Annotated in this window: 49 protein-coding genes; 18 read left to right on the top strand and 31 right to left on the bottom strand. The window is 61.1% G+C overall.

Going from position 1 to position 53,646, the window contains the following annotated elements:
• Nucleotides 1-38: 38 nt before the first annotated feature.
• The 11 genes from lipB to ACIQY3_RS28835 form a co-directional block, all read right to left on the bottom strand.
• Entirely contained in the window at nt 39-686 is a 648-nt protein-coding gene (gene lipB / locus ACIQY3_RS28885) for a lipoyl(octanoyl) transferase LipB (RefSeq protein WP_403026651.1), read from the bottom strand.
• A complete protein-coding gene (locus ACIQY3_RS28880; RefSeq protein ID WP_054052426.1) occupies nt 686-961 on the bottom strand; it encodes a DUF493 domain-containing protein in 276 nt (91 codons plus the stop codon). Before ACIQY3_RS28880 ends, lipB begins: the two co-directional genes overlap by 1 nt.
• Nucleotides 962-1,041: 80 nt before the next feature.
• Nucleotides 1,042-2,199, bottom strand: a complete 1,158-nt coding sequence (locus tag ACIQY3_RS28875; protein WP_149660886.1) for a D-alanyl-D-alanine carboxypeptidase family protein — start codon at nt 2,197-2,199, stop codon at nt 1,042-1,044.
• Nucleotides 2,200-2,381: 182 nt separating this feature from the next.
• Nucleotides 2,382-3,395: a septal ring lytic transglycosylase RlpA family protein gene (locus ACIQY3_RS28870; protein ID WP_403026648.1), complete on the bottom strand. Its 1,014-nt coding sequence runs from the start codon at nt 3,393-3,395 to the stop codon at nt 2,382-2,384.
• Nucleotides 3,395-4,402, bottom strand: coding sequence for a lytic murein transglycosylase B (gene mltB, locus ACIQY3_RS28865; RefSeq protein WP_403026645.1), 1,008 nt, complete (start codon nt 4,400-4,402; stop codon nt 3,395-3,397). Before mltB ends, ACIQY3_RS28870 begins: the two co-directional genes overlap by 1 nt.
• Nucleotides 4,403-4,419: 17 nt before the next feature.
• Nucleotides 4,420-5,523, bottom strand: coding sequence for a rod shape-determining protein RodA (rodA, locus tag ACIQY3_RS28860; RefSeq protein ID WP_403026653.1), 1,104 nt, complete (start codon nt 5,521-5,523; stop codon nt 4,420-4,422).
• Nucleotides 5,524-5,554: 31 nt separating this feature from the next.
• Complete coding sequence (mrdA, locus tag ACIQY3_RS28855) at nt 5,555-7,450, bottom strand: penicillin-binding protein 2 (RefSeq protein WP_403026643.1); 1,896 nt, start codon at nt 7,448-7,450, stop codon at nt 5,555-5,557.
• 10 nt (nt 7,451-7,460) lie between these two features.
• Nucleotides 7,461-7,928, bottom strand: coding sequence for a 23S rRNA (pseudouridine(1915)-N(3))-methyltransferase RlmH (rlmH, locus tag ACIQY3_RS28850; RefSeq protein ID WP_007937439.1), 468 nt, complete (start codon nt 7,926-7,928; stop codon nt 7,461-7,463).
• Nucleotides 7,929-7,937: 9 nt separating this feature from the next.
• Nucleotides 7,938-8,432, bottom strand: coding sequence for a ribosome silencing factor (rsfS, locus tag ACIQY3_RS28845; RefSeq protein WP_403026641.1), 495 nt, complete (start codon nt 8,430-8,432; stop codon nt 7,938-7,940).
• 72 nt (nt 8,433-8,504) lie between these two features.
• Nucleotides 8,505-9,194, bottom strand: a complete 690-nt coding sequence (nadD, locus tag ACIQY3_RS28840; protein WP_054052411.1) for a nicotinate-nucleotide adenylyltransferase — start codon at nt 9,192-9,194, stop codon at nt 8,505-8,507.
• A gap of 1 nt (nt 9,195) precedes the next feature.
• Complete coding sequence (locus ACIQY3_RS28835) at nt 9,196-10,467, bottom strand: glutamate-5-semialdehyde dehydrogenase (protein WP_403026636.1); 1,272 nt, start codon at nt 10,465-10,467, stop codon at nt 9,196-9,198.
• 176 nt (nt 10,468-10,643) lie between these two features.
• Between ACIQY3_RS28835 and ACIQY3_RS28830 the strand changes: the two genes are divergently transcribed.
• Complete coding sequence (locus tag ACIQY3_RS28830; RefSeq protein WP_403026632.1) at nt 10,644-11,342, top strand: DNA-3-methyladenine glycosylase; 699 nt, start codon at nt 10,644-10,646, stop codon at nt 11,340-11,342.
• A gap of 162 nt (nt 11,343-11,504) precedes the next feature.
• On the top strand, nt 11,505-12,821 hold the full coding sequence (locus ACIQY3_RS28825) for a bifunctional DedA family/phosphatase PAP2 family protein (RefSeq protein ID WP_403026630.1): 1,317 nt from the start codon (nt 11,505-11,507) through the stop codon (nt 12,819-12,821).
• A gap of 158 nt (nt 12,822-12,979) precedes the next feature.
• Here ACIQY3_RS28825 and ACIQY3_RS28820 read toward each other — a convergent pair whose 3' ends face one another.
• The 3 genes from ACIQY3_RS28820 to ACIQY3_RS28810 are packed head-to-tail and all read right to left on the bottom strand — an operon-like array spanning nt 12,980 to nt 14,656.
• Nucleotides 12,980-13,570: an LON peptidase substrate-binding domain-containing protein gene (locus ACIQY3_RS28820; RefSeq protein ID WP_403026627.1), complete on the bottom strand. Its 591-nt coding sequence runs from the start codon at nt 13,568-13,570 to the stop codon at nt 12,980-12,982.
• Nucleotides 13,571-13,580: 10 nt separating this feature from the next.
• Nucleotides 13,581-14,297 carry an LrgB family protein gene (locus tag ACIQY3_RS28815; RefSeq protein ID WP_403026625.1) on the bottom strand — a complete coding sequence of 239 codons (717 nt, stop codon included), beginning with the start codon at nt 14,295-14,297 and terminating at the stop codon, nt 13,581-13,583.
• Nucleotides 14,294-14,656: a CidA/LrgA family protein gene (locus ACIQY3_RS28810; RefSeq protein WP_403026622.1), complete on the bottom strand. Its 363-nt coding sequence runs from the start codon at nt 14,654-14,656 to the stop codon at nt 14,294-14,296. The genes ACIQY3_RS28815 and ACIQY3_RS28810 overlap by 4 nt, the downstream gene beginning before the upstream one ends.
• 195 nt (nt 14,657-14,851) lie before the next feature.
• On the opposite strand from ACIQY3_RS28810, the gene ACIQY3_RS28805 reads away from it, so the two are divergent.
• The 3 genes from ACIQY3_RS28805 to ACIQY3_RS28795 all read left to right on the top strand — a co-directional run bounded on the left by ACIQY3_RS28805 (nt 14,852) and on the right by ACIQY3_RS28795 (nt 17,797).
• On the top strand, nt 14,852-15,307 hold the full coding sequence (locus tag ACIQY3_RS28805; RefSeq protein WP_008035756.1) for a MaoC family dehydratase: 456 nt from the start codon (nt 14,852-14,854) through the stop codon (nt 15,305-15,307).
• 102 nt (nt 15,308-15,409) lie between these two features.
• Complete coding sequence (locus tag ACIQY3_RS28800; protein ID WP_403026620.1) at nt 15,410-17,128, top strand: C13 family peptidase; 1,719 nt, start codon at nt 15,410-15,412, stop codon at nt 17,126-17,128.
• A 27-nt stretch (nt 17,129-17,155) separates the two neighbouring features.
• On the top strand, nt 17,156-17,797 hold the full coding sequence (locus ACIQY3_RS28795; protein WP_403026617.1) for an oxidoreductase: 642 nt from the start codon (nt 17,156-17,158) through the stop codon (nt 17,795-17,797).
• Between the two features lie 124 nt (nt 17,798-17,921).
• On the opposite strand, the gene ACIQY3_RS28790 is transcribed toward ACIQY3_RS28795, so the two are convergent.
• The 4 genes from ACIQY3_RS28790 to ACIQY3_RS28775 all read right to left on the bottom strand — a co-directional run bounded on the left by ACIQY3_RS28790 (nt 17,922) and on the right by ACIQY3_RS28775 (nt 22,259).
• The gene (locus ACIQY3_RS28790; RefSeq protein ID WP_403026614.1) at nt 17,922-18,206 is read right to left on the bottom strand and encodes a YceK/YidQ family lipoprotein; all 285 of its coding nucleotides are present in this window, start codon (nt 18,204-18,206) and stop codon (nt 17,922-17,924) included.
• Nucleotides 18,199-18,831, bottom strand: a complete 633-nt coding sequence (gene ubiX / locus ACIQY3_RS28785) for a flavin prenyltransferase UbiX (RefSeq protein WP_054052392.1) — start codon at nt 18,829-18,831, stop codon at nt 18,199-18,201. Before ubiX ends, ACIQY3_RS28790 begins: the two co-directional genes overlap by 8 nt.
• On the bottom strand, nt 18,828-20,177 hold the full coding sequence (gene mpl / locus ACIQY3_RS28780) for a UDP-N-acetylmuramate:L-alanyl-gamma-D-glutamyl-meso-diaminopimelate ligase (RefSeq protein ID WP_403026611.1): 1,350 nt from the start codon (nt 20,175-20,177) through the stop codon (nt 18,828-18,830). The genes ubiX and mpl overlap by 4 nt, the downstream gene beginning before the upstream one ends.
• 168 nt (nt 20,178-20,345) lie before the next feature.
• The gene (locus ACIQY3_RS28775) at nt 20,346-22,259 is read right to left on the bottom strand and encodes a sigma-54-dependent Fis family transcriptional regulator (RefSeq protein ID WP_403026608.1); all 1,914 of its coding nucleotides are present in this window, start codon (nt 22,257-22,259) and stop codon (nt 20,346-20,348) included.
• 436 nt (nt 22,260-22,695) lie between these two features.
• On the opposite strand from ACIQY3_RS28775, the gene ACIQY3_RS28770 reads away from it, so the two are divergent.
• The 9 genes from ACIQY3_RS28770 (at nt 22,696) to ACIQY3_RS28730 (ending at nt 32,205) form a co-directional block, all read left to right on the top strand.
• Nucleotides 22,696-24,216 (top strand): aldehyde dehydrogenase family protein, encoded by a 1,521-nt coding sequence (locus ACIQY3_RS28770; protein WP_054052388.1) that lies wholly within the window; start codon nt 22,696-22,698, stop codon nt 24,214-24,216.
• Between the two features lie 241 nt (nt 24,217-24,457).
• Nucleotides 24,458-25,828, top strand: coding sequence for an ethanolamine permease (gene eat, locus ACIQY3_RS28765; protein WP_403026605.1), 1,371 nt, complete (start codon nt 24,458-24,460; stop codon nt 25,826-25,828).
• A 203-nt stretch (nt 25,829-26,031) separates the two neighbouring features.
• The gene (locus ACIQY3_RS28760; protein WP_403026602.1) at nt 26,032-27,426 is read left to right on the top strand and encodes an ethanolamine ammonia-lyase subunit EutB; all 1,395 of its coding nucleotides are present in this window, start codon (nt 26,032-26,034) and stop codon (nt 27,424-27,426) included.
• An 8-nt stretch (nt 27,427-27,434) separates the two neighbouring features.
• The gene (gene eutC / locus ACIQY3_RS28755; RefSeq protein ID WP_403026600.1) at nt 27,435-28,259 is read left to right on the top strand and encodes an ethanolamine ammonia-lyase subunit EutC; all 825 of its coding nucleotides are present in this window, start codon (nt 27,435-27,437) and stop codon (nt 28,257-28,259) included.
• 113 nt (nt 28,260-28,372) lie between these two features.
• Nucleotides 28,373-28,834, top strand: a complete 462-nt coding sequence (locus ACIQY3_RS28750) for an N-acetyltransferase (RefSeq protein WP_034148104.1) — start codon at nt 28,373-28,375, stop codon at nt 28,832-28,834.
• 287 nt (nt 28,835-29,121) lie between these two features.
• Nucleotides 29,122-29,778 carry a DedA family protein gene (locus ACIQY3_RS28745; RefSeq protein WP_123404510.1) on the top strand — a complete coding sequence of 219 codons (657 nt, stop codon included), beginning with the start codon at nt 29,122-29,124 and terminating at the stop codon, nt 29,776-29,778.
• Nucleotides 29,779-29,784: 6 nt separating this feature from the next.
• Nucleotides 29,785-30,597 carry a zinc-dependent peptidase gene (locus tag ACIQY3_RS28740; protein WP_403026596.1) on the top strand — a complete coding sequence of 271 codons (813 nt, stop codon included), beginning with the start codon at nt 29,785-29,787 and terminating at the stop codon, nt 30,595-30,597.
• 113 nt (nt 30,598-30,710) lie between these two features.
• The gene (gene ppa / locus ACIQY3_RS28735; protein WP_403026592.1) at nt 30,711-31,238 is read left to right on the top strand and encodes an inorganic diphosphatase; all 528 of its coding nucleotides are present in this window, start codon (nt 30,711-30,713) and stop codon (nt 31,236-31,238) included.
• A 229-nt stretch (nt 31,239-31,467) separates the two neighbouring features.
• Nucleotides 31,468-32,205, top strand: coding sequence for a helix-turn-helix transcriptional regulator (locus ACIQY3_RS28730; RefSeq protein WP_403026589.1), 738 nt, complete (start codon nt 31,468-31,470; stop codon nt 32,203-32,205).
• A gap of 704 nt (nt 32,206-32,909) precedes the next feature.
• On the opposite strand, the gene ACIQY3_RS28725 is transcribed toward ACIQY3_RS28730, so the two are convergent.
• The 6 genes from ACIQY3_RS28725 to ACIQY3_RS28700 are packed head-to-tail and all read right to left on the bottom strand — an operon-like array spanning nt 32,910 to nt 43,099.
• The gene (locus ACIQY3_RS28725; RefSeq protein ID WP_403026587.1) at nt 32,910-33,719 is read right to left on the bottom strand and encodes a YfaP family protein; all 810 of its coding nucleotides are present in this window, start codon (nt 33,717-33,719) and stop codon (nt 32,910-32,912) included.
• A 3-nt stretch (nt 33,720-33,722) separates the two neighbouring features.
• Nucleotides 33,723-35,342 (bottom strand): DUF2300 domain-containing protein, encoded by a 1,620-nt coding sequence (locus ACIQY3_RS28720; RefSeq protein WP_403026585.1) that lies wholly within the window; start codon nt 35,340-35,342, stop codon nt 33,723-33,725.
• Nucleotide 35,343: 1 nt separating this feature from the next.
• Nucleotides 35,344-39,909, bottom strand: coding sequence for an alpha-2-macroglobulin family protein (locus ACIQY3_RS28715; RefSeq protein WP_403026583.1), 4,566 nt, complete (start codon nt 39,907-39,909; stop codon nt 35,344-35,346).
• Nucleotides 39,906-40,571 carry a DUF1175 domain-containing protein gene (locus tag ACIQY3_RS28710; RefSeq protein ID WP_403026580.1) on the bottom strand — a complete coding sequence of 222 codons (666 nt, stop codon included), beginning with the start codon at nt 40,569-40,571 and terminating at the stop codon, nt 39,906-39,908. The genes ACIQY3_RS28715 and ACIQY3_RS28710 overlap by 4 nt, the downstream gene beginning before the upstream one ends.
• Nucleotides 40,541-42,256: a DUF2138 domain-containing protein gene (locus ACIQY3_RS28705; protein ID WP_403026578.1), complete on the bottom strand. Its 1,716-nt coding sequence runs from the start codon at nt 42,254-42,256 to the stop codon at nt 40,541-40,543. The genes ACIQY3_RS28710 and ACIQY3_RS28705 overlap by 31 nt, the downstream gene beginning before the upstream one ends.
• Nucleotides 42,257-42,307: 51 nt before the next feature.
• Entirely contained in the window at nt 42,308-43,099 is a 792-nt protein-coding gene (locus ACIQY3_RS28700) for a YfaP family protein (RefSeq protein ID WP_403026575.1), read from the bottom strand.
• Nucleotides 43,100-43,610: 511 nt separating this feature from the next.
• On the opposite strand from ACIQY3_RS28700, the gene ACIQY3_RS28695 reads away from it, so the two are divergent.
• The 4 genes from ACIQY3_RS28695 to ACIQY3_RS28680 all read left to right on the top strand — a co-directional run bounded on the left by ACIQY3_RS28695 (nt 43,611) and on the right by ACIQY3_RS28680 (nt 48,767).
• Nucleotides 43,611-43,853 carry an exodeoxyribonuclease VII small subunit gene (locus tag ACIQY3_RS28695; protein ID WP_007894317.1) on the top strand — a complete coding sequence of 81 codons (243 nt, stop codon included), beginning with the start codon at nt 43,611-43,613 and terminating at the stop codon, nt 43,851-43,853.
• A complete protein-coding gene (gene ispA / locus ACIQY3_RS28690; protein ID WP_403026572.1) occupies nt 43,850-44,737 on the top strand; it encodes a (2E,6E)-farnesyl diphosphate synthase in 888 nt (295 codons plus the stop codon). Before ACIQY3_RS28695 ends, ispA begins: the two co-directional genes overlap by 4 nt.
• Nucleotides 44,738-44,828: 91 nt before the next feature.
• Nucleotides 44,829-46,727, top strand: a complete 1,899-nt coding sequence (gene dxs, locus ACIQY3_RS28685; RefSeq protein ID WP_403026569.1) for a 1-deoxy-D-xylulose-5-phosphate synthase — start codon at nt 44,829-44,831, stop codon at nt 46,725-46,727.
• Between the two features lie 156 nt (nt 46,728-46,883).
• Entirely contained in the window at nt 46,884-48,767 is a 1,884-nt protein-coding gene (locus ACIQY3_RS28680; protein WP_403026566.1) for a TonB-dependent receptor domain-containing protein, read from the top strand.
• Nucleotides 48,768-48,887: 120 nt separating this feature from the next.
• Here the strand turns inward: ACIQY3_RS28680 and ACIQY3_RS28675 are convergent, their stop codons facing one another.
• The 7 genes from ACIQY3_RS28675 to nusB form a co-directional block, all read right to left on the bottom strand.
• Nucleotides 48,888-49,688, bottom strand: coding sequence for a cobalamin-binding protein (locus ACIQY3_RS28675; protein ID WP_403026564.1), 801 nt, complete (start codon nt 49,686-49,688; stop codon nt 48,888-48,890).
• A complete protein-coding gene (locus ACIQY3_RS28670) occupies nt 49,688-50,107 on the bottom strand; it encodes an MFS transporter (protein ID WP_403026561.1) in 420 nt (139 codons plus the stop codon). The genes ACIQY3_RS28675 and ACIQY3_RS28670 overlap by 1 nt, the downstream gene beginning before the upstream one ends.
• Nucleotides 50,104-50,721: a GTP cyclohydrolase II gene (gene ribA / locus ACIQY3_RS28665; protein ID WP_054052350.1), complete on the bottom strand. Its 618-nt coding sequence runs from the start codon at nt 50,719-50,721 to the stop codon at nt 50,104-50,106. Before ribA ends, ACIQY3_RS28670 begins: the two co-directional genes overlap by 4 nt.
• 233 nt (nt 50,722-50,954) lie before the next feature.
• Nucleotides 50,955-51,689 (bottom strand): substrate-binding periplasmic protein, encoded by a 735-nt coding sequence (locus ACIQY3_RS28660; protein WP_403026556.1) that lies wholly within the window; start codon nt 51,687-51,689, stop codon nt 50,955-50,957.
• Between the two features lie 22 nt (nt 51,690-51,711).
• Nucleotides 51,712-52,215: a phosphatidylglycerophosphatase A gene (locus tag ACIQY3_RS28655; protein ID WP_258617383.1), complete on the bottom strand. Its 504-nt coding sequence runs from the start codon at nt 52,213-52,215 to the stop codon at nt 51,712-51,714.
• Complete coding sequence (thiL, locus tag ACIQY3_RS28650; RefSeq protein WP_403026552.1) at nt 52,212-53,177, bottom strand: thiamine-phosphate kinase; 966 nt, start codon at nt 53,175-53,177, stop codon at nt 52,212-52,214. Before thiL ends, ACIQY3_RS28655 begins: the two co-directional genes overlap by 4 nt.
• A gap of 18 nt (nt 53,178-53,195) precedes the next feature.
• A partial coding sequence (gene nusB / locus ACIQY3_RS28645; protein WP_403026549.1) for a transcription antitermination factor NusB occupies nt 53,196-53,646 on the bottom strand: 451 nt, incomplete at its 5' end.

The following is a 53,646-nucleotide window of genomic DNA, read 5'->3' as shown; positions in this document are numbered from 1 at the left end:
GCGTCGGGCGCATGGTTTGCACTGCAGCAGGCGTCATATCAGTCGATTCCGCCCGTACGGGTCGTCTGCTCAGCATAGGCGTGGTGTTTGACGAGCTGCGCGCGCAGCCGGGCACTTACCTCGGCAAATTCAATCGATCCTGCGTGATCGCTCAGCTGGGTCATCGCCAGCCCGGCGTAGCCGCAGGGATTAATCCGTCGAAACGGTTCCAGGTTCATGTCCACGTTCAGGGCCAGGCCGTGAAAGGAACAACCGTGGCGGATCCGCAGGCCCAGTGAAGCGATTTTCGCCCCATCGACGTAGACACCTGGCGCGTCTGGCTTGGCTGCGGCGGTGACGCCATAGCTGGCCAGCAACTCGATCAGGCAGTGTTCCATGCGGGTGACCAGGTCACGCACGCCGAAACCCAGTTTGCGCACATCCAGCAACAGGTACGCCACCAATTGGCCGGGGCCATGGTAAGTCACCTGACCGCCGCGATCGACCTGCACCACCGGAATATCTCCGGGAAGCAACAGGTGCTCGGCCTTGCCGGCCTGGCCCTGGGTGAACACCGGAGGGTGTTCCACCAGCCAGATCTCGTCCGCGGCGTCAGAGCCGCGCTCGTTGGTGAAGCGCTGCATGGCATGCCAGACCGGCTCGTAAGCCATCTGGCCGAGCTCACGAAAGCCCAGCGTGCCCGGCATCACAGCACCATGTGCACGAAACCGGTAGCCCGCAACTCGCTATTGATGTCGTACAGCTGGTCTTGACCGGTGGCGATGATGTGCAACTGGATGGTGGTGTACTTGCCGTTGCTGCTCTGGCGTTCGTCCACCTTCTCATCGTTGATCGTCGCGTGTTTCTTGACGATATCGATGATCTTTTGCTTGATGTCGACAATGGTGTCGCCGATCACTTTGATCGGGTAATCATTGGCGGGGAATTCGATCTTTGGCGCCTTTACTTCAGTGTCTGTCATGGCGTAACGGCCTCGTAAGCCGTGGCAACGGACATGGCCCCGTCCCGGGTTGGAACGGAGCCATGCAGGTCCACACTAATTCAGTTGAACAAGCCGTAGAAGAATAGACGGATGCTATCCCACATGCGACGGAAGATACCACCCTCGTCGACCGCGTCCAGAGCGATCAGGTCAGCGCTGTGCACCACCTTGTCGTCCAGTTTCACTTCGACTTTACCGATCACGTCGCCCTTGGCGATTGGCGCAACCAGTTGCGGGTTCATGGTCATGCTGGCGGCGAGCTTTTTCAGCTGGCCTTTTGGCAGGGTCATGGTCAAGTCTTCAGCCAGGCCGGCCTTGACTTGATTGGTGGTGCCTTTCCAGACAGGAGCCTGAGCCAGCTCGGCGCCTTTCTGATAGAAGGTCTGGGTTTCGAAGAAGCGGAAACCGTAGGTCAGCAGCTTCTGGGTTTCGGAGGCGCGCGCCACTTCGCTGTTGGTGCCGAACACCACGGCGATCAGGCGCATGCCATCACGTACGGCCGAAGACACCATGCAGTAGCCAGCTTCGTCGGTGTGACCGGTTTTCAGGCCATCGACAGTCTTGTCGCGCCACAGCAGCAGGTTGCGGTTAGGCTGCTTGATGCCGTTCCAGAAGAACTCTTTCTGCGAGTAGATCGCGTAGTGAGCCGGGTCTTCGTGGATGATTGCGCGAGCCAGCAGCGACATGTCGTGAGCCGACGAGTAGTGCTCAGGGTTCGGCAGGCCGGTCGGGTTCATGAAGTGGCTGTTGGTCATGCCCAGGTCGCCGGCCGTCTTGTTCATCATGTCGGCGAACGCGTCTTCGCTACCGGCGATGTGCTCGGAGAGCGCAACACTGGCGTCGTTACCCGACTGAATGATGATGCCGTGCAGCAAGTCGCTGACCGTCACCTGCGAGCCAACCTTGATGAACATCCGCGAACCGCCGGTACGCCAGGCGTTTTCGCTGACGGTCACCGGGTCATTTTCGCCGATCTGGCCACGACGGATTTCCAGCGTCGCAATGTACGCGGTCATCAGTTTGGTCAGGCTGGCGGGCGGCAGGCGCTGGTCACCGTTGTTCTCGACCAGCACGTTGCCGCTGCTGGCATCCATGAGCACGTAGGATTTGGCGGCCAGTTGCGGTGGCGACGGCATCATTTCTACCGCAAAAGCGGCAGGCGTGATGAACAGCGGGACTAACAGGCACAGGCGTTTGGCAAAGGTGGTGATGTTCATCCGTCTCTCGAAATCGCTAATGGAAACTGCCCAAAGGCAAAACTAATCAGATGACCTTCTAACGGGTCATCGCGTGTTCAGTTGCTCACTCTGTAACCCTTGCCGGGCTTTTGTTCTTAACGAGCCAACAACCAGATTCGCCCCCCAAAACCGCAAGCGAACCTTCAATCAAGTACTGCGTGTTACTCGGCGGTGACCAGGCTCGGCGAACCGAGATTGGCCATTCGCACACTGTTCTGCACTTGCTGGATTTCACCCGGCGAACCCATCGGCCCCAGGCGCACCCGATGCAATGTCTGTTGGTTGCGCACGATCGAACTGATGAACACCGGAGCGCTCACCATCCCGCTGAGCTTCGATCTCAGGAGTTCTGCAGCGTCCGGGTTGGCGAACGCGCCCACCTGCAGATACTGGCCAGAGGCTGGTACAGAAGCGTTTTTTTTTGCACTGGTCGGCACAGGCACGGTGTCCGTGGCGTGTTGCTGCGGCGGTGGCGTCCATTGCTCGACCGTCCCCGCCGAAGCGGTAATGGTCGGCGCGGCATTTTGCGCTACTTGAGGCTCATTGAGCATCAAAGGCGCCGGACGGCCTTTCGCGGCCCACCACTGTTGTGGATCGATACCTTCAACCTTGACCCGTGCCGTGCCGATTTCGGCGTAGCCCAGTTTCTTGGCGGCCGCATAGGACAAATCGATGATGCGGTCCGAGTAGAACGGCCCACGGTCGTTGACTCGCAAAACTACGCTCTTGTTGTTATCCAGGTTGGTCACCCGAACGTAACTTGGCAGCGGTAAGGTCTTGTGCGCGGCACTCATGCCGTACAGGTCGTAGACTTCGCCGTTGGCGGTATTCTGGCCGTGGAACTTGGTGCCGTACCACGACGCCGTGCCCGAAGCGACATAGGTCTTGGAGTCTTGCAGCGGAAAGTAGGTCTTGCCCAGCACGGTGTACGGGTTGGCTTTATAAGGACCGCTGTGCAGGGTCGGCGTGGCGTCCGGGATGCGCGAGACATCCACGTCCCACCACGGCGCGCCATCTTTGTGGGCGCGGTTGATGTCCAGCCCCGGCGTAGCGCGCACGGCGGTGGAGGAAGTTTTCTGCGTCGGCGCGCGGCTGGTCGAACAACTGGCGACCAGCACCGCCAACGCGGCGAATGCCATCAGCTTCAGGGGTTTATTCATAGGCAATGCCCGCATTACTTGACGCCCCGTGCTTGGACCAGCTGTTCAGACAGTTGATGTACGGCCATGGCGTACATCACGCTGCGGTTATAACGCGTGATCGCGTAAAAATTCTTCAGGCCCATCCAGTACTCGGGGCCATTGTCACCTTCCAGGCGGAAAGCCGTAACCGGCATATCATCGCGCAGCGCATCATGACTTGACCACCCCAACGCCCGCAACTCCCCTACGGTTTTCGTCGGTTCGATGCCGGTGGTCAGGCCGGTGTCCACCTGATCGCCCCGCACATCGGCGCGGCTGACCACAGGTTCGCCGGCGACCCAACCGTGACGCTTGAAATAACTGGCGACGCTGCCGATGGCATCGTCCGGGTTGTTCCAGATATTAATGTGGCCGTCACCGTCAAAGTCCACCGCATAGGCGCGAAAACTGCTCGGCATGAACTGCGGCAAGCCCATGGCACCAGCGTAGGAGCCTTTGAGGGTCAACGGATCGACCTGCTCTTCCCGGGCCAGCAGCAGGAATTCACGTAATTCCTTACGGAAGAATTCGGCACGGGGAGGATAGTCGAAACCCAGGGTCGACAACGCGTCGATCACCCGGTAATTGCCGGTATTGCGGCCGAAAAAGGTTTCAACGCCGATGATCGAGACGATCACCTGGGCCGGCACGCCGTATTCCTGCTCGGCCCGGGCCAGTACCGCCTCGTGCTGACGCCAGAAGTCCACACCGCGGGCAATGCGCGCGTCGGTGATGAACATCGGGCGATATTCATTCCACTGTTTAACCCGCTCGGCGGGTTTGGAGATCGCGTCGAGGATCGCCTGTTTGCGCTCGGCTTCGCGGAACACGCCCATCAGCTGTTCACCGGCAAAGCCGTAGTCGCGGGTCATTTCACCGACGAATTCGGCCACCTGGGGTGAGCCTTCGTAATCGCCGGCCCGCGTTTCCGCAGTACCAAGGATGCCTACCAGGCCGACCCACGGCGCGTATCGAGTCGCCCAGCCATGCATTGCTTGCATTGAAATCTTCACCTTATTCAAACCTGTGCGATCCACTTACGATGGGTATGGATCGACATCAAAACCCCAAACGCTGACAGCAGCGTTACCAGCGAAGTTCCTCCGTAGCTAATGAACGGCAACGGCACCCCCACAACCGGCAACAGGCCACTGACCATACCGATGTTGACGAAAACGTAAACAAAAAACGTCATGGTCAGGCTGCCCGCGAGCAATTTGCCGAACAATGTCTGGGCCTGGGCTGTAATCACCAACCCGCGACCGATCAACAACAGGTAAATCAGCAGCAGTGCGCAGATGCCCACCAGGCCGAATTCTTCGCCCAGTACCGCAATAATGAAGTCAGTGTGGCTTTCCGGCAGGAAGTCCAGGTGCGACTGGGTGCCCAGCAGCCAGCCTTTGCCGAATACGCCGCCGGAACCGATGGCGGCCTTGGACTGGATGATGTTCCAGCCAGTGCCCAACGGATCGCTTTCCGGGTCGAGGAAAGTCAGGATTCGCTGCTTCTGGTAGTCGTGCATGATGAAGAACCACATCGCCACCGCCACCGGCACTGCCGCGGCAATCACGCTGAGGATCCAGCGCCAGCGCAGGCCACCCATGAACAGCACGAACGCGCCGCCCGCAAGGATCAGCAGCGAAGTGCCGAGGTCCGGCTGGCGCACGATGAGGATAAACGGCAAGCCGATCAGGAACAGACTGACGCCCACATGCTTGAGCTGCGGCGGCAAGGTGCGTTTGGACAGGTACCAGGCGATGGTCGCCGGCATCAGGATCTTCATGAATTCCGAGGGCTGGAAGCGGATCACCCCGGGAATGTTGATCCAGCGCGTGGCGCCCATGGCGTTGTGGCCCATGACGTCCACCACCACCAGCAACAGCACGCCGAGCACATAACCGATCGGCACCCAACGGGCCATGAAACGCGGTTCGAACTGGGCGATGACGATCATCGACACCAGGCCGATGCCAAACGAAGTGGCTTGCTTGCCCAACAGGTCCCAGCTCTTGCCACTGGCCGAATACAGCACAAACAGGCTGCCGGCGGCGAGGGTCAGCAGCAGGATCAACAATGGGCCATCAATGTGCATGCGTTGCAGCAACGTCGCACGGCGACGCATCACGTCCTCACTGGAGAGGATGCGATCGAAATTACTCTTCACGGGCCGTAGCCTCCGCGCTGATAGGGCCGGCGTATTCCGGTTTGAGTCGGCCATCCTGGTCCAGGAGCCAGGCATCCATCACTTGTCGCACCACAGGCGCCGCGACGCCGGAGCCGGACTCGCCGTTCTCGACCATCACCGACACCACGATTTTCGGGTTATCCGCCGGCGCGAAGCCGACAAACAAGGCGTGGTCGCGGTGGCGTTCCTGCACCTTGGAGCGGTCGTACTTCTCGCCCTGCTTGATCGCGACCACCTGGGCCGTACCGCTTTTACCGGCGATCCGGTACTGCGAACCGATGGCGGCTTTGCGCGCCGTACCGCGAGCGCCGTGCATCACTTGTTGCATGCCGTGGTTGACCTTGGTCCAGTCGGACGGGTCGCGCAGGACGATGTCCGGCATCGGGTTTTCATCCTTCGGCTTTTCGCCCTCGACGGTCTTGGCCAGGTGCGGACGGTTCCACACTCCTTTGTTGGCCACCAGCGCCGTGGCTTGGGCCAGTTGCAGCGGCGTGGACTGCATGTAGCCCTGGCCGATCCCCAGAATCAGGGTTTCGCCCGGGAACCAGGCCTGACGCCGGGTCGCACGCTTCCATTCCCGGGACGGCATCAAGCCTGGGGATTCTTCGAACATGTCCAGCGAGACCTTCTGGCCAATGCCGAACTTGCCCAAGTACGAGGACAACCGGTCGATGCCCAGCTTGTGGGCCAGGTCATAGAAGTAGGTGTCGTTGGAACGCATGATCGCCGTGTCCAGGTCCACGTACCCGTCGCCGGTACGGTTCCAGTTACGGTATTTGTGATCGTAGTTGGGCAGCATGTAGTAGCCGGGGTCGAAGACCCGGGTCGAGGCCGTCACCACACCGGAGTCCAGGCCGGCAATCGCCACCGCTGGCTTGATCGTCGAGCCCGGCGGGTACAGACCGCGCAGCACGCGGTTGAACAATGGCCGATCGATGGAATCGCGCAACTCGGCGTAGGCCTTGAAGCTGATGCCGGTGACGAACAGGTTCGGATCGAAACTCGGCTGGCTGACCATGGCCAGGACTTCGCCGGTGTTCGGGTCCAGCGCGACGACCGCACCACGGCGACCGCCGAGTGCCAATTCGGCAGCTTCCTGCAATTTGATGTCCAGGCTCAGGACGATGTCCTTGCCGGGAATCGGATCGGTGCGCTTGAGCACGCGCAAGACGCGGCCCCGAGCGTTGGTCTCGACTTCTTCGTAACCCACCTGGCCGTGCAGCTCGGGCTCGTAGAAGCGCTCGATACCGGTCTTGCCAATTTGATGAGTACCGCTGTAACCGACCGGGTCCAGCGTCTTGAGCTCTTTCTCGTTGATCCGGCCCATGTAGCCCACGGAATGCGCAAAGTGCGCGCCCTGGGGGTAATGCCGCACCAACTGCGCGACCACTTCCACACCCGGCAGCCGGAACTGATTCACCGCGATCCGAGCGATCTGCTCTTCGGTCAGCTCGAACAGAATCGGCACCGGCTCGAATGGCCGACGCCCCTGCTTCATGCGTTTCTCGAAGATCCCCCGGTCCTCGGGCGTCAGTTCCAGCACCTGGACGATCACGTCGAGCACTTGCTGCCAGTCGCCGGAGCGCTCGCGGGTCATGCTCAGGCTGAAGCTGGGCCGGTTATCGGCCACCACCACGCCATTACGGTCGAAGATCAGCCCACGGGTCGGCGGAATCGGCTGTACGTGGACGCGGTTGTTTTCCGACAGGGTCGAGTGGTACTCGTACTGGATGACCTGAAGGAAATACAGCCGCGCGATCAGCACGCAGATCAGCGCCACCACCGCAATTGCCCCGAACACGACGCGGCCACGCACCAGACGGGCGTCTTTTTCGTGGTCCTTGATGCGGATCGGCTGGGACATGAGGGCAAAACTACTTGTGGTAAGGGTGGCCGGACAGGACTGTCCAGGCACGATACAACTGTTCGCCGATCAGAATCCGCACCAGCGGGTGCGGCAACGTCAACGGCGACAACGACCAACGCTGATCAGCCCGGGCACAGACTTCCGGCGCCAGCCCTTCGGGACCGCCGACCATGAAATTCACCGTGCGCGAGTCCAGCCGCCAGCGATCGAGTTCGACCGCCAGTTGCTCGGTGCTCCAGGGCTTGCCGTGGACTTCGAGGGTGACAACCCGCTCGTTCGGCCCGACCTTGGCCAGCATGGCTTCGCCTTCCTGACGGATGAAGCGCGCCACGTCGGCGTTTTTGCCACGGGTATTGAGCGGTATTTCCACCAGTTCCAGCGCCAGCTCGGACGGAAGACGCTTGGCATATTCATGCCAGCCTTCTTCCACCCATTTGGGCATGCGTGAACCGACGGCGATCAGTCGCAGTCGCACAGCGGTCCCTTATTGCTGGTCTTTGTTGAGCTTGATGAAATGCTCGTGGGTGTTTTCCGGGCTGTGGTGGGCCGCGTTCAGGGCACGGCTCTGTTCAGCGCCGGACCACAGACGCTCGAGGTCGTAAAACTGACGAGCCGAAGCGGTCATCATGTGCACGATCACGTCGTCCATATCCAGCAGGACCCAGTCGCTGTCGCCCTTGCCTTCTTCACCCAATGGCTTGACGCCCAGGGCTTTGACGGCTTCGCGGACTTTGTCCAGCATCGCGCCGATCTGGCGGTTCGAGGTACCGGTGGCGATGATCATGTAGTCAGTGATGCTCTGCTTTTCGCGAACGTCGATGACCTGGATGTCCTGGCCCTTCACGTCTTCCAGGGCGGCTACGGCAATCTTGACCAGCTCATCACCCTTCAGGGGCTCGTTGGTAAGGACCGGTTCAGGCAGCGGGGCGCTCTTGAACGTGCCTTTGCGCTTTACTTTAGTTACGTCTTTGTTCGTCATATAAAACTCGTTTTGCTCGTATGTTCGGGCGCTTCAATACACGTCATTCGTGCCTGGAAGCGTGCCCTCTTTTCAGTTCGACGCACGGTACAGACCGTGCGCATCGATGTAGGCCAGGACCGCGTCGGGCACCAGGAAACGTACCGACTTACCGCTGGCCAGCAGTTGACGGATCTGGGTGGCGGATACCGCGAGCGGTGTCTGCCAGACGAATGCAATCTGTCCGCTCGGCCCTTTGAGGGCCAGCGGGTCGCTCACCGAGCGTGCCGCCAACAGATTGCGCAAGGCATCCGGCGGTTCGCTGTCGGCATCCGGGCGTTGCAGCACCAGGATGTGGCAATGCTGGAGCAACTCTTCCCAGCGGTGCCAAGTGGGCAGGCCGCAAAATGCGTCCCAGCCCAAAAGTAGAAAAACCTGGGTATCCGCGGCCATTTCGGCGCGCATCAATTCCAGGGTATCGATAGTGTAGGACGGTTTGTCCCGCTGCAATTCGCGGGCGTCCACCACCAACGGCGCCACACCGGCCACCGCGCACTCGACCATCGCCAGACGGTCCTGCGCCGAGACCTGCGGCGTGTCCCGATGGGGCGGCCTGGCACTGGGTGTCAGTCGCAGCTCATCGAGGCCCAGGGACTCGGCCACTTCCAGTGCACCGCGCAAATGGCCGATGTGCACCGGGTCGAAGGTTCCGCCCAGCACGCCAATGCGTCGAGGCCCAGCCTCGCCGGCAATGACCGGGGCTGACGGGTCGAGGTCGCCCAAGTCAGACCGACTCCTGTCCGCGCAACTGGCCGTCACCGACCACGATGTACTTCTCGCAGGTCAGACCTTCGAGGCCCACCGGGCCGCGGGCGTGCAGCTTATCAGTAGAAATGCCAATCTCGGCACCCAATCCGTATTCAAAGCCATCGGCGAAGCAGGTCGGCGTGTTGATCATCACCGACGACGAGTCGACTTCCGCGACGAAACGCCGGGTATCGGCCAGGTATTCGCTGACGATGGAGTCGGTGTGGTGGGAGCCGTACCGGTTGATGTGCTCGATGGCCTGGTCCAGACCGTCGACCACGCGGATCGACAGAATCGGCGCCAGGTACTCGGTGCTCCAGTCGTCTTCAGTGGCCGCGACGGCCTCGATAATCGCCCGGGTGCGCTCGCAACCGCGCAGCTCGACGCCTTTTTCGCGGAACTGGGCCGCCATCGACGGCAGGAAATCTTTGGCAACGCTTTGATCCACCAGCAAGGTTTCCATCGCGCCGCAGATGCCATAACGGTAGGTTTTGGCGTTGAACGCGATGCGCTGGGCTTTCGGCAGCTCGGCGTGTTCGCTGACGTAGACGTGGCAGATGCCGTCCAGGTGTTTGATCACCGGCACGCGGGCGTCGCGGCTGACTCGCTCGATCAAGCCACGACCGCCACGGGGCACGATGACGTCCACGTATTCAGGCATGGTGATCAGCGCGCCGACGGCAGCACGGTCGGTGGTTTCGACCACTTGCACCACGGCAGCCGGCAGATCGGCCTCGGCCAGGCCGCGCTGGATGCAGGCGGCAATGGCACGGTTGGAATGAATCGCTTCGGAACCGCCACGCAGGATGGTCGCGTTGCCCGACTTAAGGCACAGGCTGGCGGCGTCGATGGTCACATTGGGACGGGATTCGTAGATGATCCCGATCACGCCGAGCGGCACGCGCATCTTGCCGACCTGAATGCCCGACGGGCGAAAGCTCATGTCGCGGATCGCGCCGACCGGGTCCGGCAACGCGGCAACCTGGCGCAGGCCGACGATCATTCCGTCGATGCGCGCCGGGGTCAGCGCAAGGCGTTCCAGCAAAGCCGGCTCAAGACCGTTGGCCCGACCAGCGGCCAAGTCCAGCTCATTGGCAGCCGTCAACTCGGCACGCGCAGCGTCCAGCGCATTGGCAGCAGCCTGCAAGGCGCGGTTTTTCTGCGCAGTGCTGGCACGGCCGATGATGCGCGACGCTTCACGGGCAGCGCGACCCAGGCGGGTCATGTAGTCGAGGACGGACTCAGTCATGTCTGATGGGGTCTTGGCAAAGATGAAAGCGGCAGATTATAGCTGTCGCGTCCTAGGACTAACAGCGGTGACGGGCGGATGGTCGAAATGGAGGGCAATTTGCCGACGTTCAGCCGTGATTAAGCTGCAAATTGTTATCATCACCGCTCATTCAGCCCTGATAAACGCCGTTCATCATGTCCAACCTGACTGTTCGCGCCCCTCTTGCGGCCCTGCCCACGGCACTGCCGGACGCTTTTTTCGACCGCGACGCGCAAACCCTGGCCCGGGAATTACTGGGCAAAGTCATCCGTCACCGGGTCGGCGACCTGTGGCTCAGCGCCCGGATCATCGAGACCGAGGCCTATTACTGCGAAGAAAAAGGCAGCCACGCGTCCCTCGGCTACACAGAAAAGCGTAAGGCTTTGTTTCTGGATGGCGGCCACATCTATATGTATTACGCCCGGGGCGGTGATTCGCTGAACTTCAGCGCCCAAGGGCCGGGCAACGCGGTGCTGATCAAATCCGCCTATCCGTGGGTCGATGAATTGAGCGGGCCGGCGAGCCTGGCGCAGATGCTGCTGAACAATCCCGACGCCCAAGGTCGCCCGCGCCCGTCGCAAAAACTCTGCGCCGGCCAGACGCTGCTGTGCAAGTCGCTGGGTTTGAAGGTGCCGGTCTGGGATGCCAAGCGCTTTGATCATGAAGTGCTGCTGGTGCAAGACGTCGGCCCCGCGCCCGCCCACATTATTCAAACCACCCGCCTGGGCATTCCCCATGGCCGTGACGAACACCTGATGTACCGTTTTGTGGACGCGGCGTATGCGCCGTATTGCACGCGGAACCCGCTGCGCCGGGGGCAGGTCGAAGGGCGCGATTATTTTTTGCTTCCCTGACTAACAGCAGGACCATTGTGGGAGCGGACTTGCTCGCGAAGGCGGTGTGTCAGGCGATATTGATGTCGACTGACACGGCCTCTTCGCGAGCAAGCCCGCTCCCACAGGGGATCTGTGGTGTTTTGAAGATTGAGTTTTTCCTTTTTCAATGGAGTTGTAGGTATGGGCCCATGGCTCGATAGCATCACTGGTTGGTTGACAGTCAATCCACAGTGGCTGGCCGCCGCGGTGTTCATAGTGGCGTGTGTGGAATGCCTGGCGATTGCCGGGTTGATCGTGCCGGGCACCGTTTTGCTGTTTGCCGTGGCGGTGCTGGCGGGCAGTGGTGCGTTGTCCCTGGGCGAAACGTTGTTGCTGGGGTTTCTCGGTGGCTTGCTGGGTGACGTGGTTTCCTACTTCCTGGGACGACATTTCCACCAGAACATCCGGCGCCTGCCCGGTTTGCGTCATCACCCGGAATGGATCGCCGGGGTCGAGTCCTACTTCCAGCGCTACGGCATCGCCAGCCTTCTTGTCGGGCGCTTCATCGGCCCGTTGCGGCCGATGCTGCCGATGGTCGCCGGGATGTTCGACATGCCCTTCCCGCGCTTCGCCGCCGTCAGCCTGTTGGCCGCCGCCGGCTGGAGCATCGCCTACCTGCTGCCGGGTTGGGCCACGGGGGCGGCGATTCGCCTGCCACTGCCGGACGGTTTCTGGCCGGAAGCCGGGATTGTCGCCGGCAGCATCGCAGTGATGATCGGCTTGAGCGTCACCAGCAGCTTGCGTCGTCATCGTCACGCCACGGCCTATATTGCCGGCCTGGGCCTGGTGATTCTGATCGGACTGTTTATCGGCTATCCGCACCTGACCGCCCTCGACCAGGGCTTGATGACTCTGGTGCAGGAACACCGCAGCCCGATGCTCGATGAAGTGGCCGTGACGTTCACGCTGATTGGTGAATTCCGCAACATGCTGGTGTTCAGCGCCCTGCTGACCGGGTTGCTGCTGCTCACCCGGCAATGGCGCCAGGCGATTTTCGCCGGGGGCGCGCTGTTGTTCACCGCACTCGGCAACACCGTAACCAAGCACTTTTTCGCCCGAATGCGCCCGGAAGTGCTGAGCGACCCGCTGACCAGTTACAGCATGCCCAGCGGCCACGCCTCGGGCTCTTTCGCGCTGTTCCTCGCCATCGCCGTCCTGGCCGGACGCGGACAACCGCCCCGCATGCGCCTGACCTGGCTCCTATTGGGCTGCTTGCCGGCGCTGGCGATTGCGTTGTCGCGGGTCTATTTGGGCGCGCATTGGCCAACGGACGTGCTGGCCGGCGCGATGCTGGCGGCCGGGGTCTGTGCGGCGAGCCTGTGGCTGAGCCAACGCCAGACGCCGCTCAACGCCATGCCGCCGAAGGTCTGGTGGCTGGTGTTGCCGTCGATGCTGGTGCTGTTTGGCTTTTTCGCGCTGCGGCATCTGCCACACATGATGTTGCGTTACGCGTATTGAAGATCGGAGGCGACCGCTGCCTTGTAGCAGCTGCCGAGCCCGCGAGGCTGCGTTCGACTGCGTAGCAGTCGCCATTCAGACACACCACATACTCAGGATTTGCGAGGACTTCGTCCTCGAACGCAGCCTCGCGAGCTCGGCAGCTGCTACGGGCGATCTCAGGCAAACAACTCGCCCTGCAACTCATCCAGCAACGCCTGAATCGCATCCAGTCGCTGCTGCGGATCGTCGAGTTGCAGCAGGTCGATCTTGTCCACCTCGGCAAATGGCAGCAGGTACGCCAATTGATTGGCCAATGATTGTTGCCCGGTTGCTTCGGTGCCCATGTTCAGCGCCTCGACCATCGGGTGTTCGGCCAGGGCCTTGAGCAACGCCACCAGGTCGGCGTCTTCATCCTGCAACGGTTGTTCGGGCTCGTCTTCCAGCCACTCGACGTCGGCGATGGTCAGGTGATCGCGCTGCACTTGCGAGCGCAAGACGTGGAAACGCCGCCCACCCTGCACGCGAATCCCCAACAAGCCGTTGTCCTGCTGCTTGAAGTCGGTGATCAGGGCTTCACAGCCCACCAGCGCATAACCCGCCGGGGCGATGCCGACTTCTTCGCCATCGAGGATGCACACCACGCCGAAGCCGCTGCCTTGTTTCATGCAGCGGCTGATCATGTCCAGGTAGCGCGCCTCGAAAATCTGCAAGTCGAGGATGCAACCGGGGAACAGCACCGTGTTCAGCGGAAAAAGCGGCAAGCTCATAGACATTTCCTTACACCACCATCGACACGGCCAACGGCAGGAACACCGCCGTCGCCACGCCCATCAGACTCATCGCCAGCGCCGCAAAGGCGCCGCATTCTTCACTTTCCTGTAACGCCACCGACGTACCGACCGCGTGGGCGGTCATCCCTAACGCCATTCCGCGCGCCTCGGGGCTGTGGACGCCGAGCCGGGTCAACAGGCTCGGGCCGAAAATCGCACCGATCACACCAGTAATCAACACGAACACCGCCGCCAGCGCCGCGACACCACCAATCTGTTCGGCCACCAGCATGGCAATCGGCGAGGTCACGGATTTCGGTGCCATGGTCATCAGGATCATGTGTTCGGCACCGAACCACCAGCCCAGCAACACGCCCATGCCCGTGGCGACCACGCCGCCTATCACCAGCGTAGTAAATATCGGCCAGAATAACTGCCGAATCCGTCGCAGGTTCAAGTACAGCGGCACCGCCAGGGCAACGGTGGCAGGCCCCAGCAAGATGCTGAGGATCTCGGTGCTCTTGCGGTACTCGGCGTAGCTCAGGCCACAGGTCAGCAGCACGCCAATCACCAGCACCATCGAAACCAGCACCGGTTGCAGGAAGATCCAGCGGGTTTTTTCGAACGCCGCGAGCACCAATTGATAAGCGCCCAGGGTAATGCCGATGCCGAACAGCGGATGGTGAATCACCGAATTCAGGGCGCCTTGCCAGTCGAGGATCATGAGCGATCCCCACGCTGGGCGTGACGCTTGACCAGACGCTGCATCAGCACCCCGACGAAGGCCATGGACAGCAGCAGCGACAGCACCAGCGCACCGGAGATCGCCCAGAAGTCCGCGGCAATATCCTTGGCGTAAACCATCACGCCCACCGCCGGCGGCACCAGCAGCAGCGGCAGGTAACGCAGCAAACTGCCGGCGGCCAGGTTCAGCGGCTCACCGACCTCGCCACGACAAATCAGAAACACCAGCAACAACAGCAGGCCGACAATCGGCCCCGGCAGCACCGGTAAAAACAGGTGGTTGATGGCTGTGCCCAGCAATTGGAACAGCACCAGCCAGGTCAGGCCACGTAACAACATCCAGCATCTCCCACGCTTTTCCCCAGCAAGAAGGGGGCCGGGCATTATAAGCATGCATACGCTATACACCGGCATTCGCCAAAAGCATGGTCAGTTGACCGGAGCAATTTGCCATGTTGATCTAAAGTGGTAATCCGGGAGGTCAAATCCCCCCACCTCAAAACTATAAAACCGATGAACCCAAGGAGAGTCTCAATGCCCTATGTTCCCGTTGCAGAGCTCAAAGATTATGTCGGCAAGGAACTTGGACGTTCCGAATGGCTCACCATCGATCAGGAGCGCATCAACCTGTTCGCCGAAGCCACCGGGGATTATCAGTTCATTCACGTCGACCCGGTCAAAGCCGCGCAAACGCCATTTGGCAGCACCATTGCCCACGGTTTCCTGTCGCTGTCGCTGATCCCCAAACTGATGGAAGACATCCTGATCCTGCCGGAAGGCTTGAAGATGGTGGTCAATTACGGCCTCGACAGCGTGCGTTTCATCCAGCCGGTCAAGGTCAACTCGAAAGTGCGGCTCAAGGTCGACCTGACCGAAGTCACCGAGAAGAAACCCGGCCAGTGGTTGCTCAAGGCCACCGCCACCCTTGAGATAGAAGGCTCGGACAAACCGGCGTACATCGCTGAACCACTGTCCCTCTGTTTCGTGTAAACCATCCCGAATGCGAAGCAGCGCACGCTGTTTCGCGACCTTCTCTATATATGCGACGCATAGCTGCGGCATACTCGGTCGCCTAATTGCCCGGATCCCGCTATGCGCTCACTTGCACTCCTCGCTTTGACCCTGATGCTCACCGCTTGCGGCGATGGTGAATCGCTGCTGTCCCCTGACGCCCGCCTGCCGGACGGCGGACGCTATCGAGGGGATCTGGTCAATGGGTTGTTGCAGGGCCAGGGCCGCATCGACTACCCGAACGGCAGCTGGTACGCCGGGCAGTTCGACAAAGGCCAGTGGCATGGCCAGGGCGAATGGCACGGCAGCAACGGCGAGGTCTATCGCGGGCAGTTCCAGCAAGGGCTGTTCGACGGTCAGGGCACGCTGACCACCAATGGCAGCAGCTACACCGGCGGCTTCAAGCTGGGCCGGCGCGACGGTGAAGGCACTCTCAAAGAAAACGGCATGACTTACCGCGGTGAGTTCAAGTCCGATCAGTATTCAGGGCTCGGCCGTCTCGAACTCGACGACGGCAGCACCTATCAGGGCCAGTTCGCCCACGGCAAACCTAACGGCGAAGGTCAGCGCGGCGATGCCAGCGGCAATCAGTTCAGCGGGCATTTCGTCGACGGTCAGCTGGAAGGCAACGGCACGTTCAACAGCGCCGACGGAGATATCTACGTCGGCGGTTTCAAGGACAACCAACTCCACGGCAAGGGCCGCTACGAAAACGCCGATGGCGATGTGTGGATCGGTCAGTTCAAGGAGGGCGCGCTCACCGGCAAGGGCGAATTGATCGGCGCCGATGGCAGCCATTACATCGGCCAGTTCAGCGACTGGCGCTTCACCGGCCCGGGCCGCTTGAACCTGGCCGACGGCAGTTTCTACGTCGGCGGCTTCGACAGTGACAGCTATTCAGGTCGCGGCACCCTGGTGCTGACCGATGGCACCGTGATGAGCGGCACCTGGATCAATGGCCAGCGCGTCCGCGACGCCGACGGCAAGTTACTGCCCGACACCCTGGAACTCGGCCTGCTGGCCCAGGGCCGCTTGCTCGACGAAGCGTTGGCCAACGTGCCCGCCTCGACCCCGGCGGTGGAGTTGTACACCCTGACCCTTGGTGGTGACGGCAAGCAGAGCGTGTTCCTGCGCGAATCCGACTACGTCGCCAACATGCTCGCCAGCCGTTTCGGCGCTTACGGCCAAATTCGCCTGGTCAACCATCGCGACCACCTCGCCGACCGACCGATGGCCACCCGCGAAAACCTGCGCCGTGCGGCCCAGACCCTGGCCGAACGCAGCGGCCCGGAAGACTTGCTGTTTATCTACCTGACCAGCCACGGCACCAGCGAACATGAACTGGTGCTCGACCAACCGCGCATGGAACTGGCCGACCTGCCGGCCGACGAACTGGCGGCGGTCCTCGCCCCGCTGAAGAACCGCGACAAGATTATTGTCATCTCTTCCTGCTATTCCGGTGGTTTCATCCCGGCATTGAAAGACGAGCGCACGTTGATCATGACCGCCTCCCGGGCGGACCGGGTGTCCTTCGGTTGCTCGGAAGAGGCCAACTTCACTTACTTCGGCGACGCCTTGTTCGCCCAGGCACTGAACCAGACCGACGATTTGGAGCAGGCCTTCAAACTGGCCAAGGCCACCGTGGCCGAGCGCGAGCTGGCGGATAACTTCGAAGCCTCTGAACCGCAGATCTGGGCGCCGAAAACCGTTCTCTCCCACTGGCAACTTTTACGCAAACAACAAGCTCGAAAAGCATTACAAAGTGCTGCTATCAGCAGCAAGGACGCCAAGAGCAACTAAGCTGAATAGTATCAAGGGGGAAACACTATGTACTTGACGCCTCAGCATGTATTGCTTGCCGGAGCTACCGGATTAACCGGCGAACATTTGCTTGATCGCCTGCTCAATGAGCCAACGATTACGCGGGTATTGGCACCTTCACGGCGGCCATTGGCCGAGCATCCCCACCTGGAAAACCCCGTCGGCGACCCGGCCGTGTTCCTGCCGCAGTTGAACGGTCGCGTCGACATTGCCTACTGCTGCCTTGGCACCACGATCAAACAGGCCGGCTCCGAGCAGGCGTTTCGCGCGGTGGACCTGGACATGGTGGTGGCCTTCGCCAAGCGCGCGCGGGAAATGGGCGCGCGGCACCTGATTGTGATCAGTGCCTTGGGGGCCGATCGCAGATCCTCGATTTTCTACAACAAGGTGAAAGGCGAGATGGAACACGCCTTGCGCGCGCAGAACTGGCCGCAGCTGACCATTTGCCGACCTTCACTGCTGCTGGGCGAGCGCCTCGAACCGCGCATGGCCGAGCAACTGGCCGGACCGTTCTCGCGCTTGATTCCGGGCAAGTACCGCGGCATCGAAGCCTGCCAACTGGCCCGCGCCATGTGGCGACTGGCGCTGGAAGAGCAGGATGGCGTGCGGGTGGTAGAGTCGGATGAGTTGCGTAAGCTCGGAAAATAACCCCGCAATGATCGTTCCCACGCTCCGCGTGGGAATGCAGCCCGGGACGCTCTGCGTCCCAAAGCGAACGCGGAGCGTCCATTGAGGCATTCCCACGCAGAGCGTGGGAACGATCAGCCGAACGCTACAACCCGCCCGTCGCCTGAAAACTCACGCCAATCACCGTCAACACCGACAACGGCAATAACAACGTGTCGAGCAACGCACTGGCCGGCAGGTCGACGCCGGGGTAGCTCGGCGCCTCCGCGCCGAAACGATCCTTGGCGCAGCAACCGCCATTCATCGCATACAAATCCAGCCGCGTCCCCGAATACACCACCGGCGCCCCCGGTTTGGCGGCATCGAGGGTGCGCGCCGTGGCGCAGCCGGCCAGTTGCAGCGCCAGCAGGACCATCAGCAGTTTATTCATCGCTGCTCAAATGATGCTCGCCCCAACGGGGCAGCATGTCCTGCGGGATATTCAATAGATTGAGAATCCGCGCCACAACGAAGTCGATCAGGTCGTCGATGGTCTGTGGCTGATGGTAGAAACCCGGCGACGCCGGCAGGATCGTCACGCCCATGTTCGACAACTTGAGCATGTGTTCCAGGTGAATGCTCGAATACGGCGCTTCACGCGGCACCAGAATCAACTGGCGGCGTTCCTTCAAGGTCACATCGGCGGCGCGTTCGATCAGATTGTTGCAAGCCCCGGTCGCGATGGCCGACAAGGTCCCGGTCGAACACGGCACCACCACCATCGCCGCCGGCGCGCCGGAGCCCGAAGCCACCGGCGACATCCAGTCTTCCTTGCCGTACACCTTGATTTGCCCGGCGGCAGCACCGGTGTATTCGGTGAGGAAGGCCTGCATGGTTTGCGGTTTCGGCGGCAGCGTTACGTCCGTCTCGGTGGCCATCACCAGTTGCGCCGCCTTGGAGATCAGGAAGTGCACCTCGCGATCTTCGCGTATCAGGCAGTCCAGCAGGCGTAAGCCATACTGGGCGCCGGAAGCGCCGGTCATGGCCAGCGTGATGCGTTCCGGGCCGTTGTTCATTGCAGCGCCTCGGCGAGTTTGCCGTGCAGGCCGCCGAAGCCGCCGTTGCTCATGATCACCACATGGGTGCCAGGCTGGGCCTGGCTCTTCACGCGTTCGATGATGCCTTCGAGGGAATCGCTGACAATCGACGGCACGGTGCAGAGCGCCGCCGTGCCGGCCAGATCCCAGCCGAGGTTGGCCGGCGCATACCAGATCACCTGATCGGCATCGACCACGCTTTCCGGCAAACCGTCACGGTGCGCGCCGAGCTTCATGGAGTTGGAGCGCGGCTCGATGATCGCGATCAACGGCGCATCGCCAATCTTCTTGCGCAAACCGTCGAGGGTGGTGGCGATAGCGGTCGGGTGGTGGGCGAAGTCGTCGTAGATGGTGATGCCACGGACTTCCGCGACTTTCTCCATCCGGCGCTTCACGCTTTTAAACGCGCTCAATGCCGCAATGCCCAGCGACGGTACGACGCCGACATGACGCGCGGCCGCCAGAGTAGCCAAGGCGTTGGCGACGTTGTGCTGACCGGTCATGTCCCACTCGACCACGCCTTGGGCGACGCCTTCGAACATCACTTCAAACTTCGAACCGTCTTCGCTTAACAGCTTGACCTGCCACTGACCGCCGACACCGGTGGTTTGCACCGGGGTCCAGCAGCCCATCTCGATTACGCGTTGCAAAGCAGGCTCGGTGGTCGGATGGATCACCAGGCCTTCGCTCGGGATGGTCCGCACCAAATGGTGGAATTGCCGCTCGATGGCCGGTAGATCGGGGAAGATGTCGGCGTGATCGAACTCAAGGTTGTTCAGGATTGCCGTGCGCGGGCCATAGTGGACAAACTTGGAGCGCTTATCGAAGAACGCGCTGTCGTATTCGTCGGCTTCGATCACGAAGAAAGGTGTGCCACCCAGGCGAGCGGACACCGAGAAATTCTGCGGCACGCCGCCGATCAGGAAGCCCGGGCTCATGCCCGCGTGCTCCAGCACCCAGGCGAGCATGCTGCTGGTGGTGGTTTTGCCATGGGTGCCGGCGACGGCCAGCACCCAGCGGCCCCGCAGCACGTGATCCGCCAGCCATTGCGGGCCGGAAACGTAAGGCAGGCCTTTGTTCAGGACGTACTCGACGGCCGGGTTGCCGCGAGACATGGCATTGCCGATCACCACCAGGTCCGGGGCCGGATCGAGCTGCGCCGGGTCGTAACCCTGGGTCAACTGAATGCCCTGTGCCTCAAGCTGCGTGCTCATCGGCGGATAGACGTTGGCATCGGAGCCCGTCACGTGATGGCCCAGCTCTTTGGCCAGAACCGCCATCGAACCCATGAAAGTGCCGCAGATACCAAGAATATGAATGTGCATAGTCGACCTCGTAAAACATGGCCGCAGGTTAGCGTAGGGTGGGGAAAATCGCACCTTTGTTTCGGGGCGCGAGGACGCCTTCGCGAGCAAGCCCGCTCCCACAGGGCGCTCTAGCGTTAATAGAGCCCCTGTGGGAGCGGGCTTGCTCGCGAATGGCCACAACGCGGTTTAACGTTCGATACCGTGTTTCCGCAGCTTCCTATACAGAGTGTTGCGACTGACCCCCAACTGTTCAGCCGTATGGGTCATATGCCACCGCTGCTGCTCCAGCGCATTGAGCAATGCCAACCGCTCTGCATCATCGAGCGGGAATTCGGACGGCTCTTGCACCACCGCCGGAACTACCGGCCGGGCCTGGCGAATCATCGCCGGCAAATCCTCCAGCCCAACCCGCCCGCCATCGCACAACGCCGCCAGGGTGCGCAGCACATTACGCAACTGCCGCACATTCCCCGGCCAGGCGAAACCGAGCAAGGCTTGCCGCGCCGGTTGATCGATCAACACCGTTTCCCCGCCCGCCTCTTCGGCCAGCAGAAAATCGAGCAGCTGGGATTTATCGGTGCGATCACGTAACGCGGGCAACGCCACTTCCAGGCCATTGAGCCGGTAATACAAATCCTCGCGAAAGCTGCCGTCCTGCACCCGATCCAGCAAATTCCGGTGGGTGGCGCTGATAATTCGCACGTTGACCGACTCCGGTTCGCCGCCAATCGGCACCACCTGACGATCTTCCAGCACCCGCAGCAACCGGGTCTGCAAGGCCAGGGGCATGTCGCCGATTTCGTCGAGGAACAACGTGCCGCCATCCGCCTGTTGCAACTTGCCGCGCATGCCTTCCTTGCGCGCGCCGGTAAAACTGCCGCCGCGATAGCCGAACAATTCGCTTTCGATCAGGCTTTCCGGGATGGCCGCGCAGTTGAGGGCGACGAAGGATTTTTCCGCCCGCTGGCTCGCGTGGTGCACCGCTTTAGCGAAAGCTTCTTTGCCGGACCCGGTTTCGCCATTGATCAGCAGTGGCACGTCCCGTTCGAAGACGCGCAGGGCCTTGCGGAAATCCTCCTGCAACGCCGTATCGCCCAGGCAAATGCCGGACAGGCGCGGACGCTCGGCAATCACCGGACTTTGCACCACCGGTGCCGGAATACTGCGCGGCTGGCCGCGCAACAGGGCGAACAGACTGCGCCCGTCACGGGTGCGCAATGGCCAACTGGCGCTGGCATTTACGCTGGCGCGGCCAAGCAATTCATCCAGCGTGCAATCGAAAAACGCTTCCACCGGCTTGCCCAGCAGCCCGCCACGAATGTGCCCCAGCAGGTTCAGTGCACTCTGGTTGACCGCGCTGATCCGCCCTTCGCCATCAAACGCCAACAGCCCTTCGCTGAACAGCCCGACGGATTCCGCCTGAAGGTGAAAACGCAGCAGCCATTGATTGTCGAAATAACGCAGGAAATAACAGCTCTCGATCATCTTCGCCGACAGATTGACCAGGGCCATGGTGTGGAACTGGCTCTGCCGCGAGACTTCATGGCGCGCCGAGGACACGTCGAGCACGGCCAGCAGTTCGCCATGGGGATCAAACACCGGGCTCGCCGAGCAGGTCAGGCCGGTGTGGCGGCCGCGAAAGTGTTCGTCCTGGTGAATGGTCAGGGCCTGGCGTTCCACCAGGCAGGTGCCGATGCCATTGGTGCCTTCGCAGGCTTCGCTCCAGTCGGCGCCGAGCCACAGCCCGGCGCGTTCGAAAATCTTGCGTTCGGCAGGGGCGGTGACGCAATTGAGGATCACCCCGCGGGCGTCGGTCAGCAGCACCGCGTGGCCAGCGCCGGAGAGTTGCTGGTGCAGGCTGGTCATTTCGTTGCCGGCGATGTGCAGCACTTGTTGCAGGCGCTCGCGGCTTTCCAGTACACGACCGTGTTCCAACACCGTCGGCGCCATGGTCAGGGCCGGGTCGAGGTGATAATCCTCAAGACATCGCAGCCAAGAGCGGGCAATCGATGGATCGCTGCCAGGGCCGTGCAGGTGCGATTTGCCCTGGGTAACGGTCAGGACTTGCTGGGCATGGCGACTCAAGTGGTTGTCGTGCATTTCTTATTATTCTCCTCACAGGATCTCGCTCGCTTCCCTGTAGCAGCTGCCGAAGGCTGCGTCCGGCTGCGAAGCGGCCGTAAGCCTGAACATCGGATTTGTTGCAGAAACCGAGGCGAGTGCTTCGCCCTCGAACGCAGCCTTCGGCAGCTGCTACAAGGGCATTGCGTTCACACGAAGGCCGAGCATCCTCCAGCCTAGCCGTCATTGCAATGCTGGCAAGACCGCCCAGTCACAGGCTGTGCCATAAGCGATACAAACTGTCACCCCGCCTGTACCGAAACCGTCACAGATACCGTCCGCTTGTCCGACAAAAACCGCGCAAAGCCTTGATTTGCCTGCCCTGCAAGGCAGTGGCCCAACCTTTGCTCTACGCTTATAACAAGCGCTCATGCGCGTCTCTCTTATAAGTACAACAAGCCAAGGAGAAATCACCATGCGTTACGCTCACCCCGGTACTGAAGGCGCTATCGTTTCGTTCAAGAGCAAATACGGTAACTACATCGGCGGCGAGTTCGTCGCGCCTGTCAAAGGTCAGTACTTCACCAATACTTCGCCAGTGAATGGCCAACCGATTGCCGAATTCCCACGCTCCACGGCCGAAGACATCGACAAAGCCCTGGACGCTGCCCACGCCGCTGCCGATGCCTGGGGCGCCACGTCCGCCCAAGCGCGCTCGCTGGTGCTGCTGAAAATCGCCGACCGCATCGAGCAGAACCTGGAACTCCTGGCCATCACCGAATCCTGGGACAACGGCAAAGCCGTGCGCGAAACCCTCAACGCCGACATCCCGCTGGCGGCGGACCACTTCCGCTACTTCGCCGGTTGCATCCGCGCCCAGGAAGGCAGCGCTGCCGAGATCGACGGCAACACCGTGGCTTATCACATCCACGAACCCCTGGGCGTGGTCGGTCAGATCATCCCGTGGAACTTCCCGATCCTGATGGCCGCCTGGAAACTCGCCCCGGCCCTGGCTGCCGGTAACTGCGTAGTGCTCAAGCCTGCCGAGCAAACCCCGCTGGGCATCACCGTGCTGATGGAACTGATCGGCGACCTGCTGCCGCCCGGCGTGCTCAACGTCGTGCAAGGGTTCGGCAAAGAAGCCGGCGAAGCCCTGGCCACCAGCAAGCGCATCGCCAAGATCGCGTTCACTGGTTCGACTCCGGTCGGCTCGCACATCATGCATGCCGCCGCCGAAAACATTATTCCGTCCACCGTGGAGCTGGGTGGCAAGTCGCCGAACATCTTCTTCGCCGACATCATGCAAGCTGAAGAAACCTTCATCGAAAAAGCCGCCGAAGGCCTGGTGCTGGCGTTCTTCAACCAGGGCGAAGTCTGCACCTGCCCTTCCCGCGCGCTGGTGCAGGAATCGATCTACGACGACTTCATGAAAGTCGTGATGAAGAAAGTCCTGTCGATCAAACGTGGCGACCCGCTGGACACCGACACCATGGTCGGCGCCCAGGCGTCCGAGCAGCAATTCGACAAAATCCTTTCGTACCTGGAAATCGCCAAGGGCGAAGGCGCCGAGCTGCTGACCGGCGGCAAGGTGGAAAAACTCGAGGGCAACCTGGCGACCGGGTATTACATCCAGCCGACCCTGCTCAAGGGCACCAACAAAATGCGTGTGTTCCAGGAAGAAATCTTTGGCCCGGTGGTGAGCATCACCACGTTCAAGGACGAAGCCGAAGCCCTGGCCATCGCCAACGACACCGAGTTCGGCCTGGGCGCCGGCCTCTGGACCCGCGACATCAACCGCGCCTACCGCATGGGCCGCGCCATCAAGGCCGGCCGTGTGTGGACCAACTGCTATCACCTGTACCCGGCGCACGCCGCGTTCGGTGGTTACAAAAAGTCCGGCGTCGGGCGTGAAACCCACAAAATGATGCTCGATCACTATCAGCAGACCAAAAACCTGCTGGTGAGCTACGACATCAATCCGTTGGGCTTCTTCTAAGAAACCGGGGCGATACAGGTGTTTCTGTGTCGCCCTTTCTACCGCTTTCGCGAGCAAGCCCGCTCCCACAGGGGTTCTCCAGTGTCCATAGAACCTCTGTGGGAGCGGGCTTGCTCGCGAAGACGTCATCAGCCACACCCCCAAACACTGCCCTGCCCCTCTGGCACGGGCTTTGCGTGCCCGCTGTAACCGCCACACCCGAAAGTCCAACCGATCAAACAATAAAAAACAGAGAGGACTTATGACTTCTACGACACAGCTCAAACCCACACTCGGCACCCTGCACTTATGGGGCATTGCCGTCGGCCTGGTGATTTCCGGCGAGTACTTCGGCTGGAGTTACGGCTGGGGCACCGCAGGTACGCTGGGTTTTCTCGTCACCGCATTGATGGTGGCGACGATGTACACCTGCTTCATCTTCAGCTTCACCGAACTGACCACCGCGATACCCCACGCGGGCGGGCCGTTTGCCTACAGCCGACGGGCGTTTGGCGAGAAAGGCGGATTGATCGCCGGCATCGCCACCCTGATCGAATTCGTCTTTGCGCCCCCGGCGATTGCCATGGCCATCGGCGCCTATCTCAACGTGCAATACCCGGAACTGGACCCGAAGATTGCGGCGGTCGGCGCCTACTTTGTGTTCATGACCCTGAACATCCTCGGCGTCAGCATCGCCGCGACTTTTGAACTGGTGGTCACCGTGCTCGCGGTTGCCGAATTGCTGGTGTTTATGGGCGTAGTGGCGCCGGGCTTCAGCTTCAGCAACTTCGTGCTCAACGGCTGGTCGGGTTCCAACGAATTCACCATGGCCTCGATCCCGGGGATTTTTGCGGCGATCCCGTTTGCGATCTGGTTCTTCCTCGCCATTGAAGGCGCAGCCATGGCGGCCGAGGAAGCCAAGGACCCGAAACGCACGATTCCCAAGGCCTATGTCAGCGGCATTCTGACCCTGGTGTTCCTGGCGATCGGCGTGATGGTGATGGCCGGCGGCGTCGGCGACTGGCGTCAACTGTCGAACATCAACGACCCGCTGCCCCAGGCGATGAAAGCCGTGGTTGGCAACAATTCGAGCTGGATGCACATGCTGGTGTGGATCGGCCTGTTTGGTCTGGTGGCGAGTTTCCACGGGATTATCCTGGGTTACTCGCGGCAGTTCTTCGCACTGGCCCGTGCCGGTTACCTGCCTAAAGGCCTGGCCAAACTCTCGCGTTTCCAGACTCCGCACCGGGCGATTCTGGCCGGCGGCGTGATCGGCATCGCGGCGATCTACAGCGATGGCTTGGTCAATCTGCAAGGCATGACCCTGACGGCGGCGATGATCACCATGTCGGTGTTCGGCGCGATCGTGATGTACATCATCAGCATGCTGAGCCTGTTCAAACTGCGTAAAACCGAGCCAAATCTGGAACGCACCTTCCGCGCACCGGGCTATCCGATCGTGCCGGGGATTGCGCTGTTCCTGGCGGTGGTGTGCTTGATCGCGATGGCGTGGTTCAACACGGTGATCGGCCTGGTGTTCCTCGGCTTCATGGTCGCCGGTTACCTGTATTTCCAACTGACCGCCAAGCAACGCCTCGCGGCACCGGCGGACGCTATGCTCACAGGTATCTAAGTTGCACCGGTGCCGGGCTCAATGCTCGGCGCCTGCTACATCGAAGTGCACCGAGATCCCATGTGGGAGCGGGCTTGCTCGCGAAAGCGGTGGGTCAGTCAACGTTGATGTCGACTGACACGACGCTTTCGCGAGCAAGCCCGCTCCCACAGGGTTTCGGTGGTGTATTTGAGTGATTTACAGAATCAGGAGGACTCCGTCCCATGGCCGCATTTGCCCATTCCGTCGGCGCCCAGACCTACCGTTTCGAGAGCCTCAAGGAAGTCATGGCCAAGGCCAGCCCGGCACGTTCCGGGGACTTTCTGGCCGGTGTCGCCGCGCTCAACGATGGCGAGCGCGTGGCCGCGCAAATGGCTCTGGCTGACATCCCGCTGACACACTTCCTACAAGAAGTACTGATTCCCTACGAGGCCGATGAAGTCACCCGACTGATCATCGACACGCACGACAAACAAGCCTTCGCCGTGGTCAGCCACCTCACCGTCGGCGGTTTTCGCGACTGGCTGCTCAGCGACGCCGCTGACGAACAGAGCCTGCGTGCGCTCGCCCCCGGCCTGACCCCGGAAATGGCCGCCGCCGTGTCGAAGATCATGCGCGTCCAAGACCTCGTGCTGGTGGCGCAGAAGATCCGCGTGGTCACGCAATTTCGCGGCACCATGGGCCTGCGTGGCCGCTTATCCACCCGCCTGCAACCGAATCATCCGACCGACGAACCGGCGGGCATCGCCGCGAGCATTCTCGACGGCCTGCTGTACGGCAATGGCGACGCGATGATCGGCATCAACCCGGCCACCGACAGCATCGCCTCGATCTGCGCCATGCTGGAAATGCTCGACGCGATCATCCAGCGCTACGAAATTCCTACACAAGCTTGCGTTTTAACCCACGTCACAACGTCTATCGAAGCGGTCAATCGCGGGGTGCCGCTGGACCTGGTGTTCCAGTCAATCGCCGGCACCGAAGCGGCCAACGCCAGTTTCGGCATCAACCTGAACGTGTTGCAGGAAGGCTACGACGCGGGTTTGAGCCTGAATCGCGGCACCCTCGGGCAAAACCTGATGTATTTCGAAACCGGCCAGGGCAGCGCACTGTCGGCCAACGCCCACCACGGCATCGATCAACAGACCTGCGAGACCCGGGCCTACGCCGTGGCGCGACATTTCAAACCGTTTCTGGTGAACACCGTCGTAGGATTTATCGGTCCGGAATACCTCTACAACGGCAAACAGATCATCCGCGCCGGCCTCGAAGACCATTTCTGCGGCAAGTTGCTGGGCGTGCCGATGGGTTGCGACATTTGCTACACCAACCACGCCGAAGCCGACCAGGACGACATGGACACCCTGCTGACCCTACTCGGCGTGGCCGGGATCAACTTCATCATGGGCATCCCCGGTTCCGACGACATCATGCTCAACTACCAGACCACTTCGTTCCACGACGCCCTCTACGCCCGGCAAACCCTGGGTTTGAAACCGGCGCCGGAGTTCGAACAGTGGCTGGCGAAAATGGGCATCTTCACCCAGGCGGACGGAAAGATTCATTTCGGGAACAACCTGCCGCCGGCCTTCCGCCAGGCCCTGGCGCAACTGGGATGAGTGTTGATATGGATAAACCACCCGTTGACCCGCAGAACCCGTGGCTGGAACTGCGCCGCCTGACCCCGGCGCGCATTGCACTGGGCCGCACCGGCACCAGCCTGCCCACCAGCGCGCAACTGGATTTCCAGTACGCCCACGCCCAGGCGCGGGATGCGGTGCATTTGCCGTTCGACCATGCCGGGCTCAGCGCGCAACTGGCCGAGCGCGGGCGCGAAAGTTTGCTGCTGCACAGCGCCGCCACGGACCGGAACAGCTATTTGCAGCGGCCCGATTTGGGTCGCAAGTTGAGCGATGAGTCGGCGCAGACCTTGCGCGATTACGCCTCGGCCCATCCTGGCGGCGTGGATTTGGTCATCGTTGTCGCCGATGGGTTGTCGGCATTGGCCGTTCATCGCCATACCTTGCCGTTTCTGACGCGCCTGGAAGAACAGGCTTCAGAGGATGGCTGGTCCGTGTCTCCTGTCATTCTGGTGGAACAGGGCCGAGTGGCCGTGGCCGACGAGATCGGCGAACTGCTGGCCGCGAAAATGGTGGTGATCCTGATTGGTGAACGCCCGGGTCTCAGTTCGCCTGATAGTCTGGGTTTATATTTCACCTACAATCCTAAGATTGGTCTCACGGACGCTTATCGCAATTGCATTTCCAACGTCCGGCTAGAAGGGCTCAGTTACGGCATGGCGGCCCACCGCTTGCTCTATCTGATGCGCGAAGCCTGTCGGCGGCAGTTGTCGGGGGTCAATTTGAAGGACGAAGCCCAGATTCAGACATTGGAGTCGGAAACTGGAGCGGACATGAAAGGTAATTTCCTACTCAGTCCGCCGGATGCCTGAACCGATTCCGCATTGCGTTTCTGATTCGGTTTCAGGCAGGATCGATGCACGGCCGCCAGGGGTTTCCCATCGCCGTCACGCACGTATGACAGCCACTTGAAGCGAGACCTACCATGCGGATTATTCAAGCGACCCTCGAACACCTGGACCTGCTGACCCCGTTGTTCGTCAAATATCGCGAGTTTTACGGCTCCCTGCCGTATCCGGACTCGTCACGTGCGTTCCTCGAAAAACGCCTGCGTCGCAAGGAATCGGTGATCTACCTGGCCCTGTCCGATGACGACAACAACAAACTGATGGGTTTCTGTCAGCTGTACCCGAGCTTTTCGTCCCTGTCGCTTAAACGTGTGTGGATCCTCAACGACATCTACGTCGCCGAAGACGCCCGCCGCCAATTGGTCGCCGACAACTTGATCCGCACTGCGAAGAAAATGGCCAAGGAAACCAACGCCGTGCGTATGCGTGTGTCCACCAGCAGCAACAACGAAGTGGCGCAGAAGACGTACGAGTCGATCGGGTTCAAGGAAGACACCGAATTCAAGAACTACGTGCTGCCGATCAGCGACGAGCTCTGATTCGCCTCGGACACTGTGGGAGCGGGCTTGCTCGCGAAGGCGGACAGACATTCACCATCAATGTCGACTGACAGTCCGCCTTCGCGAGCAAGCCCGCTCCCACAATAGTCCGCACCCACCGTTGATCCTGTCGACATCCCCCGCTACAAACTCCACGCGCTTTTCACTTTTCACCCCGTATAATCCCGAGCTTCCCGGCTTGTAAGAAAAACTACATCCGCTTGTAGGCTTACATGAAGTCATACGCACAGGTCTGCTGAGTCGGACCATCACCACAGGTGCCCCCCATGGATTTCAACCCGATCGACCTTGTCCTGCATCTCGACGTGTATCTCGACTTGCTGGTGAATAACTACGGGCCATGGATCTACGCCATCCTGTTTCTGGTGATCTTCTGCGAAACCGGCCTGGTGGTGATGCCGTTCCTGCCGGGCGATTCCCTGCTTTTCATCGCCGGTGCCGTTGCGGCCGGTGGCGGCATGGACCCGGTGCTGCTGGGCGGCCTGCTGATGCTGGCGGCGATCCTGGGTGACAGCACCAACTACGTGATCGGACGAACGGCGGGCGAAAAGCTCTTCAGCAACCCGAACTCGAAAATCTTCCGTCGCGATTACCTGCAACAAACCCACGATTTCTATGACAAGCACGGCGGCAAAACCGTGACCATGGCGCGCTTCCTGCCGATCATCCGCACCTTTGCACCGTTCGTCGCCGGCATCGCCCGGATGCCTTACCCGCGTTTCTTCTTCTTTAGCGTGCTTGGCACGATCCTGTGGGTCGGCGGCCTGGTAACCCTCGGTTACTTCTTTGGCAACGTACCGTTCATCAAGAAAAATCTGTCGTTGCTGGTGGTGGGCATCATCCTGCTGTCGCTGGTGCCGATGATCATCGGCGTCGTGCGCAGCCGCTTCGGCGGTTCGAGCTCCAAAGCCGAAACCCGCTGAGCGCCCATGTGGTCCCTGAGCGCCTGGCGTCGCCGGCGCGTCCTGGCCAGGCACCCGATTGCCGACGAACTATGGCAGCGGGTGCGCCATCACTTGAGCTTCCTGGACGGCATCAGCGCCGCCGAAGACCAATGGCTGCGTGAAGCCAGCGTGTTGTTTCTGGAAGACAAACACCTGACCGCCCTGCCCGGCGTCGAACTCCACCAGGAGCAACGCCTGCTGCTCGCCGCCCAGGCGCAATTGCCGCTGATGAACCTCGGCGATTTGAACTGGTATCAAGGCTTCCACGAGATCGTCCTCTACCCGGACGACTTCCTCAGCCCCCAGCGCCATCGCGATGCCAGCGGCGTCGAGCACGAATGGGACGGCGAACACAGCGGCGAAGCCTGGCAGCAAGGCCCGATCATCCTCGCCTGGCCCGGCGTCATGGCCAGCGGCGGCCGGGAAGGCTACAACCTGGTGATCCACGAACTGGCGCACAAACTCGACATGCTCAACGGCGACGCCAACGGCCTGCCGCCGCTGCACCCCGACATGCGCGTCAGCGACTGGGCCAGGGTCATGCAACACGCCTACGATGACCTCAACCGCCATCTCGACCGCAACCCGGACGCCGAAACCGCCATCGACCCCTACGCCGCCGAGAACCCGGCCGAATTCTTCGCCGTCACCAGCGAATACTTCTTCAGCGCCCCGGATTTGCTACACGAGGCTTATCCACAGGTCTACGAGCAGTTGAAGCTGTTTTACCGGCAAGACCCACTGGCACGCCTGCGGCAACTTCAGGCGTCTAGCCCTGTCTATCAGGGACACGACTAAGGTCTACACGACCCAAGGCGCATGGCATCGGCGGCGGAATATGCCTATAATCGCCGCCACTTTTTGGTCAATCCGGCCAAGTGTTTTTGGTCAACTAACGGGGGCACCGCCCAATGAGCTACAGCAAGATTCCGGCTGGCAAAGACCTGCCGAACGACATCTACGTCGCGAGCGAGATCCCGGCCAACCACGCGCCGATCAAGTACGAAATCGACAAAGACAGCGATTGCCTGTTCGTTGACCGTTTCATGGCCACCCCGATGTTCTACCCGGCCAACTACGGTTTCATCCCGAACACCCTGGCTGACGACGGTGATCCCCTCGACGTGCTGGTCGTGACTCCTTACCCGGTTGCTCCAGGTTCGGTTATCCGTGCCCGCCCAATCGGCATCCTGCACATGACCGACGACGGCGGCGGCGATGCCAAAGTCATCGCAGTCCCACACGACAAGCTGTCCCAGCTGTACGTCGACGTGAAAGAGTGCAGCGACCTGCCACAACTGCTGATCCAGCAGATCGAGCACTTCTTTGCGAACTACAAAGACCTCGAAAAAGGCAAATGGGTGAAGATCGAAGGTTGGGGCGACTCCGAAGCCGCTCGCACCGAGATCATGAAGTCGGTTGCTGCTTACAAGGGCTAAAGCCAGCTTCAAGCTGCAAGCTTTAAGCTTCAAGAAAACCCCGGTTGATCCGGGGTTTTTTTATGGGCGCTGATAATGGGCTTTAAACGTGGCGTTTAACGATTTGGGTGTTTGGTTTTTTCTTGTTTAAAACTGGCGTAAGACGTCTTACATCCGGTCTTAAAATTCCCGCGCAATTTGAACAGTTCGTTTATTCAAAGCCCTGGCCCGCGCCCGTAAACTCGCGTTCATGAAAAAGAACACTAGCGGTCCACGGTTCAAAGCGCTGCTCAGAGCAGCGAACATCACGACAACAGGATTTGCCGAGTTCCTGGACACGGCGCCGCAAAACGTCCACAACTGGTACACCCGCGGCGTGCCCTCCCACTGCCTGGAAGAAGTCGCCCGAAAACTGTCCGTCAACAGCCACTGGCTGAAAAACGCCGAAGGCCCGAAAGACCTGTGCCTGTTCGACGAAACCGGCAACACCTACAACACCCAGGCCATCCGCGGCGTCTACACCGTCATCGAACCCACCGACGTCGAACTGCCCTTCTACAAAGAAACACCCATTGCCCCAGGCTCCAGCAAAACCCACGTCATCGAAGACAACAGCCACCCCATCCGCCTGCCCCGCAGCCACCTCGACTCCCTGGAAATCAACCACAAAGACGCCATCTGCGCCTACATGGTCGGCAATAGCATGGCCGAGAAGATTGAAGACGGCTCCACCATCGCCATCGATCGCGGCTTGACCCAGATTGTTGATGGCGAGATCTACGCGATCGAGCATGACGGCATGCTGCGGATCAAATACCTGCACCGGATGCCGGGGAATGGGTTGCGATTGCGCAGTCACAACAGCGCGGAATATCCGGATGAGGTGTTCAGGGCTGCGCAGATTGAAGAACAGAACATTCGGGTGTTGGGGTGGGTGTTCTGGTGCTCGACGCTGAACAAGCGACGGCCGCCGGTGCCGTTCCTCTAATACCGCGCCGCGCCCTTCGCGAGCAAGCCCGCTCCCACAAGGTCCGCGCGACCCTTGTGGGAGCGGGCTTGCTCGCGAAAGCGGTGGATCAGTCACCCCAAAAACCCGGACAAGTTACCCAATACCGTGTCACCGACAGCTCTAAGACGTACGCCACACTGGGAATTCCCCAAAAAAATCAGTATGCTGCGCCCCACATTTGCGCATCACCCCGCCCCGCGGCGCTGATCGCACCGACAAGGCAGATCACTTTCTCGCCAAGTCCCACAGCCGGACGCAAGATCCGGGTGTACGTTTTGAAGGCTGGCGCGGTTTACCAAAAATGAACCAAGCCAGTCCCCGAGAAGCCGGCCACAAGCCGGCTTTTTTATGCCTGGAAAAAAGTCATTATCGAAGGTAGTTCATCATCGCACCCACCAAGCCCCCGGCCGAAGAAGACTCAAGTCAGCGTTCGCCAGTAAAAAAGTCGTCCATCGAAGAAGAGGTGGTACTTGTGAGGGTGGTTACGGAACGGCTCGCAGCGCCTCAGCGAGTAAAAGTGAATCTGGATGATCTCGACTGTTCAGCCTCAACCTCAGAAAACGCCTGAACGTTCCGAAATTGGTCAGCAGCCTGCTGACCAAACCTGTCTGCCGTCATTCAAGCAATTGGGCAGCAAGCTGCTGCCCAATTCAATTGTGCAAGAGCTGCTTGCACAATTCCCCTCACGGATAACTAAACCCCTTAACCAACGTCAACTCCCCCACCGCCCGCATCGGCACCAGAAAGGTCTCCATTTTCTCGTTAGGCGTCCCTTCCTCCGTAATCACCGTCACCTGCGCCGTCGTCAGCGCCTGGACCGCATCTTCCTGCCCGTCCTCATCACTCCGATACCCGCCACCGAAGTAGTTCACATAAACCAAATACTGCCCCTTGATCGGCGCCGGCATGGAGAAGATCTCCGGGCCATACCCCGTGGTCACGTCAACATCGAGCGCCGCGCCATTCGGTGCAACCCGATCGCCGTACCAGATGTGTGCGCCGTCGGGCGTAACCAGGTGCAAATCCAGATCCGTGTTGTCGCTATCCCACGACAACAACACCCGCAACTTGGCCGGCGTAGCGCCACCGCTGGTGTGAAGAAATTGCGTGCGATGCCGCTGCTGTCCATCCGGGCTGCGGACTTCGACGCTGTTGCTGCCGTTGGGAAACGAGTACGGCCGATCAAAGCGTCCGGCGTCGTCGATCTTCAGCGGCATGCTGATGCCGTTGACGATCAACCGGCCAGGCTCGCCCGACTTGGGCGTGGCTTTGATCTGGCCGCTGATGCGTGCGGTGTTGGCCTGGCCTGCCGGGGTGTTGACCGAGGACGCGGGGTAGTTGACGGTCTGGCGGTAGTTTTCGCCTTCGCCTTCAACCGCACCGGTTCGCCAACCGCCCATGGGGGTATCAAGGTCGACAGCGGCGGCGAAGGTCACCGGCAGTGCGCAAAAGGTACAGAGGAACAGGAAGACCTGTGGATAACGGAGTTTCATGGCCTATTCCAGCAAGAGGTGGCGGGCGAGCCCTTCGATGTAGGTTTCATCCTGGCCGTTCGGGTGTGCTTCGAAGGCCAGGTGCAGGTATTCGTGGGTCAGGTCGAGGCGGTCCTGGAGGGACAGCATGCCGCGCACGTAGATGCGTTGGCGCTCGCGGTCGACATAGGGGCGGCCGAAGGCCAGGCGGCAGACGGCGAAGGTGTTGACTTCGTTGTAGCCGACTTCGTTTTCGAGGCGTTGGCGCCAGCCCCGGCGTTGGGTTTGCAGCCAGTCCTGGGCGGCGGGCAACGCTTCGCAGGAGGCGACGGGGTTGTCCCAGCGGCTGAGGCTCGCGCGCGGATAGGCGTGCAGCAGGATGGCGTCGTAGCGTTGGCCGGCGTTCGCTTGTTCGACGGCTTGTTGCCAGGAGAGTTTGTCCGGGCCGGGTTGATCGGAGTGGTAGGTGACGGTGCTGCCGGCCAGGACCAGGTCGCTGGTCCACGCGGCAATATTGCGCGATTCGGCGGTGGCCGGACGTGGCGCAACGCGCTGACGGCTGCTGCTGTCGTCGATGCTCAGGCAGTCGCCGTTACGGGTGGCGTTTTGTAGAAGATAGGTGCGGATAGCGACAGCCAGAGCCTTGGCAGCCTCTAAAGGTTCGGCTTTGGCTTCCCGTTGCAGGACCCGGGCGACGTATTCTTCGCGGTCCAAACGGACGACGAGTTTGTCCTTCAGCAGAAACAGTTCGCCGTCGCTGTGGATATCGAGTTGATTGCCATTGGCGAACTCAACGCGATAGTCGCCCTGCAACGGCCCATCGGAAACCACCCGATCCCCTGCCAGAACGCGACCAATCGGATAGCGTGAAAACAGCCCGACTTCGACACAACGCCCAGCATCCACCGGCCAATCCACCGGCACCACCGCAGCCAGCGCCGCACCATAATGCCGAAGCACCATCTGACTGGTCCCGCGCCCACCGGCCCAGATCGGTGTGCCATCCACGGTCCAACCGGCAAAGCCGCCCTGGCGCGACGCCGGATCCTGATCTCCCAACCAGCTCCAGGTTTTCACCCGCAACCGGCCACCGAGTTCACCGACGACATTGCCGTCAGCGGCGTTCAACACCACATCCAGCAACACCCGTCGCGCCTGATCTTGTGCCGGCATTACGGCTAACACACGAAGCAATTCAACGACTGGAACTCGAGTCGCAGGCTGCAACGACGGCAAATTCAACAACCACTCCGGCGCCTGCCGAGCCTGCCAATACTGGCGCCACTCAGCGCCAGTAATGCCAAGCCGCGCAGGCTCAAAGTACAACCCGCAAGATTTCACCAACGCCTGATCACGGCCAATCTTCCCGCCAGCGGTGCAGCAATAAACTTCTTCTTTCGACTGCCCGCGACACTCATACGCAGATTCCCGCGCCCCGGTGTCCACCAGCCAGCCGTAGACAAACAACTTCCACAGACTCCCGAACGGCGTCTGCAGATCTGAAGGCAACGGCTCGCGTGAAATCACCTGAGTCGGGCTCAACGAAATCAACTCACCCTTGAAGCCCAGCCGCAGCGGTTCGTCCTGCGCTGTCGCCAGCGCAGGGAGCAAACACAGCAGCAACCAGACCAGAGGCCGGGTCATGTCAGTTGACCGTGACCTGGCCGAGCGCCGGTTTCTGTTCCTGAGCCTGATGCTGTGGCGCGTAGACCTGAGTGAAACGCACCGGCGGCAGGTTGAACTGGCCTTTCTGCGAGAAGCGCACCAAGTGACGCACGCGCAATTCGCCGCTCAAGGCATCCACCGGAATCCCGTAAGCCATCTGACCCGGTTCGAAACGCGCTTTCTCCAGCGCCGTCGGTTCGGTGCCAGCCTTGCCCATCAACTTGATGCCCCACGTGGTGCGCTCGACATCCGCACCCGGTGGCAGCGGCACTTCGATCATGCCGTAGCGCAGCGGTTTCGCGGCTTTGCTGGTGATGATCACTTCGTCCAGGTACAGGCTGTCGCTGGACAACGGCTTGGTTCCGACCGGTTCGAGTTTGAATTCGAACGCTTCGTCACCCGGCACCAGACGCGACAGGCGACGGGTGATGGTCACGGCCATCGGGTCGATGGCTGGTTGCTTGGTCTGATAGCTCAACGCGGCGCGCAGCGGACGTTCCTGTGTTCCGGCCAGCGACAACGCCGCTGGCAAAGGCGTAGCGCCCTGCCACGTCCAGTACATTTCGCCGGTATCGCCGTAGCGTTTCTTCCAGCCTTCGCCCGGTGCGAGGGCGATGGTCGGCGAAGCCTGTTCGATGCTGTGTTGCAACCAGCTCAGGGCCAAGGCGCGTTCCAGGGTCGATTGTTGTGGCAGCAGACGTTGCAACAGCTGTTGCGCGTGAGCCTGATCGAACGCTTGCAGCGACAGGTTCAGCGCTTCGGCAAACGGCTGCGAACTGACCGCCAGACGTTGTTGCGCATCCGGCAGTTGACGATTGAACGCCTCCGGCAGTGTCACCTTGGACTGCTTGGCCAACGAAGCCGTCAGCGCACGTGCCGCCGCCAGGCCCAGCGCCGAATCCGGATCGCTCATGACCAGACTGTCTTCGCCATCGTCCATCAGGTTCGCCGCGTTGCCATCGCCAGCCTTCGCCAGGTCATCCATCAAACCGCTGAGCAAAGTGTTCACCGGCAATTGCATCTGCTTGGCGAACGACAGGATCAGCGCCCGTTGCAGCAACGGCGTGTTCTTCGCTTGCTTGGAATACACCTCCAGCACACGCTGCCAATGCTCCGGCGGCAGGCTCAGTTCCAGCGCTTTGCTGGCGTACCAGTCGGCGTAATAGGCGTAAGCGGTGAGGAACGCGTCCGGCTCGCCGTCCATGCCCCACCAGGTGAAACTCGCCGACGGCCCGGCCATTTGCACGAGGCGCAAACGGCTGTTTTGCATGATCAGGCGCAAGCGATCGCGGATCTGCGGGTTCGACGACAGGGATGGATAGGCAATGCTCAGCGGCAGCAAACGGCTGGCAGTTTGTTCGACGCCGCCATACGGATAGCTCAGCAGATCATCGAGGGCCGAACGGAACAGCGCTTGCGAACTGTCATCCAGACGCAGGCGAATATCCGTCGCGTCCGCCGGCAAGGTCAGCGGCGTATCACCGCTGGCCACGTCCAGGCTTTGGCTTTGCGTAACCTGCCAGCCTTCGCCGGTCGCGGTCAGGCGCACGGCCAGAGCATCAGCGGTTTTGCCGTCCTGCACCAGTTCGGCAGTCCAGTCGCCACTTGCGAGCGCGAACGACGGCAGTGCGATGTAGTTGATGCCGTTGTTCAACGTCACCGGCACACGCTGCTCGGCGCCACCGTAATGAATTACCAGCTCAGCCTTGACCGGTTTTTCGGCCTGACTGAAAGCGAACACACCGAGATCCGGTTTGTCGCCGGTGCGGAATTTAGTCGGGCCGCTCCACTTCAGGTACAGCGGTTTTTCCGAACGCACGAATTGTTTCTTCTGCCCGACTTGGCCGTCATCGGCAATGGCCCGGGCGGTGATGCGCCAGCGAGTCAGCGAGTCCGGCATCTTGAAGGTGAAGCGGGTTTTGCCGTTGGCGTCGGTGATCAACTCTGGCTGCCACGCGGCAGTGTCGACGTCTTCACGACGCGGCCGCTCCAGCACTTTCACGCCCCGCTCGCTGCGGTTGGCTTTGCCCGGTGCGCCTGGGCTGCCCGGCAATGCCACGTCGTAGCTGATGAACGACAGACTGGCGCTGGTGCGCACGTTGTTGCGGCGCGGGTGGTAGAAGAACTGGTCGATGGTCGGCGCGACTTCCGGTTGCAGCGCGTAGATCATTTCGTCGACGACGCTGACCGTCAGGTGCGCCGGAATCGGTTTGCCGGCGAACTGGGTGGTCAGGTCAACCGACACGGTATCGCCCGGCTGATACGACTCTTTATCGGTGGCAATCGCCACGTCGATCTGCGGCGTAATCACCTTGATGCCTGCGTTCTGGAAGCTGTACTGACCGCCCTTGGTATAGAGCACGGAGAAGGTCAGGTTCGGCGCGAAGTTGTCCTTCACCGCAATGCGCGCGCGGTATTGGGTTTCGCTGAGTTTTTCCATCTTCAGCCAGTCAGCGCCCTTGGACAGCAGCGCCGTGGCTTCGACCTTGTCACGTTCCAGGGACAGCAGCGCATCGCTGATCGGTTCCGGGAACGTGATCAGTGCCATGGCTTCATCGCCGGCCTTGTACTCGGGTTTGTCGAGGACGATTTCCACGGTGCCCGGCACGGCTTTGACGCCTTCGCCGGTAACCGAATGCCCGGTCGCGCCGACCACGCGGCCATGGTCATCCTTCAACGTCAGGTTGTAGGTGCCCGGGCGGTCGAACGCGAGGCTGAAGCCTTTGTCTTTCGCGGTGAGTTTGCCGTCGCCGGTGGTTTGATCTTCCAGACGCACCCAGCTGTAGCTGCTCGGGGTGACGGCTTTGCTTTGCTCGTTGCCGCCTTCGTTCACGTAGCGGAATGCAACCTTGTCGCCGACTGCACTGAAGCGTTGCGGTGCGCGCAGGCTGAAACTGGCGGCGCCACGGTCGATGAGGATTTCCTTGGTGGTCTTGACCCGATACGCCGCGCCATCGCTGGCGAACACGGTGAGCATGTAGCGGCTCGGTTTGTCGGCGGCCGGCAGGTCGAGGGTCGCGTTACCCTTGGCGTCGGTGGTCAGTTCAGTGCTGGTCAGCTCGATCGGGAATTGCCCGAGGTATTGCAACTCGTTATCGACCATCGACAGTTGCTGGGCGCGCAGGCTCAGGGTCAATTTGGCGTCGGCCACCGGTTTGCCGTCCGGGTACAGCAGCACCAGGCTGCCCTTCACCGGTTCGCCGGTGCGGTAATCCTGTTTGGCCAAATTGAGCGAGATTTCGAAGTGCGGCTTGATGTATTCGGCAACACGGAAAGCGCTGCTGTAGGCCTGATCCTTGTAGCTGAAACGCAACTCATAACCGCCCGCCACCGCGTTGTCCGGCAACTGGAAACGGCCCTGGGTGCCGGACTTGGAATCCAGCTTCAGCGCCAGAGATTGCAGCGCCGTGCCAGTAGCATCGAGCACGGTCACGTTGACGTCGGCAGCAGTCGGTGCCACGGAGTCCCGGGCGTTCTTGAACTCGCGACCGACGATTTTCAGCGACACCCAATCCCCCGGCCGATACAGCGGCCGGTCGGTGAAGGCATAGAGTTTGGTGTCGTAGATTTCGCTGTCGTAATAGAAGTTTTCGGAGACAAACACCCCGCCCTCTTCGTCTTCACCGATCACGAACGAACGCTCGGGGCTGACGTGTTTCAGGCGCAGCAAACCATCGGCATCGGTGGCACCGCTGCTCATCACGCCGAGGCCATCGGTCCACAGCACATTCACTTTTGGCACTGAACTGCCTTCGTGTTTGCGCGCAGCCCACACCAGCAATTCATCACCGGCAATCTTGCTCACGGCCACGGTGTTGGACACGAACACCATGGTGGTCGCGCGGTACTTGCCGATCAGCGCTTCCACCAGGTACAGACCCGGTTTCAGGTGACCCAACGGAATGTAGACGTTGCCCGGCGCCACGCTGACGAACTCACTGGAAGAACCGGCCAGGTTCACGCCAGCAGGCGGCTGGATCGGTTTGGCTTCCCACAGCGGATAACGGAATTGGCTGACAACCGGCAGGCCCGGAATCAGCGCGAATTGCGGCTGAGCATCGTAGGGCGTTGGCGCGGCGATCGCGGTGCCCATCTTCAGCTCAGGCACTTCCTCGGTGACTTGTTTGCGGGACTCGTAGGAAAACGCCCGCTGCATCACGCGACGGGATTTGCGATACCAGTTGTCCCACAGGTACGCGAGGGTGTTCGACAGGCCTTCGCCCTTGAACTGGCCGTCGCTGACCACGCGGTGCAGGTTCTTCTGGCGCTTGAGGAAATCCAGCGGCTTGTCGATGCGGTACACGCGAATGTCCGCGCCACCGTAAGGCTCCATGCGGAAGCGGCGATAGTCACGGCCCGGCGCTTCGAGGCGCACCATCGCCTGCTCGTCGCTGGCGAAACTGCTGTCGGCCAGCAGGAAAAAGCTTTCACCGGCCACCGGCGTGTAGCCGCTCGGCTCGACGGTGTCTTCGGCATTCACCGCCGAAAATGGCAGCACTAGAACCAACAGCAGAGGCAGTAAACGCAGCATGCGGGCACCGATCATTGGGAGAGAAAGTTCAGTCGATAGACGCCGATGAAGTTGGGGTTGGCTGCGTCGGGTATCCATCGGGTGTCCTTCCATGTCATGAGTTGCTGCAGGCTCGCGGATCGCATGCCGTTGTCAGTGGGGGTGGTGGTGCCGGTGTGATAGGCGATGTAGCGGCCCATCCAGATCATCAGGTGTTGGTCGTCGCCCTGATCGAAAAACATCAGGTCGCCAGGCCGGGCCTGCGACACATCGCGGCCCACCAGATGACTGTTGAACTGAATCAGTTTGATCGCGTTGACGTACGGCCCAACCTTGCCGCCGCCCTGCTGCCATTGCTGGGCCAGACCGCGCTGAGCCTCGCTCAGTTGCAGCTCCGGCGGCAGGTAGCGGTTGGACAGGCCATTGCTGCGCAGCCATTTGTCGTCGTGGACTTTCAGCGCTTCGTTGGCGGCGAAACGCACCAGGCCCGCGCAGTCCTGCTGATACCAGCGCGGGCTCGGCCCTTGGGTCAATTGTTCCTGGGCGATGCGCACAAACCAGGCGCGAAACACCTGGGATTGCTGCGCATCCAGCGGCGCGGCTTCAGTGGCAAACACCCGACTGCCCAGCAACATCGCCAGCAGGCCGAGGCCTCGGATAAGGGTTGTCACAGGGCTTTCCACTCCAGCGGCAGCCATTGCCAGTGGCCGTCCGGCTCGCTGCCTTCAGGCAGGGTCAGCGCGTACTTGCCGTAACCGCCGAGCTTGCGCAGTTTCGGGATCAGGTAGGTTTGCGCGGCGTTGTAGAACACCGGTTCCATGTCCTGGGGCAGGCTGTCGAGGGTTTCCTGTTGCATCAGTTGCGCCATGGAATCCGGGCCGAAGTAGACCGGCATCAGCAGGTCTTTCGGCACCACGTCGGCCATGGGCGGGAAGCGTTTGTCGAGGGTGCCGAGGGCTTTATCCACCAACTTGTCGTCGAGGGAGAACAGCAGCGTCGAACCGTGGCGAGCGAGGCTGACTTTCATGAACGCCTTGCCGGTGATGGCGTCCGGGTTCTCGGCATCCTTGGCTTTATAAGGGCCGAAGTTGGAGCTGACCTGACGCTGCCACTGATGACTTTCGCCTTCCTTCTTCTCGACCACCGGGAACGCATGTTCTTCGACGTTGCCTTCATAGGCGCCGACCATCGAGCCGAACAGATTGCCCAGGTCGCCATCGAGTTTGGCGCTGTCGCTGTCATTCAGGCTGGCCACCAGCAGCGGCGTATACAGCCGCGAATCGGCGTACCAGCACAGGCCCGCCGCGCCGGCCATGTGTTCGGTCAGGGCCTGGGCGACTTTTTCTTCGGCGCCGAGTTTTACCAGTAACGGTTTCTGTTGTTCGGCGGCGAGGGGCAAGGCCACGCAGGCACTGGCGCCCATCGGCATGGCTTGCCAGATCGGTTTGAAATCGAAGTCCGGTTGGTTGTCCAGTTCATCCATGGCGAGGAAGCTGTGCCAGCCCTTGTCGTCCATGTCGAAACGCAGGCCAGCGAAGTTCGGGATGAAGCGCTGGTAACCCATGGCTAACACGCTGGCGTTGACCGACAGGCGTTGTTTCACTTCCGGCGCGCGGGGTTGCAGGCCGAAGGCTTCGGGGAACAGTTTGTCGCCGTTGAGCAGCGCGGCAATGGACTTGGTGGAAACGGCGCCCGACTCCTCAGAAGCACCACTTTCCGCATCGTAGAGTTTGGTCGGGTTGGACAGCACCACCAGTTTGTCGCCATGGGAAGCGAACAGCAGCGCCTTGGTAGCGTTGTAGGTCAGTTGAAAGAGCGCCACATCGTCAGCGCCGACCTTCACCGTGCCGACCTGGGTCAGTTGTGTGTCATCCAGTGCAACCTTGGCCAGCGGCTCCAGCATCTTGGCCAGACCACCGCGATCCATCACCAGCAAAAAGTCTTTCAGACGACCATCCGCCCCACGCCACAACGCCACGTCCGTCGGTTGATCGAAAAGCTGCTCGATCAGGCTGTCCTGCAGCTTCAGGTCATGTTCGTAGATGATCCGCCGCAGACTGCCGATCAAGCCGAGGCGATCGGCGTGGGCTTCGTAATAGAAGACGAAATCTTCGGTCAGGGTTTCCTTGAGGAACGGCACGGCCAGCAAATCCTTGGGCAATTGGCTCAAGGAGTTGGTTTCCAGCAGACCGTCCGGCCGGCTCATGCCCAGTTTGTCGCTGGCCAACGCCGCCAACGGCACTTTGGGTTTGTGCATGAACCAACCCAACCCGCCCGCCACGCCGGCCACCAGGCACAGCCCGATCAGCACGGCTGGCCAGCGGCGAGGAGGTTTGACGGTCGGTGCGTCGGCGGTGGCAGGACTCACAGTGTTATCGCTCATGTTCACGCTCATGTTCCCAAAGCTCAGCAGTTCATCCGTGGAGCGGGATGCTTAATAGTTGAAAGTCTTGACCAGCAACAGGTCACCGATCGCCCGCAGGGGCACGATGAAGGTCTCGCGTTTTTCGTCGACGGTGTTTTCGTTGAGCACCAGGTTGATTTGCGAGGTGATGACCTCGTTCTGGTTACTGGTCTCATCGAAGTTATAGCCTTCGCTGCCAAAGTTGCCCCAATAGTTCACGTAAACCAGATAGGTGCCATGCATCGGCGCGGTCATGGTGAACATTTCCGGGCCGGGACCATCGACGCCATCCGGGTCGAGGCCGCCGCCGTTGGTCAACGCCGTGTGGGCGAAGAACGCATGCTGGCCGTCGGGGGTGATGATGTGCAGATCGAGCTCGGCCTTGGGATCGTCCCAACCGAGCACCACGCGAATCCGCGCCGGGGTGCGCAGGTTGTTGGCTTCATAGAATTGAACGCGCTTGAGCGACTTGCCCTCGGTGCTGCGCACTTCGACGCTGTTGGACCCGGCGCCAAACGCATACGGCCGGGCGAAACGCCCTTCGTCGTCGGTGTACAGATTCAGTGGATTGCCGTTGACCGCCAGAGTGTGCGGCCCGCGCTGGGTGCCGATGGCCTTGAGCTGGCCTTCGATCATCGTGCGATTGCGCTGCACGCCCCGGTCGATGGGCGGCGTCGGATAGGCGACTTGAGGGTTTTCTCTGCGATCGAGCAAGCCGCTGTAGCGCCAGCCGCCGACTGGCTCCGACAGTTCAGCCGTCGGCTCGGCCCAGGCAGCGGAGGCCCAGACCAGCATCGTCAGCAGTGAAAGAAAACAACGCATGTGACGCCTCCTGCCATGCACAACGAAACCTTGCGCCCGATCCTCGGCGCGTTACAGATGCAAAAACTGCGTTTCGTCAGAAAGACCCGTGACTATTGGGTCGTAGAAGGCGCGAAGGTTAGCCATTCGGCAGTTTTTTAACAATCAGATACATGTTTATTTGTGCTGGAAATCACGGTGATTGTTGGGCGTGAGCCGAATAGAGGAGTTATTCGGCTCACGAAATGAGCCGAATAATTTTCCACTGTCCCAAAAACGACATTCCTTGTGGCGATGGACAGTGCACCGATGCCCGACAGATGAAGAACTCACCCGTGGGAGCGGGCTTGCTCGCGAAGGCGATACATCAGCCACATCTAGAGTGACTGACACGCCGCCTTCGCGAGCAAGCCCGCTCCCACAGGGATTGTGGTTATGCCCATGGAACAGGTTTCAACCCCCCGCTCATTTGCCCATAACCCCCATGTCTGCTAGTGTCGCGCCGGTTTAACGTCAACCGGAAATAGCCGCCATGGCCCGCAAAAAAGCTGCACTGGATTTCGAACAATCCCTCGCTGACCTGCAAACGCTGGTGGAGCGACTGGAGAACGGCGAGTTGTCGCTGGAAGATTCGCTGACGGCTTTCGAGCAAGGCATCGGTCTGACCCGCGATTGCCAGGCAGCGCTGGCCCAGGCCGAGCAGAAGGTTCAAGTGCTGCTCGAGCGTGATGGCGAGCTGGCCGAGGAACCCTTCGACGCGGATCAGCCAGAATGATTGCAGCGTATTCGGCGACCAGCCAGGCCCGCGTCAACGCTGCACTGGACACCCTGTTCAACCCGCCGCGCCCCGAGCTCGCCCGCCTCTATGAAGCCATGCGCTACAGCGTGATGAATGGCGGCAAGCGTGTGCGCCCGTTGCTGGCCTACGCCGCGTGCGAAGCGCTGGGCGGCAAGGCTGAGCAGGCCAACGGCGCGGCTTGCGCGGTGGAACTGATCCACGCCTATTCCCTGGTGCATGACGATTTGCCGGCCATGGACGACGACGATTTGCGTCGCGGCCAGCCAACCACGCACAAGAAATTCGACGAAGCCTGCGCGATCCTCGCCGGTGACGGCTTGCAGAGCCTGGCGTTCAGCGCCCTGCTCGACCCGCGCCTGAGCACACCGGATACCGAGATTCGTCTGCAAATGGTCAGCGCATTGGCGTTGGCCGCAGGCCCGGCGGGCATGGTCGGCGGTCAAGCCATCGACCTCGGTTCGGTTGGCCTCAAGCTCGATCAAAAAGCCCTCGAAACCATGCACCGGCACAAGACCGGCGCGTTGATCGAGGTCAGCGTCAAGCTCGGCGCCCTGGCCAGTGGCCGTGCAGAGAAAGACGAACTCAAGTCCTTGCAGACTTATGCACAGGCCATCGGCCTGGCGTTCCAGGTCCAGGACGACATCCTCGACGTTGAAAGCGATACCGAAACCCTCGGCAAACGCCAGGGCGCCGATATCGCCCGGGATAAACCGACTTACCCGGCCCTGCTCGGTCTCGACGCGGCCAAGGCCTACGCCCTGGAACTGCGCGATCAGGCCCTGCATGCGCTGCGACCGTTTGACGCGGCAGCCGAGCCATTACGTGATCTGGCCCGCTATATCGTCGAACGGCGTAGCTGACAGCGTATCCGCCAAAAAAGAGCAACGCGTGGGCAGGGGCCGATGCATCAGGTAAACTGCCGCCTCTTCTATACCTATAACGATTCGCCTGATGCCCACGACGTTTCATGAGATTCCCCGCAAGCGCCCGACCACGCCCCTGCTCGACCGTGCCAACACGCCGGACGGCCTGCGCCGGTTAGGCGAAGCCGAGCTGGAAACCCTGGCCGATGAATTGCGCCTGGAATTGCTCTACACGGTCGGTCAGACCGGCGGGCATTTCGGTGCCGGCCTGGGCGTCATCGAGCTGACCATCGCGTTGCATTACGTCTTCGACACCCCGGACGACCGGCTGGTGTGGGACGTGGGTCATCAGGCTTATCCGCACAAAATCCTCACCGGCCGTCGCGAGCGCATGGGCACCCTGCGCCAGAAGGATGGCGTCGCTGCCTTCCCGCGTCGTTCCGAGAGCGAGTACGACACCTTTGGCGTCGGCCACTCCAGCACCTCGATCAGCGCAGCGCTGGGCATGGCCATTGCCGCCCGCCTGCAGAACAGTGATCGCAAGGCGATTGCCGTGATCGGCGACGGCGCCCTGACTGCCGGCATGGCCTTCGAGGCGCTGAACCATGCGCCGGAAGTGAACGCCAATATGCTGGTGATCCTGAACGACAACGACATGTCGATCTCGCGCAACGTCGGCGGTTTGTCGAATTACCTGGCGAAGATCCTGTCCAGCCGCACTTACGCGAGCATGCGTGAAGGCAGCAAAAAGGTTCTGTCGCGCCTGCCCGGCGCCTGGGAAATCGCCCGGCGTACCGAAGAATACGCCAAGGGCATGCTGGTCCCGGGCACGCTGTTCGAAGAACTGGGCTGGAACTACATCGGCCCGATCGATGGCCACGACCTGCCGACCCTGATCGCCACCCTGCGCAACATGCGCGATCTGAAAGGCCCGCAATTTCTCCACGTCGTCACCAAGAAAGGCAAAGGCTTCGCCCCGGCGGAAGTCGACCCGATCGGTTACCACGCGATCACCAAACTCGAACCGGTCGATGCGCCGGCCGCTGCGCCGAAGAAATCCGGCGGGCCGAAGTATTCCGGTGTGTTCGGTGAATGGCTGTGCGACATGGCCGCGTCTGACCCGCGTCTGGTCGGGATCACCCCGGCGATGAAGGAAGGCTCGGACCTGGTGGCGTTCAGCGAGCGTTTCCCGCTGCGCTACTTCGACGTGGCGATTGCCGAACAGCACGCCGTCACCTTCGCCGCCGGTATGGCCTGTGAAGGCGCGAAACCGGTGGTGGCGATCTATTCCACGTTCCTGCAACGGGGCTACGACCAACTGATTCATGACGTCGCGGTGCAAAACCTCGACGTACTGTTCGCCATCGACCGCGCCGGTCTGGTGGGCGAGGACGGCCCGACCCACGCGGGCAGCTTCGACCTGTCGTTCCTGCGCTGCATCCCCGGCATGCTGGTGATGACCCCTAGCGACGAAAACGAATTGCGCAAAATGCTCACCACCGGCCACCTGTACAACGGCCCGGCGGCGGTGCGTTACCCGCGCGGCAATGGCCCGAACGCGACCATCGAGAAAGACCTGCAACCGATCGACATCGGCAAGGGCGTGGTTCGCCGCCAGGGCAATAAAGTCGCCCTGCTGGTGTTCGGTGTGCAATTGGCCGAAGCGCTGAAAGTCGCCGAAACATTGGACGCAACCGTGGTCGACATGCGCTTCGTCAAACCACTCGATGAAGCATTGGTTCGCGAAATCGCCGGCAACCATGAGCTGCTGGTGACCATCGAAGAAAACGCGATCATGGGCGGTGCCGGTGGCGCGGTCAGCGAATTCCTCGCTCGCGAGAACATCCTCAAGTCGATGCTGCATCTGGGCCTGCCGGACAGCTATGTCGAACACGCCAAGCCTGCGCAGATGCTTGCGGAGTGCGGGTTGGATGAAGCGGGGATTGAAGCGTCGGTGCGTGAGCGTCTGCAACTGCTGAATATCTAAACGCAAAACCCTGTGGGAGCGGGCTTGCTCGCGAAAGCGGACTGTCAGTCGACTTAAAGGTTGCTGACCCACCGCCTTCGCGAGCAAGCCCGCTCCCACATTGGTTTTGCGCAACCTTCAAACATGTATCCGCTCCAGATTGCCAATGGGCTGCCAATGAATCTCCCCCGCCTCGCTCTTACGCTGACGCTCCTGCCAGCCGGCCAACTCCTGGCCGACACCTTCGAACGCGACCAAGCCCTCAAGCTCCCCGACGTGCTGATCAGCGCCAACCGCCAAGTCGAAGCACGCAATGACAGCAGCGCCGCCAACACGGTGTTTACCCGCGAAGACATCGACCGCTTGCAGCCAAGCAGCGTCACCGACCTGTTGCGTCGGGTGCCGGGGGTGCAAGTCGGGCAAACCGGTGGGCGCGGCAGCTTGCCGGGGATTTACATTCGCGGCACCAAGTCGGCCCAGAGCCTGGTGCTGGTGGACGGCCAGCGCATCGGCAGCACCACGTCCGGCGACAGTAACCTGCAACACCTGAACGTCGAACAGATCGAGCGCGTGGAAGTGTTGCGTGGCTCTCGTTCGGTGATTTATGGCAGTGATGCGATTGGCGGGGTGATCCAGATTTTTACCCGCCGTGGCAGCGAACAAGGTCTGCAACCGCGTCTGCATGTGGGGTTTGGCAGCAACCAGACGTGGGAACGCAGCCTCGGCTTGTCCGGTGGCGATGAGAAAACCCGTTTCAATCTCGGCGCCAGCCTTGATGAGACCGCCGGGATCAATCGCACCCGCGAGTCATATCCCAGCGACGGTGATCACGACGAGTACCGCAATAAATCCGTGAGCTTGAGCCTGAGCCATGCCCTCACCGATGACATCGAAATCGGCGCGAACGTGCTGGATAACCACGGCAAAAGCGAATTCGACAACCCGTTCGGTCGCTTCGACTTGAACACCTTCGAATCGGTCCAGCAGCAGCCTTACAGTGATTTCGATGTCAGCAGCGTCAGCAGTTACGTCGACGCGCGTATCAACGATGTGTGGAAAACCCGCGTTGAATTCGGCCACAGCGAAAACCGCGAAAAGACCCTCGACAAGCTCAGCGACGAGCGCACGGTGTTCAACACCTACCGCGATTCGGTGAACTGGCAGAACGACCTGAAGCTCAACGAGCGCAACAGCCTGATCCTTGGCGGCGACGGGTACGAAGACCGGATCAATAGCAGCACGCCGTTCGACGAAGACAGTCGCTGGAACCGCGCAGCCTTCATTCAGCATCGTTACCAGGCGGACAGTTTCTCCACGGAACTGGGCCTGCGCCGAGACCAGAACCAACAATTCGGCGGCCAAAACAGTTGGAGCGGCACCTTCACCCTGCCGTTGAATCCGGACAACGACGTGCTGCTGACCTACAGCGAAGGCTTCCGCGCGCCGACCTTCAACGACTTGTATTACCCCAATTACAGCAACCCGAGCCTCAAGCCTGAAACGTCGAAAAGCTATGAATTGCAATGGCGCAGTCAACTGACCGAGACCAGCCGACTGGAAACATCGCTGTATCGCACGGACCTGGAGGACGCGATTATCGTTGGCAGCAATGACCGCCCGCAGAACGTGGCATCAGCACGCATCAACGGTTTCGAAGCGGCGTTGAAACAGGAACTGTTCGGCTGGCAGAGCAACCTCGGCGTGGCGATCATCGACCCACGGGATCGCGACAGCGGTCATACCCTGGCCCGACGCGCACGACGCACGTTGAGCCTGGATCTGGATCGGCAGTTTGATCGGTTGGGCCTGGGCGCCAGTTGGCAGGCGGTCAGCAGCAGTTATGACGAGGAGAAGAATCTGCAGCCGTTGGGTGGTTATGCGTTGCTTGGGTTGCGCAGCAGTTGGGCGTTGAATCGAGAAGTGAAGCTGGAGTTGAAGGTCGATAACTTGCTGGACAAGGGCTATAGCCGGGCGTTGTACAGTTATGACGGTGGTCAGTTTGGGTATCGCGAGGAAGGACGGGCGTGGATGTTTGGGGTGACCTGGACGCCTGAACTCTGATCTGAAATTTGAGGTGTCTGGACTGGCCTCTTCGCGGGCAAGCCCGCTCCCACAGGGGTTTTGTGTCGTTCACAGATCCAGTGTGGGAGCGGGCTTGCTCGCGAAGCAGGCGCCTCGGTCTCAGCGGTCGGGCGCTATCACCTGACACAACTTGGCCGTCGCCTCGATCATCTGCCCACTCGGCCGCTCCAGCCCTTTATCCGTCACCAACAACAATTGCTTCTGCGCCACCGCCGCCACCTGCGGCCAGGCCTTCCACGCATCCAGCTGCGCCTGATCACTGGCCAGAATCACCTCGGGATTGCGCTGCAGTACCGCCTCAACGCTGACCTGCGGCGCCGGCAGCGTCAGTTCGGCAAACACGTTGCGCGCCCCGCACACTTCCAGCGCATCACTGATGATCTGCCCGCCACCCACGGTGTACAACGGCCGATCCCAGATTTGATAGAACACTTGCAACGGTTTGTCCCGGCGATAGCGCTGGCGCAGGTTATCCAGTTTCTGGCGCAAATCAGCCGCCAATGTGACGCCCCGCTCTGGCCGTCCAAGTTGCGTGGCAATCGCTTCAATCTGCGCGGTGAGCTGTTCGAGGTTGTGGGGTTCAGCGACGTAGGTGGGAATGTTCAGGCGTTTGAGTTGTTCACGCTGGGCCGGGCCGACGCTGCCGGGCCAGAGCAACAGCAGATCGGGTTTGAGGCTGAGCAAGCGCTCCATGTCGAGCTGACCGTAGCGGCCAACGGAAGGAAGATCCTTGAGTTCGGCGGGACGCTCGCCGGCATCCAGCACGCCAACCAGCAAGTCGGCGGAACCCAGTTCGACAACGATTTCAGAAAGAGAGGGCGCAAGGCTGACCACCCGTTCGACCGAAACAGCCGAGCCGCTGACGGCCAGCAACAAAACCGCCAGCCAATGACGCAGCATCAGCCGAGTTGACGCGGAATACGGTAGAGGTAAAACAGCACCGCCGTCGACAGCGCCAGCAATACCAACGGCACGGCCTCAAGGCCAACGAATACCGCCAACGCACCAACCCATGCCGGCAGGCTCGCGACCAGGAATGCGATACGACGCTTGGCGGCCAGGGCAATCCAGGCGGCGGGTTCTTCAGGGGTGTCGAGGGCTTTCTGGGTGGCGATCAGCGCATGTTTATAGCCATTGAAATACTTCAGGCTGACAAACATCGAGGCCACACCGGCGATAAACAACGGCATCGCCAGCACCGGCAAGATAGCTTCGCCCTGGCCGAACACGCCGTTGATCACGAACAGCGGCACCAGCGCCAACGCCAGGTATTGCCACCAGGTGACGGACAGTCGCCGCCGGACTTGGCCGCGGGTCACGCCCGGTCTGCCTCGCCCTGATGCTCGTTGCCCATCATGTGATCGAGCTTGCTGGCCTTGGTCGCGAGGTAGAGTTTGTTGTGCGGGTTGTGGCCGGTGTGCAGCGGCACCCGCTCGGCGACCACGATGCCCATGTCGGTCAAGGCTTTGACCTTGCGTGGGTTGTTGGTCATCAGTCGCAGGGATTTCACGCCCAGGTGCTGGAGCATCGGCAGGCACATGGCGTAGTCGCGCTGGTCGGCGGCAAAGCCCAGACGCTCGTTGGCTTCAACGGTGTCGGCGCCGCCATCCTGCAATTCATAGGCGCGGATCTTGTTCAGCAGGCCAATGCCACGGCCTTCCTGACGCAGGTAGAGCAACACGCCCCGGCCTTCACGGGCAATCGCCTGCAATGCCGCTTCAAGTTGCGAGCCGCAGTCGCAGCGCTGGCTGAACAAGGCATCGCCGGTCAGGCATTCGGAGTGCAAACGACCGAGAACCGGGGCGCCGTCGGCGAAGTCGCCCAGGCTGAGCACCACGTGCTCACGCCCGTTCTCTTCATCGAGAAAGCCATGCATGGTGAATTGCGCAAAAGGCGTTGGCAGCTTCGAAGCGGCGACAAAAACGACAGGCACCGGTGTGCTCCTGATCAATAAGTACTGGAGTTTCGCAGAGGCCGCATTGTAACAGCAGCTTTCTTCAGACGCTTAGGCTGAATTATGGGGCATAACGATCAAAAAGTTTGATCAAGCAGACAAGTCACGGCCCCTGTGGGAGCGGGCTTGCTCGCGAATGCGGTCTGTCAGATACAAATATGCAAACTGACCCACCGCATTCGCGAGCAAGCCCGCTCCCACATTGGCGGCACTCAGTCTGTGGTAAATGGATACGGCTGCTTCCACTTCGCAAAGATCGGTTTCAACTGGCCGCTTTTCACCAGCAACTCCATGCGCTGGTCAAACAACGCCATCAGCGTGCGGGCCTTGGGGTTGTCGGCGAAGCACAGGTACAGCGGCAACTCGGCGATGTGGGTACGGCGGAACTGCGAAGGATCCCTGGCCCGGGCGACCACGTAATTGATTTCGGTCAGGGCGTCGATGTAATAGTCGGCGCGGTTGTGGGTCAGCATCGACAGAATGCCGGTTCGCCGCACCACTTCGTTATAGCGCTGCACGTTCGGCAGGTAATCCTGGTACTTGTAGCCGCGCACCCAGGCCAGTCGATAATTGCCGAGGGTTTCCGGGGTCGGTGGCGGATTGCTCGCCAGGCCCAGGGCATAGATGTGGTCGGTGTCGAAGTTCCAGTGCGGATAGAGCACGTCACTGGTTTCATTGCGGTAGGCGCCGACGCAGGCGTCCACTTCGCCGCGCTGGGCCAGGCCGACGGCGCGGGTGTAGGGTTCGGTGCGGATGTCCAGTTTGACCCCGGCCGGCTCGAAGATCGCGCGCAACACGTCCCAACCCAGACCATGCCCGTCAGCGGCGGTGTAGTCTTCCCAGTCTTCGCTGGCCAGATGGATCACGGACGGCGTCGGCGCGGTATCCCCCGCCTGGGCGAGGGCGCAAAACAGCGCAAAAACCACCATCAACCAGCGTCGAGCCATCCCTAGTCCCCTGCTTCACCACTCAGGCGAATAACCACACCAGGCCCTGCATCCCCAGCCACGCAAAGACCCCGGCCAACACGTCGTCGAGCATGATCCCGACGCCGCCATGCACGTGCCGGTCGATCCAGCGAATCGGCCACGGTTTGAGGATGTCGAAGAAACGGAACATCAGGAAACCCGCCAACAACCAGTACCAGCCTTCCGGCACCAGCCACAGGGTGATCCACATCCCGACCATCTCGTCCCAGACGATGCCTTCGTGGTCGTGTACCCGCAAATCGTCGGCGACTTTGCCACACAGCCAGAAGCCGAACAGCATGGTGATGCCGAGCATCAGCCAGTAGCCCCAGTCCGGCAACATCTGCCACAACGGAATAAAGGGTAGCGCAACTAACGACCCCCAGGTGCCCGGAGCCTTTGGCAAGGTGCCCGAGCCGAAGCCGAACGCCAGGAAATGCCACGGATTACGCCAGACCGAAGGCGGAACGAATTCCGCCGGGACCTGTTTGGGATGATCTGTCACGGTGTCTCCCGAAAATGTTGATAGCCCCGGGTTTGCGGGGTGATGTCGTGTCCATCGGCGTCCAGCAGCACAACGCCCTGCCCCGTCACGACCTGGCCGACTACATGGACCGGCCAGCCGTCCGCGAGCAATCTGGGTAATTCGACGGGCGGCAAGGTGAAGGCCAGCACGTAGTCGTCGCCACCGCTCAGGGCCGCGTCTTCGGCGCCTGATTGGCCGAGGAAGGTCAGCAACGCTGGCGACAGAGGCAGCTTACTCCGCTCCACCTGAATGCCGACCTTCGACGCGAGCGCAATATGCCCGCAATCGGCGAGCAATCCATCAGAGATATCCAGCGCCGCAGTGGCCCTGCCGCGCAACGCCTGACCGAGGGCCAGTTGCGGTTGCGGTGACCAGTAGTGACGCAGCAGTGGATCAGCGATGTCTACGTCAGCGGTCCGTTGCCCCAGCACCAGCGGCAAGGCGCCCGCCGCATTGCCCAGCTCACCGCCGACGCACAGCAAATCACCCGGCTGCGCACCGCTGCGCGTCAACGCCTGACCGGCCGGCACACGGCCGAACACGGTCACGGTCAAGCTCAGCGGCCCACGGGTAGTGTCGCCGCCGATCAGCGCCACGCCACAGCTTTGGGCCATCACATTCAAGCCACGGGCGTAGGCGTCCAGCCATTCGGCGGTCACCGTCGGCAAGGTCAAGGCAAGGGTAAAGGCAACAGGGGTGGCGCCCATGGCGGCCAGGTCACTGACGGCTACAGCCAGCGAACGCTGACCGAGCAAAAACGGGTCGCAGGGATCTGCGAAATGCACACCGGCAACCAGCGTGTCGGTGGAAATCGCCAACTGTTCCCCGAAAGGAACAGCCAGCAAGGCACAGTCATCACCGATCCCAAGGGCAACGCCCTCGCCGCCCTGCGCACAAGGCGCGGCGGCGAAGAAATTGCGGATCAGCTCAAACTCACCCATAGCGATTACAAGCGCCAATCAGCGCTTGAACGCCTTCACTTCAGCTTCACGCAGACGCGGGGCCAGCTTGTCGAGTACGCCGTTGACGAACTTGTGGCCATCGGTGGAACCGAAGACCTTCGCCAGCTCGATACCTTCGTTGATCACAACGCGGTAAGGCACGTCGACACGCTTGAGCAGTTCCCAGGTGGACAGGCGCAGAACGGCCAGTTCAACCGGGTCGAGCTCTTCGATGGTGATGTCCAGGCACGGCGTCAGTGCAGCGTCGATCTCAGGCTTGTGGGCCGGAACGCCGTGCAGGATGTCGTGGAAGTAAGCGGCATCGACATCGCTGAAATCGTTATCGACCCGAAACTGCGCTTCGATCTCGTTCAGCGACTGCTTGGCCATGTGCCATTGGTACAGCGCCTGGGTCGCGAGCTGACGGGCTTCGCGACGCTTGACGCTTTTCGATGGCTTGCCGGCATCC

It is taken from the genome of Pseudomonas sp. NPDC096950, from assembly GCF_044762525.1.
In the GTDB taxonomy this organism is placed as follows: Bacteria; Pseudomonadota; Gammaproteobacteria; order Pseudomonadales; family Pseudomonadaceae; genus Aquipseudomonas.
This window is presented reverse-complemented; position numbering and strand designations above follow the sequence as displayed.

Excerpts from the sequence above, each read along its gene's own strand:
- ACIQY3_RS28745 (WP_123404510.1), top strand. The coding sequence starts at position 29,122 with ATGGATTTCAACCCGATCGACCTTGTCCTGCATCTCGACGTGTATCTC.
- ACIQY3_RS28700 (WP_403026575.1), bottom strand. The coding sequence starts at position 43,099 with ATGCGTTGTTTTCTTTCACTGCTGACGATGCTGGTCTGGGCCTCCGCT.
- ACIQY3_RS28705 (WP_403026578.1), bottom strand. The coding sequence starts at position 42,256 with ATGAGCGATAACACTGTGAGTCCTGCCACCGCCGACGCACCGACCGTC.
- ACIQY3_RS28820 (WP_403026627.1), bottom strand. The coding sequence starts at position 13,570 with ATGAGCTTGCCGCTTTTTCCGCTGAACACGGTGCTGTTCCCCGGTTGC.
- ACIQY3_RS28675 (WP_403026564.1), bottom strand. The coding sequence starts at position 49,688 with ATGCTGCGTCATTGGCTGGCGGTTTTGTTGCTGGCCGTCAGCGGCTCG.
- ACIQY3_RS28875 (WP_149660886.1), bottom strand. The coding sequence starts at position 2,199 with ATGAACATCACCACCTTTGCCAAACGCCTGTGCCTGTTAGTCCCGCTG.
- ACIQY3_RS28760 (WP_403026602.1), top strand. The coding sequence starts at position 26,032 with ATGGCCGCATTTGCCCATTCCGTCGGCGCCCAGACCTACCGTTTCGAG.
- mltB (WP_403026645.1), bottom strand. The coding sequence starts at position 4,402 with ATGCAAGCAATGCATGGCTGGGCGACTCGATACGCGCCGTGGGTCGGC.
- ACIQY3_RS28720 (WP_403026585.1), bottom strand. The coding sequence starts at position 35,342 with ATGACCCGGCCTCTGGTCTGGTTGCTGCTGTGTTTGCTCCCTGCGCTG.
- ACIQY3_RS28795 (WP_403026617.1), top strand. The coding sequence starts at position 17,156 with ATGTACTTGACGCCTCAGCATGTATTGCTTGCCGGAGCTACCGGATTA.
- ACIQY3_RS28775 (WP_403026608.1), bottom strand. The coding sequence starts at position 22,259 with ATGCACGACAACCACTTGAGTCGCCATGCCCAGCAAGTCCTGACCGTT.
- rodA (WP_403026653.1), bottom strand. The coding sequence starts at position 5,523 with ATGCGTCGCCGTGCGACGTTGCTGCAACGCATGCACATTGATGGCCCA.
- ACIQY3_RS28835 (WP_403026636.1), bottom strand. The coding sequence starts at position 10,467 with ATGACTGAGTCCGTCCTCGACTACATGACCCGCCTGGGTCGCGCTGCC.
- ACIQY3_RS28710 (WP_403026580.1), bottom strand. The coding sequence starts at position 40,571 with ATGGCTGCCGCTGGAGTGGAAAGCCCTGTGACAACCCTTATCCGAGGC.
- ACIQY3_RS28825 (WP_403026630.1), top strand. The coding sequence starts at position 11,505 with ATGGGCCCATGGCTCGATAGCATCACTGGTTGGTTGACAGTCAATCCA.
- ubiX (WP_054052392.1), bottom strand. The coding sequence starts at position 18,831 with ATGAACAACGGCCCGGAACGCATCACGCTGGCCATGACCGGCGCTTCC.
- ACIQY3_RS28790 (WP_403026614.1), bottom strand. The coding sequence starts at position 18,206 with ATGAATAAACTGCTGATGGTCCTGCTGGCGCTGCAACTGGCCGGCTGC.
- mrdA (WP_403026643.1), bottom strand. The coding sequence starts at position 7,450 with ATGTCCCAGCCGATCCGCATCAAGGACCACGAAAAAGACGCCCGTCTG.
- rsfS (WP_403026641.1), bottom strand. The coding sequence starts at position 8,432 with ATGACGAACAAAGACGTAACTAAAGTAAAGCGCAAAGGCACGTTCAAG.
- ACIQY3_RS28730 (WP_403026589.1), top strand. The coding sequence starts at position 31,468 with ATGAAAAAGAACACTAGCGGTCCACGGTTCAAAGCGCTGCTCAGAGCA.
- ACIQY3_RS28695 (WP_007894317.1), top strand. The coding sequence starts at position 43,611 with ATGGCCCGCAAAAAAGCTGCACTGGATTTCGAACAATCCCTCGCTGAC.
- ACIQY3_RS28805 (WP_008035756.1), top strand. The coding sequence starts at position 14,852 with ATGCCCTATGTTCCCGTTGCAGAGCTCAAAGATTATGTCGGCAAGGAA.
- ACIQY3_RS28680 (WP_403026566.1), top strand. The coding sequence starts at position 46,884 with ATGAATCTCCCCCGCCTCGCTCTTACGCTGACGCTCCTGCCAGCCGGC.
- ACIQY3_RS28880 (WP_054052426.1), bottom strand. The coding sequence starts at position 961 with ATGACAGACACTGAAGTAAAGGCGCCAAAGATCGAATTCCCCGCCAAT.
- ispA (WP_403026572.1), top strand. The coding sequence starts at position 43,850 with ATGATTGCAGCGTATTCGGCGACCAGCCAGGCCCGCGTCAACGCTGCA.
- ACIQY3_RS28740 (WP_403026596.1), top strand. The coding sequence starts at position 29,785 with ATGTGGTCCCTGAGCGCCTGGCGTCGCCGGCGCGTCCTGGCCAGGCAC.
- ACIQY3_RS28810 (WP_403026622.1), bottom strand. The coding sequence starts at position 14,656 with ATGTTGTTACGTGGCCTGACCTGGCTGGTGCTGTTCCAATTGCTGGGC.
- ppa (WP_403026592.1), top strand. The coding sequence starts at position 30,711 with ATGAGCTACAGCAAGATTCCGGCTGGCAAAGACCTGCCGAACGACATC.
- lipB (WP_403026651.1), bottom strand. The coding sequence starts at position 686 with ATGCCGGGCACGCTGGGCTTTCGTGAGCTCGGCCAGATGGCTTACGAG.
- ACIQY3_RS28800 (WP_403026620.1), top strand. The coding sequence starts at position 15,410 with ATGCGCTCACTTGCACTCCTCGCTTTGACCCTGATGCTCACCGCTTGC.
- ACIQY3_RS28660 (WP_403026556.1), bottom strand. The coding sequence starts at position 51,689 with ATGGCTCGACGCTGGTTGATGGTGGTTTTTGCGCTGTTTTGCGCCCTC.
- ACIQY3_RS28770 (WP_054052388.1), top strand. The coding sequence starts at position 22,696 with ATGCGTTACGCTCACCCCGGTACTGAAGGCGCTATCGTTTCGTTCAAG.
- ACIQY3_RS28830 (WP_403026632.1), top strand. The coding sequence starts at position 10,644 with ATGTCCAACCTGACTGTTCGCGCCCCTCTTGCGGCCCTGCCCACGGCA.
- ACIQY3_RS28815 (WP_403026625.1), bottom strand. The coding sequence starts at position 14,297 with ATGATCCTCGACTGGCAAGGCGCCCTGAATTCGGTGATTCACCATCCG.
- thiL (WP_403026552.1), bottom strand. The coding sequence starts at position 53,177 with ATGGGTGAGTTTGAGCTGATCCGCAATTTCTTCGCCGCCGCGCCTTGT.
- ACIQY3_RS28715 (WP_403026583.1), bottom strand. The coding sequence starts at position 39,909 with ATGATCGGTGCCCGCATGCTGCGTTTACTGCCTCTGCTGTTGGTTCTA.
- mpl (WP_403026611.1), bottom strand. The coding sequence starts at position 20,177 with ATGCACATTCATATTCTTGGTATCTGCGGCACTTTCATGGGTTCGATG.
- eutC (WP_403026600.1), top strand. The coding sequence starts at position 27,435 with ATGGATAAACCACCCGTTGACCCGCAGAACCCGTGGCTGGAACTGCGC.
- dxs (WP_403026569.1), top strand. The coding sequence starts at position 44,829 with ATGCCCACGACGTTTCATGAGATTCCCCGCAAGCGCCCGACCACGCCC.
- ACIQY3_RS28750 (WP_034148104.1), top strand. The coding sequence starts at position 28,373 with ATGCGGATTATTCAAGCGACCCTCGAACACCTGGACCTGCTGACCCCG.
- eat (WP_403026605.1), top strand. The coding sequence starts at position 24,458 with ATGACTTCTACGACACAGCTCAAACCCACACTCGGCACCCTGCACTTA.
- ACIQY3_RS28725 (WP_403026587.1), bottom strand. The coding sequence starts at position 33,719 with ATGAAACTCCGTTATCCACAGGTCTTCCTGTTCCTCTGTACCTTTTGC.
- ACIQY3_RS28870 (WP_403026648.1), bottom strand. The coding sequence starts at position 3,395 with ATGCGGGCATTGCCTATGAATAAACCCCTGAAGCTGATGGCATTCGCC.